This window comes from Spirosoma validum (assembly GCF_014699035.1).
Taxonomy (GTDB): domain Bacteria; phylum Bacteroidota; class Bacteroidia; order Cytophagales; family Spirosomataceae; genus Spirosoma; species Spirosoma validum.
On the sequence record NZ_JACXAA010000001.1, the window covers coordinates 1 to 57,671 of the forward strand.

Annotated in this window: 39 protein-coding genes (1 of these 39 running past the window's edge); 10 read left to right on the forward strand and 29 right to left on the reverse strand. The window is 50.3% G+C overall.

What is annotated here, in order from left to right; genetic code table 11:
• Window positions 1-67 precede the first annotated feature (67 nt).
• The 26 genes from IC230_RS00005 to IC230_RS00130 all read right to left on the reverse strand — a co-directional run bounded on the left by IC230_RS00005 (window position 68) and on the right by IC230_RS00130 (window position 41,476).
• Window positions 68-1,027 carry a D-2-hydroxyacid dehydrogenase gene (locus IC230_RS00005; RefSeq protein ID WP_191036909.1) on the reverse strand — a complete coding sequence of 320 codons (960 nt, stop codon included), beginning with the start codon at window positions 1,025-1,027 and terminating at the stop codon, window positions 68-70.
• Between the two features lie 51 nt (window positions 1,028-1,078).
• Window positions 1,079-1,702, reverse strand: coding sequence for a YhcH/YjgK/YiaL family protein (locus tag IC230_RS00010; RefSeq protein ID WP_191036910.1), 624 nt, complete (start codon window positions 1,700-1,702; stop codon window positions 1,079-1,081).
• Window positions 1,703-1,795: 93 nt separating this feature from the next.
• Window positions 1,796-2,995, reverse strand: coding sequence for a YncE family protein (locus IC230_RS00015; protein ID WP_191036911.1), 1,200 nt, complete (start codon window positions 2,993-2,995; stop codon window positions 1,796-1,798).
• 102 nt (window positions 2,996-3,097) lie between these two features.
• Window positions 3,098-4,543 carry a RagB/SusD family nutrient uptake outer membrane protein gene (locus tag IC230_RS00020; RefSeq protein ID WP_191036912.1) on the reverse strand — a complete coding sequence of 482 codons (1,446 nt, stop codon included), beginning with the start codon at window positions 4,541-4,543 and terminating at the stop codon, window positions 3,098-3,100.
• Window positions 4,544-4,557: 14 nt separating this feature from the next.
• Window positions 4,558-8,076, reverse strand: a complete 3,519-nt coding sequence (locus IC230_RS00025) for a SusC/RagA family TonB-linked outer membrane protein (RefSeq protein ID WP_191036913.1) — start codon at window positions 8,074-8,076, stop codon at window positions 4,558-4,560.
• A 17-nt stretch (window positions 8,077-8,093) separates the two neighbouring features.
• Window positions 8,094-9,104: a FecR family protein gene (locus tag IC230_RS00030; RefSeq protein ID WP_191036914.1), complete on the reverse strand. Its 1,011-nt coding sequence runs from the start codon at window positions 9,102-9,104 to the stop codon at window positions 8,094-8,096.
• A 69-nt stretch (window positions 9,105-9,173) separates the two neighbouring features.
• Complete coding sequence (locus IC230_RS00035; protein ID WP_191036915.1) at window positions 9,174-9,878, reverse strand: RNA polymerase sigma-70 factor; 705 nt, start codon at window positions 9,876-9,878, stop codon at window positions 9,174-9,176.
• Window positions 9,879-10,387: 509 nt separating this feature from the next.
• Window positions 10,388-11,017 carry a LutC/YkgG family protein gene (locus IC230_RS00040; protein WP_191036916.1) on the reverse strand — a complete coding sequence of 210 codons (630 nt, stop codon included), beginning with the start codon at window positions 11,015-11,017 and terminating at the stop codon, window positions 10,388-10,390.
• Window positions 11,018-11,026: 9 nt separating this feature from the next.
• A complete protein-coding gene (locus tag IC230_RS00045; RefSeq protein WP_191036917.1) occupies window positions 11,027-12,421 on the reverse strand; it encodes a lactate utilization protein B in 1,395 nt (464 codons plus the stop codon).
• A complete protein-coding gene (locus IC230_RS00050) occupies window positions 12,421-13,158 on the reverse strand; it encodes a (Fe-S)-binding protein (protein ID WP_191036918.1) in 738 nt (245 codons plus the stop codon). The genes IC230_RS00045 and IC230_RS00050 overlap by 1 nt, the downstream gene beginning before the upstream one ends.
• A 318-nt stretch (window positions 13,159-13,476) precedes the next feature.
• Entirely contained in the window at window positions 13,477-14,583 is a 1,107-nt protein-coding gene (locus IC230_RS00055; RefSeq protein WP_191036919.1) for a TolB-like translocation protein, read from the reverse strand.
• A gap of 57 nt (window positions 14,584-14,640) precedes the next feature.
• Entirely contained in the window at window positions 14,641-17,301 is a 2,661-nt protein-coding gene (locus IC230_RS00060; protein WP_223860133.1) for a hypothetical protein, read from the reverse strand.
• Between the two features lie 50 nt (window positions 17,302-17,351).
• Window positions 17,352-19,508 (reverse strand): beta-N-acetylhexosaminidase family protein, encoded by a 2,157-nt coding sequence (locus IC230_RS00065; protein WP_191036920.1) that lies wholly within the window; start codon window positions 19,506-19,508, stop codon window positions 17,352-17,354.
• A gap of 17 nt (window positions 19,509-19,525) precedes the next feature.
• Window positions 19,526-22,258, reverse strand: coding sequence for a hypothetical protein (locus IC230_RS00070; protein ID WP_191036921.1), 2,733 nt, complete (start codon window positions 22,256-22,258; stop codon window positions 19,526-19,528).
• Window positions 22,259-22,615: 357 nt separating this feature from the next.
• Entirely contained in the window at window positions 22,616-24,085 is a 1,470-nt protein-coding gene (locus IC230_RS00075) for a RagB/SusD family nutrient uptake outer membrane protein (RefSeq protein ID WP_191036922.1), read from the reverse strand.
• 34 nt (window positions 24,086-24,119) lie between these two features.
• A complete protein-coding gene (locus IC230_RS00080; protein ID WP_191036923.1) occupies window positions 24,120-27,599 on the reverse strand; it encodes a SusC/RagA family TonB-linked outer membrane protein in 3,480 nt (1,159 codons plus the stop codon).
• A 31-nt stretch (window positions 27,600-27,630) separates the two neighbouring features.
• Window positions 27,631-28,644, reverse strand: coding sequence for a FecR family protein (locus tag IC230_RS00085; RefSeq protein WP_191036924.1), 1,014 nt, complete (start codon window positions 28,642-28,644; stop codon window positions 27,631-27,633).
• 10 nt (window positions 28,645-28,654) lie between these two features.
• Window positions 28,655-29,323: an RNA polymerase sigma-70 factor gene (locus IC230_RS00090; protein WP_191036925.1), complete on the reverse strand. Its 669-nt coding sequence runs from the start codon at window positions 29,321-29,323 to the stop codon at window positions 28,655-28,657.
• A gap of 377 nt (window positions 29,324-29,700) precedes the next feature.
• Window positions 29,701-31,008, reverse strand: a complete 1,308-nt coding sequence (locus tag IC230_RS00095) for an MFS transporter (RefSeq protein WP_191036926.1) — start codon at window positions 31,006-31,008, stop codon at window positions 29,701-29,703.
• 114 nt (window positions 31,009-31,122) lie between these two features.
• Window positions 31,123-32,130: an AraD1 family protein gene (gene araD1 / locus IC230_RS00100; protein ID WP_191036927.1), complete on the reverse strand. Its 1,008-nt coding sequence runs from the start codon at window positions 32,128-32,130 to the stop codon at window positions 31,123-31,125.
• 35 nt (window positions 32,131-32,165) lie between these two features.
• Window positions 32,166-32,957, reverse strand: coding sequence for an SDR family NAD(P)-dependent oxidoreductase (locus tag IC230_RS00105; RefSeq protein WP_191036928.1), 792 nt, complete (start codon window positions 32,955-32,957; stop codon window positions 32,166-32,168).
• A gap of 20 nt (window positions 32,958-32,977) precedes the next feature.
• Complete coding sequence (locus IC230_RS00110; RefSeq protein WP_191036929.1) at window positions 32,978-34,147, reverse strand: enolase C-terminal domain-like protein; 1,170 nt, start codon at window positions 34,145-34,147, stop codon at window positions 32,978-32,980.
• A 14-nt stretch (window positions 34,148-34,161) separates the two neighbouring features.
• Window positions 34,162-34,722, reverse strand: coding sequence for a helix-turn-helix domain-containing protein (locus IC230_RS00115; RefSeq protein WP_191036930.1), 561 nt, complete (start codon window positions 34,720-34,722; stop codon window positions 34,162-34,164).
• Window positions 34,723-34,876: 154 nt separating this feature from the next.
• On the reverse strand, window positions 34,877-36,598 hold the full coding sequence (locus tag IC230_RS00120; protein WP_191036931.1) for a GH39 family glycosyl hydrolase: 1,722 nt from the start codon (window positions 36,596-36,598) through the stop codon (window positions 34,877-34,879).
• A 79-nt stretch (window positions 36,599-36,677) separates the two neighbouring features.
• The gene (locus IC230_RS00125) at window positions 36,678-38,228 is read right to left on the reverse strand and encodes a RagB/SusD family nutrient uptake outer membrane protein (protein ID WP_191036932.1); all 1,551 of its coding nucleotides are present in this window, start codon (window positions 38,226-38,228) and stop codon (window positions 36,678-36,680) included.
• A 20-nt stretch (window positions 38,229-38,248) separates the two neighbouring features.
• Window positions 38,249-41,476 (reverse strand): SusC/RagA family TonB-linked outer membrane protein, encoded by a 3,228-nt coding sequence (locus tag IC230_RS00130; RefSeq protein WP_191036933.1) that lies wholly within the window; start codon window positions 41,474-41,476, stop codon window positions 38,249-38,251.
• A gap of 487 nt (window positions 41,477-41,963) precedes the next feature.
• Between IC230_RS00130 and IC230_RS00135 the strand changes: the two genes are divergently transcribed.
• From IC230_RS00135 to IC230_RS00160, 6 genes are all read left to right on the forward strand, one after another.
• Window positions 41,964-43,547, forward strand: a complete 1,584-nt coding sequence (locus IC230_RS00135; protein WP_191036934.1) for a hybrid sensor histidine kinase/response regulator — start codon at window positions 41,964-41,966, stop codon at window positions 43,545-43,547.
• A gap of 24 nt (window positions 43,548-43,571) precedes the next feature.
• The gene (locus IC230_RS00140; protein WP_191036935.1) at window positions 43,572-47,174 is read left to right on the forward strand and encodes a response regulator; all 3,603 of its coding nucleotides are present in this window, start codon (window positions 43,572-43,574) and stop codon (window positions 47,172-47,174) included.
• A 51-nt stretch (window positions 47,175-47,225) separates the two neighbouring features.
• Window positions 47,226-47,591 (forward strand): response regulator, encoded by a 366-nt coding sequence (locus tag IC230_RS00145; RefSeq protein ID WP_191036936.1) that lies wholly within the window; start codon window positions 47,226-47,228, stop codon window positions 47,589-47,591.
• Window positions 47,592-47,598: 7 nt separating this feature from the next.
• Complete coding sequence (locus tag IC230_RS00150) at window positions 47,599-48,408, forward strand: CheR family methyltransferase (RefSeq protein WP_191036937.1); 810 nt, start codon at window positions 47,599-47,601, stop codon at window positions 48,406-48,408.
• Complete coding sequence (locus tag IC230_RS00155) at window positions 48,390-48,998, forward strand: chemotaxis protein CheB (RefSeq protein ID WP_191036938.1); 609 nt, start codon at window positions 48,390-48,392, stop codon at window positions 48,996-48,998. Before IC230_RS00150 ends, IC230_RS00155 begins: the two co-directional genes overlap by 19 nt.
• A gap of 79 nt (window positions 48,999-49,077) precedes the next feature.
• Complete coding sequence (locus IC230_RS00160) at window positions 49,078-49,509, forward strand: DUF1810 domain-containing protein (protein WP_191036939.1); 432 nt, start codon at window positions 49,078-49,080, stop codon at window positions 49,507-49,509.
• 70 nt (window positions 49,510-49,579) lie between these two features.
• Here IC230_RS00160 and IC230_RS00165 read toward each other — a convergent pair whose 3' ends face one another.
• The gene (locus IC230_RS00165; RefSeq protein WP_191036940.1) at window positions 49,580-51,262 is read right to left on the reverse strand and encodes a PLP-dependent transferase; all 1,683 of its coding nucleotides are present in this window, start codon (window positions 51,260-51,262) and stop codon (window positions 49,580-49,582) included.
• Window positions 51,263-51,731: 469 nt separating this feature from the next.
• On the opposite strand from IC230_RS00165, the gene IC230_RS00170 reads away from it, so the two are divergent.
• The 3 genes from IC230_RS00170 to IC230_RS00180 all read left to right on the forward strand — a co-directional run bounded on the left by IC230_RS00170 (window position 51,732) and on the right by IC230_RS00180 (window position 54,501).
• Window positions 51,732-52,199: a PPC domain-containing DNA-binding protein gene (locus IC230_RS00170; RefSeq protein WP_223860140.1), complete on the forward strand. Its 468-nt coding sequence runs from the start codon at window positions 51,732-51,734 to the stop codon at window positions 52,197-52,199.
• 643 nt (window positions 52,200-52,842) lie between these two features.
• Window positions 52,843-53,634, forward strand: a complete 792-nt coding sequence (locus tag IC230_RS00175) for an exosporium glycoprotein BclB-related protein (protein ID WP_191036942.1) — start codon at window positions 52,843-52,845, stop codon at window positions 53,632-53,634.
• 9 nt (window positions 53,635-53,643) lie between these two features.
• Window positions 53,644-54,501 (forward strand): hypothetical protein, encoded by an 858-nt coding sequence (locus tag IC230_RS00180; RefSeq protein ID WP_191036943.1) that lies wholly within the window; start codon window positions 53,644-53,646, stop codon window positions 54,499-54,501.
• A gap of 313 nt (window positions 54,502-54,814) precedes the next feature.
• On the opposite strand, the gene IC230_RS00185 is transcribed toward IC230_RS00180, so the two are convergent.
• Both IC230_RS00185 and IC230_RS00190 read right to left on the reverse strand, forming a co-directional pair.
• Window positions 54,815-55,183: a hypothetical protein gene (locus IC230_RS00185; RefSeq protein WP_191036944.1), complete on the reverse strand. Its 369-nt coding sequence runs from the start codon at window positions 55,181-55,183 to the stop codon at window positions 54,815-54,817.
• A 97-nt stretch (window positions 55,184-55,280) separates the two neighbouring features.
• Window positions 55,281-57,542 carry an FG-GAP-like repeat-containing protein gene (locus tag IC230_RS00190; RefSeq protein ID WP_191036945.1) on the reverse strand — a complete coding sequence of 754 codons (2,262 nt, stop codon included), beginning with the start codon at window positions 57,540-57,542 and terminating at the stop codon, window positions 55,281-55,283.
• 113 nt (window positions 57,543-57,655) lie between these two features.
• Here IC230_RS00190 and IC230_RS00195 point away from each other — a divergent pair, with 113 nt between their 5' ends.
• On the forward strand, window positions 57,656-57,671 hold the beginning of the coding sequence (locus IC230_RS00195; protein ID WP_191036946.1) for a UDP-N-acetylmuramoyl-tripeptide--D-alanyl-D-alanine ligase. Its footprint extends 1,340 nt past the window's final position; only the first 16 of its 1,356 coding nucleotides appear in the window; its start codon is at window positions 57,656-57,658; its stop codon lies off the right edge, out of view.

Here is a 57,671-nt window from a genome sequence, read left to right on the forward strand (position 1 = left end):
CGGCCCCTATGGGACATCACGCCCCCTCCGGCCCAAGCCCCACCGCGGCCCGGCCCGTGGTACCCATTCAGCCATTTAGTTCAACTGACGGCTCATTCTTCAAAAACTCCTCAATAGTTTGCCCCACTTTTTCCATCAGTAGCGTTCTGGCTTCGATACTGGCCCAGGTAACATGTGGAGTTAGGACCAGTCTTTCTTTATGCTGAACATGCAGCAGTGGATTCTCCGGGCTGATCGGTTCTTTGGTGAATACGTCGATTCCCGCTCCGGCCAGTAAGCCTTCATCCAGCGCCCTGGCTAAATCTGCCTCATTGACAATACCGCCCCGACCGACGTTGATCAAAATGGCCGACTTTTTCAGGCATGTCAGGCGGTCGTAGTTAAAGAAGTTGGCCGTGCTGTCGTTCAGCGGTGCGTGAATGGAAATCACATCACAGGTACGTAAGAACTCATCCAATTCCAGCCGCTGATACGGTTGCTGCGTGTTCTGGCCGGAGGTCGAATAATACACGACTTCACAGCCAAACGCTTCGGCAATTTTTGCCACCTGCCGGCCGATATTTCCCAGGCCGACAATCCCGAATCGTTTGCCAGTCAACTCCCAGAACCCCCTGCCGAAATGGGTAAAAATGTCCGTCTTTGAATAGCTTCCTCCCTTTACATACTGATCGAAATAGGGTATATCGACGAGCAATTGCAGTAGAATGGCAAAAGTCCCCTGGGCCACGCTCTGGGTTGAATAATCCATTGCGTTCTTTACCGGAATTCCGCGTTTTTCGGCGGCAACTTTGTCCACATTGTTGGTTCCGGTAGCGGCTATGCAAATCAGCTTCAGGTTAGGTGACTGCTCGATGATCGACTGATCCAGAACCACTTTGTTCGAGATAATTATGTCCGCATCTTTCGTCCGTTCCAGGGTTTGTTCGGGCGACGTCGTTTCGTAATACGTTACCTGACCATAGTTTTCTATCAGGTTTAGATTGGGTATATCACCAATGGTTTTCGTATCTAAAAACACTAATCGCATAGGGAGTGAGGATTTGCTGAACAAAGAAATATCGACCGGTTTGACTACCAGTTATGGAATTGTTCTGACTTTAACTACTACTTTTTTGACGCCGTCGTATCCGTCCACTTTATTACTGGGATTGTGCGCTTCCTTGGGCGTAACGATATAGAAAATCCCTGGCTCGGCTACGTAAAATTTACCTTCATCAGTCGTATAAAAACCGATGTCCTTATCGGCACTATATTCCTGGGCCACGTTCGATTTCACTTTCTCGACGGGAATAATGCCAATCTGCTCTTTTCCTTTCACGACGTAGTGAATGTCGCTGTAGTTGAGATGAGCCTCAAATTTTGACTTGGAGATTTCGCGCGGAGGGCCTTCGCTAATGGTAGCATAGACGTTTTCGTCGTCGATGGGGTATTTACCGGGCCGGAGCCGGGTAAAATCTGTGTTTTTCAGAAAGGCAAACGCTTTATCCCAGGCAGCTTTGTTGCCGTTATATTGCCGGGCAAACTCCTCCTTGTTAATAGGATTGGCTGGTTTGGCGGACAAGCCGTTGAGCCAATCCATTTTGCCGTACCATTGCTCCGCTTTTTTCTCAGTCCATCCTCCAGCAGACTGAGCACGTACCGTAAAACCACTCAGACAGGCAGCGCTCAGGAAGAGAACCGACAGTAGCTTAGCGTGTTGCATTGTTGTGCTATTTAGTATGAGGTGAGAAGAGCGTTTTTATCATGCCGACCGGTTTGCCAGTGCGGCATGACAAAAAAGAGCCTCTTTGCTTCGTTAATTCTTACTCACCTTTTTCACCTGTCCCAGGCCAAATTGATCGCCAGCGGCAACGGGTTTACCTCCGTTGAAATGGATTTCTACCATTTTCTCGCTTTGTACATCATTGTGATCCTGATCTTCCAGAGAAGCAACAATTTTTCGGGTTTTCACATCAATGACCTCACCGGTTGCTGGATACGCATATTTACCATCCAGGCTAAACGTGATCCAGCCGGGCATATCTTTTAGGGCTATGGTCGTTTTCTGTACGGGCGGCATCACCGTGTTGTCGAAAACATGCAGACGGAGATTATGCCCGTCGCACAACCAAAGCTCTTTTTCATCCGGTGTCAGGCCAATGCCGTGACTGGGACAACCATGACGTCTTACTTCACCCACATTCCAGCCTTCAACCACCACGCGGTGCAGAAATTTTCCGGTGACTAAATCCGCCACTTCAAACCCAAGCAGGCCGTTGACATTCACATACACAAGCGTCTGCGAACCATTAATTGTAAAAGGGCGAATCTCAGCACCAAAGGGACCTACCTGCCGACTAACGGTATGCGTTTTCGTATCCGCTACGTTCAGCATCGGTGATTTTAGCCCGGCCATGTACACCTCTTTGCCGTCGGGTCCGTAAATGGTGTTGTGTGACCCGGAGTTGGTAACGATCTTGGTAATTACATCCCCCGTTTTAGCGTCGACAACGTTCCAGTGTGCTTTTTCGAGCGAGGGTGCGTAAATGATCTTGCCATCGGGCGATATGGAAATTCGGTCGACACCGCCTTCGTATTCTTTTTCCCATAGCGTTTTTTCCGTGACCAGATCGATGCACTGAATGGCCTCCAGGGTGCTGATATAAATGCAGTTGGTAGCCAGGCTCACATCAACGCCCTTTACATTCGATGGTACGCCTTTTTTTGACGAACCTGTGGGGGATGGTATGTCTTTTTTTAACAGACCACCAGGGGTCTTAATGAATTTGACGAACTTGTGGTTATTGTCGATGTCGAAGACCTGAATTCCATGCCCACCATAGCCCAGATAGTTTCGGATACCGGGCGTCACTACGTATAACAAACGCTGCACTTTAGGCGCTGGCTTGGGTGCATTAACCACCAGTTTATCGCCCGATGATGCTATCCAGGCGGTTGCTGACATGAAGAATAAGCCGCCTAGAAGCAGCGCGAAAACGGTTTTCATTGTTTTCATAATTTCATTTTTAATAGAAAAGAGCCAGAATTTATTAGTACGTAGTGTTACCATAATGCAGCCGGACTGCTAAAGCGATTCTATCGAGCAATGATATTCAACTTACTGGTAGCCCGGGTTCTGCGGAAATATCGTCGGGTTATTCACTAGCTGAACCTGCGCCAGCGGCACCGGAAAGACGGTCATGTGTTGTTTCATACCGTATTTCTGCATGACCGTGTACGCCTGACCCGTCCGAACCAGATCGAACCAGCGGTGTCCTTCAAACGCCAGTTCCCGACGACGCTCCAGAACGATCTGATCACGTAGCGCGGTCTGGGTTATTCCCGTTGCCAGCGGATCGAGCCCGGCCCGGGTACGGACCTGATTCAGATAAGGCAAGGCCGTCGCGGTTTTACCGTTCTCGTTCAGCGCTTCGGCATACATCAACAAAACATCGGCGTAGCGAATGACTTTCCAGTTGGCCGGACTGTCGTTGGCGGTCGTGATTCTGGTAATGTATTTCCGGGTATAGGCCGACATGTTGTTGGAGGAAACCAACAGCGGAATAAACTTACCCGTCGCATCAGTGTAGCCTTTCGAAGCCGTCAGGTCTTTCCGTTTATCTTTAGCGTCAAACAGATCGAACAGCACCTGGTGGGGCGTATTCTGATCATCAACCGAACCGGCGATGCCGTAAAACGTAATCATTGAAGTGACTTTAGGCGTAAAGCGATTGGTGTAAATACTACCTTCGCCACCCAATCCCTGCTCATATTCAATATCGAAGATGTATTCGGCATGGTGCTCGTTTTTTGTATAATCCCACAGGTCAGTCCAGTTCGGGAGCAACGAATACCCCATGGTAGTCACTTCCTGTAGTTTCGGTTCGGCTTTCGCAAAATCCTTCCGAGTCAGATACACTTTCCCCAGCAAGGCCCGGGCAGCTCCTTTCGTGGCCCGACCCACCTCGGCACCGGCATAACTGGCAGGTAGTTTGGCTTCCGCATCGAGTAAGTCTTTGATGATAATCTCATCATAAATCTTATCCACTTTTTCGCGGGGCGTTTTATAGGACTCATCGATAGATAAAGATTTGGTCACCAGCGGTACGTCGCCAAAGATTCGGACCAGGTCAAAGTAGGCCAGCGCCCGCAGAAATTCAGCTTCACCAATGTGCCGGTTTTTGTTGGTAATAACGGCGGCATCGGCCGTAGCAATCCGCTCCAGCAACGTATTGGCCCGCGTGATGGCTTTGTAGTAATTCCGCCAGGTGTTAATCAGCAGGGCATCGTCGTTAGAAAGGGTAAAATTATCGACAGCGCCCGGCGTCCCTTTGACCAGCTCATCCCAGACATCATCTCCGCGTATATCGCCGAAGTAATACATGTTCGCGTACTGATCCTGATAGATGCCGTAAATGCCAACGACGGCATCCTGGTAATCTTTATCGGTCTTATACAGTACGTCGACCGTTACGGTATCGACGGGTAGAATTTCGATAAAAGTCTTCTGACAGGAGGTCATCAACAACGTGACCAGTGCAACAAGTGAAACGATCTTTTTCATTGGTATTGAATAGGTTAGAAGCCAATGTTGATACCAAACAGAATACTTTTCGCAGTGGGATAATCGTATCGCTCATTGCCCGGTGTTAGTGGACTGTCGCTTCGGCTAACGTCTGGATTAAAGCCGATGAACTTCGTGAACAGGAACGGGTTGTTGGCTGTCACCGATAGGCGTACCGAACTCAGTCGGGCTTTCCGGGCAATGTTTTCGGGAAGCGCATAACCAACGTTGATGTTGTTGATCCGTAGATAAGAGCCGTCGTCCAGCCAGCGTTGACTATAGAGTCCTCTGAAGTTACCCGTCGGTACGTCGTTGGGCCGCACAGAATACCCATTACCCGGATCGGCCTCCGATTTCCAGTAGTCATTCATAAAGGCATATTGTCGGAAGCGAGCGCGATTGTTCGCCATTTGATCCCTTGATAAAGCCAGTACGTCGTTTCCCTGTACCCCCTGCAGACTGATGCTCAGACTAAGGTTTTTGTACGAAAAACTGTTGGTCATTCCATAATAGAAATCAGGGTAAGGGGAACCCATAATGGTCCGGTCAAGGCTGTTGATAACCCCATCTGGAGTGCCGTTAGGGCCGCTGACATCCACGAATCGAACGTCACCTACGCGGGAGGCATCCCGCCCGCCCGGATTCCAGAGCGGCCCTTTGTCCAGTTCGGCTTTGGTCTTGAAAATACCATCAGCGAGCCAGCCATAGAACATACCGATGGGCTGTCCAATCTGGGTAATGTTACCGCCTGAAATAATAGGATCGCCCGACGACCCTAAGCGAACGACCTCATTTTTATAAGCCGAGAAATTGAGCGCGGTCTGCCATTTAAAAGCACCCTGCGTGTTTACGGTATTGAGGGTTAGTTCCCAGCCCGTATTTTTTACTTCACCGATGTTCTGCAAGGCCGTGTTGAATCCGGTAATATCCGGGATGTTTACGTTCAGCAGCAGATCCGTATTTTTCGACAGGAAGTGATCCAGCGTCAGCGCCAGTCGATTGTTGAGAAAACTCACGTCAAGACCCACGTTGACCTGTTGCTGAGTCTCCCAGGTCAGATTTGGGTTGGACAACCGTCCGGGCGAAAAGCCACCCACTCCTGTTCCGCCAAGTACGTATTTTTCGTAGTTGATGGTAGCCAGGTGGTCGTAGTTTCCGATGTTGTTATTGCCGGTTTTTCCATAGCTGGTGCGCAGTTTCAGTTCGCTCACAAACCGGAAATCTTTCATGAAATTCTCATCAGAAACCCGCCAGGCCAGCGCGAAGGACGGGAAAAGACCGTATTTGTTCTGCGCCCCGAAACGGGAGGAACCATCGGTCCGCATCGACGCCGTTACGTAGTATTTGCTGTTGTAGTTGTAGTTGATACGTCCCAGATACGACAGCAGCGACCACTCCGCTACGTTGGAAGAGCCCCCCGTCAGAATTCCGCTCACGGCGCTTAAGGTCGGCACGAGGTTATTGGGATAGCGGTTGCTGGTCAGCGTGTTGGATTCAAACGTTTCCCGCTGCGTCGTGTAGCCCAACAAGCCGGTGAAGTTATGTTTCCCGAAGCTTTTGGTATAGTTCACCGTCGTTTCCGTGATCCAGTTCAACCGTTGCGACGCATTGTCGGTGCCCGACGCCAGCTCATTCAGAAAAGCCGCCATCTGGGGTTTGAAGTAGCTGCCTTTGATGCTCATCAGGTTAATGCCCAGCATGACGTTGACCTTCAGATTATCCAGGATAGCATATTCAAGGAACGTGTTCCCCAGAAAACCAACGCTTTTCTGTCTGGCTTTAATTTCGTTGGCCAGGGCCAGTGGATTTTTGCTGGTCACAACGGCATCCAGCCCATTGCCGAACGGGTAATAACTGCCGTCGGGATTGTATAATGATTGATAAGGCGGAATGACCAGCGCATTATACAGCGGGTTGTTGGTAATGTCGGAAAACGTGGCTATGTCTTCGGCCCCTGCTCCACCTACATTGAGTTTGTCTGTGTAAGACGGATTCAGATTCACTTTTAACGAGAGTTTCGGCGACAGTTTCGCGTCGAGATTGGCCCGGACCGAATACCGTTTGAAGTTGGTATTCAGTATGATCCCGTCCTGATTGAAGAACTCGCCACCGATGGCGTAGCGCATGTTTTCGCTGCCACCCGACGCCGTCAGCTGATACTGTTGCTGGGAGGCCGTACGCAAAATGGCATCCAGGGGGTCTTCGTTGGTGGTGAGTTTACCCGACAGTACGTCCAGAATGGTTTGCGGAACGGGTGCCTTCCATTTAAGCGGGTCGCCGGAGACGTCGTTGCCTTCATCCAGGTTCCGGTTACGCACGCCATCGTAATAATGCTGCGCTTCTTCCAGCCCCGTTTGTAGCACCGGACGTTTAGCTATTTTCTGAAAACCAAACTGATAGCTGAGATTGATGGCAGCCTTGCCCAGTTTGCCTCGTTTGGTATTGATGATCACGACGCCATTAGCGCCCCGCGATCCGTAAATCGCAGTAGCCGAAGCATCTTTCAGTACGTCGATCGTTTCGACGTCGTTCGGATTCAGGTTTTGAATACTGGAGATCGGAAAGCCATCTACGACGTACAGCGGTCCGGCCCCCGCCGAAATACTACCAATCCCCCGGATTCGGATCTGCGGAGCGGCACCCGGCTCGCCCGAAACGGGTTTGACCTGCACCCCCGCCACTTTCCCGATCAGGGCCTGATCAATTCGCGGAGCAGCCATCTCCTGAATGGATTTACTGCCCACCGAAGCCACAGAACCCGTCAGGTCTTTCTTTTGAATGGCGCCGTATCCAATCACGACAACCTCATTCAGCGTTTTGTCGTCAGCCGTCAACGTAACGTTCAGACTGGTGCGATTGCCCACGACAATTTCCTGCGAAGTATAGCCAACAAAGCTAAAAATCAACGTAGCAGCCGCGTTTGGAACATCCAGTTTGTATCGGCCGTCAGCATCGGTGGTCGTTCCTTTCTGGGTCCCTTTCAGCAAAATGCTAACGCCTGGCAGGCCCTCTCCTTTTTCGTCCGATACGGTCCCCTGAACCAAAACATCAACAACCTGTACTCTGGCGGCTGATAACTCCGCCAAAGCAGGCGTTACCGTCTGTTGCCTTTGCGGTTCAGGTTCTGATTGCTCAGCAACGATCGACGCGCCAACAGGAAATCGGGCCGTGTTTGGTTCCTCTTTCCCGGCTGAGCTTTTACCGATTACAACGTAGCTACCGTTCTTTACTTTTTTATAGCGTAACCCCAGCGGTTTAAGAATTGAACTCAGGTTCTCTTCGAGTCTGGCTTTCAGGTCAACGGCGTCGGCAGCTACTACTAACCCCTCTACGTTACGGTCGAAGAATAAAATGTCTGTATCATAATGATCCTGCAATTTTCTCAGCACATCCGTTAAGTGATTCGTTGTGGTTTTAGCGTACACTTCTCGCGGCTGAATCTGCTGGGCTCTGGCCAGTATCTGGGAAAAGCCAGGGTGTACTCCTCCCAGCCCTACTCCGATAAGAAGTAGAATACGTACTGATTTTTCCATATAGTATAAGGGTTTAGTTAATGCTGCTGGGTTATAATCAGGCTACTACCCTGCCGTTGGTACGTTAGATCGGAGGCACTCGTCAATGTTTCAATCAATTCTTCCGCACTATTGGCCGTAAAGGCACCCGAAACAGTCCACTGCATCAAGTCTTTATCCGGGAATTGAAGTTGCAGGCCGTAATTTTCCAGGAAAAGAGTGCTGAGTTCAGCTAGTGTCGTCTGCTCAAAAACAAATCGATGCTCTTTCCAGGATACAAAATCCCGCGAGTTAGCGACCTGCTTTACGCTGGCATGCCCGGCCGGGTCGAACGTGACCAAATGACCAGGCTTCATGGTCAGCTGTTTAGCCGTTTCACCTTCCTGATACCGCAGCTGCACTTTCCCTTTGTTAAGAACCACTTTCTGTCCGTGCTCGCGGGTGTTGACCATAAACTCAGTACCCAGCACGACTACCTCGAATTTTTTATTGGTCTGAACAATGAAGTTCTGATGACTGGGCGTGTGCTTGATCGAGAAGTCAGCTTCACCCGCCAGTATGACTTCGCGGGTATTCTGACCGAAACCAAAGCGCGGTACCTGTAATGTTGAGTTGGCATTTAGCGTAACCCGACTTCCGTCTGAAAGCGTAAGCGTACTAGTTTCTCCGAATGGCGTCTGGTAAGTTTTATAGAGGATACTGTCTTTAAAGTGAAGCCCGCTGAATAGAATGACCAGGCTGATCGTGGCCGCAATAAACCACCGAATCCAGGGCAAGGAAAGCAATGAACGAACTTCTGCTTCAGTACCCGGAACGGTATTAGCTGTTCGCACGGGCTGGTGAATCATCCGTTGTTGATGCTTTTTTAGGGCTTCATTGACATCGGGGGTAAATTGACTATTCTGGTTTTCCCACGCAGCCAGGCATTCGAAAAACAACTCCCGATTCTGTTCGTCTTTTGCCCACTCATCAATTTGCTGTTTTTGCAGGGCAGTCGCCTGTCCGGCAAAGTAATTGAAAAGTGATTCTTTCGATATGCGTGGTTTCATGGGTGAGATCGTTAATAACCATACGACGATTTTGCGCCTGTAAAACACCTAGTCAATGCCAAAATAAGTTTAGCTCCAAAGTGCAGCAAATAAGCAAATCAAAAACTGCCATTTGTTTTTTAGGGCATTTCGGATCTGATGAATGGCCTGATACAGATGAGACTCGACCGTACGCAGGGATAGATTTAACTCATCGGCGATCTCCTGATATTTTTTGCCTTCAAAGCGATGCATGACGTAAATCTGTCGTCGTTTCAGTGGCATTGCGTTAATGGCATCCTCTACGTCGTGATAAAGCTCTTCGTATTGCGTAATTGAATCCGGGCTTTGTGTACTGTGAGCCGGAACAAACTCGGCATGGTCCAGCGATGTGCTCTGCCGCATCTCAGCCCGAATGTAATCGAATGCCCGGTTGCGAACCGCCGTAAACAGATAAGCCCGATACGAAGACGTTATCGTCTGAAACCGAAGCTCACTGTGAAATTCATAGAAAATATCCGACACAATATCTTCCGCAACGGCTTTTGAGGAAACGTACCGTACGGCGTGGCTGCATAACAGGGTATAGTACTGCCGAAACAGCAGGCTAATTCCTGCATCCACATCCTGCTCGAAGGTTTTTCGTATAAACAGCTCGGTATCCAGTTGGGGTCTTTCCACGGGATTCTTGGTCGTGTCTTCTTCCCGCCAAAAGGCTGGATTTGTCCTGTTTGGAGAGACGTTGAGCGGCTGGATGTGTCCCATTTCGGTTAGTAAAGGCAGAAGTTGATTCATTGTTGGGTTCGCTACGTGGTATTGGCCCGGACGACTAAATCATGACTTAGCTGAGTAAGGTGCTGTTTAAGGAGAGACGATTTCGTGTACCAAAAACACTTAGTCTATTTTTAATTATTTTTTTGAAAAATTGAATTTTAATACGTCAGGATGGCAATGTACCGGACCAAATGCGCCAGACACTTTGTAGAGCATCAAAGTATTCTGGCACTACGGATGAAGATCAGCTAAAGGGTAAAACCTTTAGTAACGGGGTTGTGGTAGAAAGGCAAAGACTAACGTATCCAGAAAAATTTAAGCTGAGCTACGTTTTTATAAACGATTATACTCGCGTGGTGTCAGGTTCTTAACCTGACGCTGGGAGGTTTTGAGAAACCTCGGTTGAAGATGCTGACGAGGTTTTGAGAAACCTCCCAGCGTCGGTTAAAAGTAACCGACGTCACATCAGCTGCCCCCGGCAGGATCGCATAGAGCAGTAAATTGATTAGACTAAATGTGATTTTGCCTGACTATTCACCAGGATAGGATGTAGTCGAACTGGCTTCCGACTCCAGAATGAATACCGTCATAGAAATTGGGCCGTGGGCACCCAGTACCAGGGCTTGCTCAATGTCGGCCGTTTTAGAAGGGCCACCAATAAAAGCGCCAAAACCGTAGTCCCCTACCCCGATTTTCTCGTACGCTTCGTGCAGGGTCGGAACGATACGTTCGGCCGGGACAACTACGGCCAGATGCTGACAGATGTAAGGAATGATCCGTTGGCCCATCCGTTGTTCCGTCAGCCAGACCGCGCCGTTTTCGGCAACGGCCAGTTCAGCTTCCAGCACGGCCAGTTCGATATCCTCGAACGAATGGGGCATTACCTCCGCCGAGTACAGTTCAATCCGATCGCTGACGTCACGCAGTTCCGGCAACGTAGTGATGATCCGTCGAGTACAATCAAACGTTTCCTGAATCAGTCCTTCCACTTCAGCCAGACTTTTCACGACAAAAACGCTCCCACCGATGGTGGTAAACACATCGCTATACGTTGAAATAAGGTCCTGGTCAGTGCCTTTAAATGAATCGATATTGGGTAAGGGACTGGCTGGTGGCTGGTTCGCTAATACAGCGGCCAATATGCGCTCTTTGGTATTCATTTTGTTAGTCTATTCCTGTTTTTCATCCTCTTTCGGACCATTTTTAGCGTACCATTCGCCGAACGATTCCTTCGGACCGCCGGGCATTTCCCGTTGTTTGTACCACAGGTTGAACTTGTTGTTCACGGCAAACGGAATGTTGTTCAATACCCACCGACCGGCTCTCCCGATACGTGCGTACGAAGCAGGCGACGACAATGTCCAGGCCATGGCTTTGATACCCAGCACTTTGGTGTTAGCGGCATATCCTTCCTGAACAATCACCTGACGCCATTGATACAGTTGCTCATGGATGTTGATTTTCACCGGACAGACATTGGAGCAGGAACCGCATAGCGTTGAGGCAAAGGGTAAATCCGCGTGCTTCCGCATGTCCAGATTCGGAGCCAGAATCGCACCGATGGGTCCTGAAATCGTATTATGGTAACTCAAACCACCACTTTTTCGGTAAACCGGACAGGTATTCATACACGCTCCACAGCGAATGCATTTGAGCGAACTCCGAAAATCAGGTCGTCCCAACTGGCGACTTCGGCCAAAATCGACCAGTACCAGGTGCATTTCCTGGCCTTTGCGCGGTTTTTTAAAATGGCTGGAATAGATCGTAATCGGCTGTCCGGTAGCGCTGCGTGCCAGTAGTCGTAAGAAAACACCCAGATGCTTTTTCTTTGGAATGATCTTTTCAATCCCCATCGACGAAATCTGCACCTCGGATAAGTGGGCACCCATATCGGCGTTTCCCTCGTTGGTACAGACGACATACTCGCCCGTTTCGGCAACGGCAAAGTTGACGCCTGTCAGAGCCGCCCGTCGCGTTACGAACACATTGCGCAGGTGTCGGCGGGCAAACCGGGTTAACGTAGTTGGGTCCGATACGCCTTTTTCGGTGCCTAAGTGTTCATGAAAAATATCGCCGATTTCCTCTTTCCGTTTGTGAATACAGGGTAATACAATGTGGCTGGGTGGTTCATTATCCAGTTGCTGAATGTATTCGCCCAGATCGGAATTGATCACGTCGACGCCCCGTTCAATGAGGTATTCGTTCAAATGACACTCTTCCGTCAGCATGGATTTGCTCTTCACCAACTGATTAAGGCCCTTCTCCTTCAGAATAGAATAAACGATGGCGTTGTGTTCCTGAGCATCGGCGGCCCAATGCACGGTTATTCCGTTCTTCGTAGCATTGGCTTCAAACTCCAGTAAATAATCGTGCAGGTTCGATAGTACGTTGTTTTTAATCTGCGAGGCCGCTTCACGTAGCGCTTCCCATTCAGGTATGTTTTTGGCGGCCATGTCGCGCTTCTGACGAATCCACCACAGAGCGCCGTCGTGCCAGTTGACCCGCTCTTCGTCTCTAATAAACTCCTCCGCTAAGGCGGAATGATCTTTGATCGTCTTTTCCATCAGTGGGTTGAGTTTAAGATTTGAGCGATGTGCAGCGCTTTAATACCCGTTTTGTTCCGTTGTAAAATGCCTTCCAGGTGCATCAGGCAGGACAGATCGACCGAAGTAATGTACTCGGCTCCGTTTCGTTGGTGATCCAGCACCCGGTCTTTACCCATTTTAACCGATACAGCCTCTTCAGCGATACAGAACGTTCCTCCAAAACCGCAGCAATCGTCCGGTCGATCCAGCGAAACCAGTTCCAGTCCGTCCACCATGTTTAACAAACGGACGGGTTTGGAGAAAGGCGGGGCATTAAGTTCGCTCATCTGGGCCAGATGAAGCCCCCGCAAGCCGTGGCAGCTCTGGTGAATGCCTACTTTGTGCGGAAACCGGGCTTTCAAATCCTCGACATTCAGCACATCGGTTAGAAACTCAACCAGTTCATAGGTTTTCGATCGGATACTCTCAGCCTGCGCTGGGTCATCGGCGGAATGCAGATGCTCCTTAACGTGGAGTACGCAACTGGCTGAAGGCGCCACAATGTAATCGAAGCGGGCAAAGTTTGTCACGAACAGATCGTTACATTCTTTCGTCAGATGCTCGAATCCGGAATTGGCCATGGGTTGCCCGCAACAGGTCTGTTTAGGCGGGTACGCCACATCGACGTCCAGTTTTTGTAGCAACTGCAACGTAGCGATGGCAGCCTGCGGATAAAACTGGTTGACGTAACAGGGTATGAAAAGTCCGACGGTCATGGGTTTGGTATAGGATCAGCGTTACTCGACTACATTCCTAAAGCACTAAAAAATATTGATTTACTAATACTCGATTGACTTAATGGTTTGAGAAAAAGGTACCACGGGTTTTAACCCGTTTTTTGAGTCAATTCCTGAACGGGTTAAAACCCGTGGTACCGGCAATAAGAATTAGATTGGAGCAGTAGTGAATTCAATTACAGTCCATTACTCTAAAGCGAATCATCAATCGAATTACTCTACCGAACGATCACCCATATACGTAAAAGATTGCTTTTTCCCTGTTTGCCGTTCAGTAAAGCATTTAGTCGTTACGTATCAAAACTTGTACAGCAACAATCCATAGCCCACGCCAGCTGGATCGGCGGTATTTGCCAGTTGGAATGCCATGTATTTCCCATCACCCGATACGACCGGATTAGACGCTTTGCCGCCCTCATAATCGTTGAAGTTGGTTAGCCGAACAAAGTCTTTCCCAGTGCCATCGAGTTTCAGTTTCCAGATATCGATGTTCGCCGGACCACGCTTACCACCCAGCCAGTCACACTGACGGTCGGCTTCGACCAGAGCGTATTTGCCATCCGGAAAAATCCCCTCGCATTCGTTGTAGGTATTCGGTTTTTGGGAATGGTTAACCACTTCGTTCGTTTTCAGATCGAGGGTCATGGTTGACGCATTCAGGCCGGTTTGTTTCCCAGCTTCGTCCCGAACCGGCTCATACCGAACAAAGGTCATTTTTGAATCATTATCGAAAAAATCCTGGGCTTCAAACGGATAACCCGTTCCTTCGTAGACGGTCTTTTTATTAACGAGTTTGGGCGCACCGCCTGACAGATCAACTTCGCAAACGACTAGTCGGGACGCTTTCTCGGCCAGTTCCGGCGCCTGATCGTGTACCTGCGAATAAGCAATTTTCATACTCTTCTTCGAAATGGCCATGCCTTCGCTCATGTGAACACCAAGTTTAATCGGTTTAGAACCCGGCACTTTGCTCAAATACCAAAGCTCATTATCCCTCGACCGACTGATACGGATATCCTCAAATTTTTCGGGACCAATCAAAATATAATCGCCGTTGGAAAGGTGCATGACCCGCAGAAAAACCGCAGCCGGTACGTTGCAGGTCAGGCATTTCACCTGGCGGGTGGCCAGATCAAGTACCATCGCATCCCCGAAACTTTTGGTCATAAACGCAATCCGCTTGTTATCCGGCGAAAAATCAGCGCGTTCGCCGAAACCGGTTAGTACGTCGATGTTTTTGGGTAAGTGATCAAGTGGACTGCCTGCTTTCCGTTTTTTCAGGGGATCATCGGCAGACAACTGGCGGAGGTACTTCCGCGCGACAACGCTTTCAGCCGGGAAAGGAATCCGCACGGATGATGCGACGAAGAAGGAAGCGATGAAGAGAGTGGATACTACGTTCATGTCAATAAGGGTTTAGTTTTATCAATTCTGCCAGAGCCATACATAACCGATCCTGACTCAACGAATAAGTTTTACAATGCGATAAGGTGTTTCCTGAGCCAGGTCCGGGTAAATCCGTCCGACGCCGTTATTATCCATGACTTCGATGAAGTACATCAAATCCCATTTCGGATTAATCTGGTCGCCGGGCACCACGGCTCGATACGTATCTTTTTCGTCGGGTGACTGTTGCATAAACATCGTTTGATAAGGAAGCTCCTGGTTGACGTTTCGATAGCGCAGCCTCGCCCACTTCATACCAGCCGGAGCGCTTACATTCACCTGAACAACAATGGGTTTACCTACTGGCGAACTGATAATGGGTTGGTGAGAAATCCGAAACGGATCGGGCGTAACGGCATCGGTCAGTGGTTTATACGGAAGGACCACCGAAGATACGGCCGCCGTGGACACGGATGGTTTAGCCGTACTGGCTTCCGCCCGGACGGCGGTTCGTTTTTGTTCCAGATTCGCTAGTCCTTTTTCCAGTGCAGTCAGTTCGTCTTTCCAATGGCCACAGAGGTCAAATACGCAGACACCCATCGCCAGATTATCCGTATACACATCGCCCGCAGCCGCTACCAGTTGCTGCCAGGCCTGAATGGCTTCCCGTTCTTTGGCCAAGGCTTCATCCAGAGCTGCTACGTTCTGGGTTCGGTCATAGATGCGGTAATTGACGGCCGCCAGAATACGCTTTGCGTGATACAGCGCCAGATTCGACAGGATTTTCAAATCGGTCAGCGTGGAGACAAACTCTTTACTCCGGTTGCTACCGGCTGCTGTTTCGGCCTGAGCGATCAGTTGGTTCAGACTTTCGGACGTTTGCCGGAACCAGTGGCTATTGGCCGACGGCAACATCCTGGCCGTTTCGCCCCCTTCGGTACGTAGTTTGGCTTCTTCATCGAAACTGGCGAACTGCGCCATGTCGCTCAGTTCAGCTTTGGCAAACGTCGGCAAATCGCCTAACCGTTGCTTCTCCGCCCAGCCTCGTGTGGTAGGAAAGCTGGTATACGGGTAGCTGGACGTAATGATCCGGGGCAAAACCCAACTGGCCTGATGGAGCGCTTTTTCAAGGAGCGGACCCGCCTTTTCGCCAAAGCGACGGTTAAATTCAGCCTGCCAGACCACCGGATCAGTTGAGGGATTATAGCCGATCCGTCCGAACGTCTGGAAGAAATGCCAGTACCGTTCAAATTCATAATCGTAGTATCGGTAGGCTGGATTCAACAAATCAAACGGTTTGGTCTCGTGCGGCTGCGCTTCCATTTTGGTCGCCAGCGGTTCGTTGATCTCAAAACCATCGCCATCATACAGATGCGTGCTTTCAGCAAACCGACGGGCGTAATCCGGATTTCCCCACAGCAGAATACGGGTGGTGCCTCCGCTCCAGAGCTGCCAGTTCATCCGGTATTTTTGCGGGTACTGCAGCAAATGAGCGTAGCTGTGGCGAATCGGGCTTTTATCGGGATTTACTTGCGTCGGGTGGTACGGCATGCCCATCTGTTCCATCCAGTATTTGGTATTGATCCGAAAATTGACGCCCACAGTCAGCGCACTCTGAATCACCGACTCGGGTAACTCTTTCGCCCGCAGGTCCAGTTGCAGATTGGGTGCCGTGGTTTTCATCATCCGGAAAACATCCGTCCAGAAACTCTCCTGTTCGCCTTCTTTCAGACCCGATTCGTTGTGCATCCGAAACTGAATGGCATCCAGGTTCGGCACCTGTTTAACAAATTTCGCCAGTGCCGTTTTCGTGTAGGCGGTCAGGTTGTCGGCATTCAATCCCCATACCAAACCGGGCACGGGTTTATCCGGCGCGTCCTTCGTTCCGGGAATACCCCCGCCCTGGACACCACCCCGGTAAATGTGGTCCCAGATACCGACGGTAAACTCAATACCCCGGTCGTGCGCCATCTGGATCAGACGATTGAAAGACGACAGGTTGCGTTGCTGCTGCTGGGGCGTAATGCCGACCATTTTCACATCCGGGTAGCCTTCTACGTCGAAGAAATACGGATAACAGGGTGCCAGAAATCCACCATTTTCATAGCCGAAAATGACCACCAGCTTGTTATACCGGTTCCGGGCCAACTGATCGAGGTAACGAGTCCAGTGTTTTTCGTCGTATAGCCGACTTTCCCAGTACGCCCGGTTCATGGTGTAAATGGAAATAGCCCGGTTGCTAACGGCAGGTTTCTCCGTAATTTCTTTCACCTCACGCAAAGGTGCTTTGGTATCTTTACTCCAGCTAATGCGGTCAGCTACGTCCAGCAGGGCGTACATCAATCCCCGGTCGTCCGAGCCACTAACTACCCAGACCGGTTTTTTCGCTGAACTAGTCTTCCAGATTGTCAGGGCCTCGGCGTCTTTCGGTATCGGATGATTTCCCGTTTTCAGTAACGTAGCGGCCGCGCCTGCGCCTGTTGTCAGACCCATTACCAGAACCGCTTTCCCCCGTGCCTGACCGACCGTCGTTACGTTCTCAAACGAAACCTGCTTTGCCCGTAAGGCGTCTGTCAACTTTGTTAATCCATGGGCAACAGCAGCACCCGGCGTTTGATCCGTTACAAGCGAGAGTTCCGGCGCGTCGATGGCCGCATAGCCACTAAGCTGATAAATGAGCAAACCGGTCAGAAGCGAGAGAAATGACCAGTTTGGCAGGCAACGTATCGTCTTCATACAGGCAAATAGTTAATGGGTTGTCAGAAGCTCGTGGGTACGCTTGTTACTTATTTCGCCGGGAGAACCGTCGCGTTCCTCGCGATGTCGACATCCCTGGCAACGTCCGGTCTGAGTGTCTCCCAATGAAACCGCCGAACGGTATCGGTCACCACGCGTTTTCCATCTTTCGGGTACGAGTAAGCCGCCAAGGGCATATCAGTATACAGCGGACGCGTAATGCTAACCACTACATCCCAGTAATTCAGGGCGCTTTCCAGGTAGCGTACAGCCGCCTTTTTATGCACTTCACCACCTTTTCGTCGATACGTTTCCAGGGATACGGCTCCTCTCAGTTTCTGAGCAAAATACAGACCTAGGTTGGCCCACACTTTTATATCAGCCACTTCATGCTGCCGCGACGTATTCGAGGTTACGTTGATCGTTTTCACCCGACTGAGCGCTTTTTGGCAATCCTGTTCGAGCAAACTGGCCAGCCTAAGTGGCGTAATCTTATCCCGACCGAAAGCCGATTCAACGGCCCCTTTTTGAACGTAATCCGTAACGGAGACATACGTAGTGTCCATGGTCGGCTGACTGATCTGGCGATCAATGGAAATGTACTCCATGACCCGGTTATTCATGGACATGAACCCCTCGCTGTAGAGCGTAAAATCCCAGGTAAAATTGAAGAAGGAAGCCAACCGGATCGGCGTCATACCGACCAGTGCCGAGGCCTCCAGCAGCGGTTCGGCCGTTTTGCCGTACCGTCTGACAAACTCATTTTTGAACACCGCGTCAGGCGTTGACGAGTCGTAGAGTAACCGGCCCCACAGCGCATAGAACAGCCACTGACGCTGGAAAGCATACTGCCAGTCGACCGATAAACCGGGTTTGGTAAAGTAATCCTTCGCCGGGATGTAGCCTTCCGAACCGACAAAATAACCACCGACGTACGGATGGGTATTCTGGCGTATGTGCTGACGAACAAAATCAGGAACGCCCCAGCGCAGGCAGAAAAAGTCTTCGTTACGGGCCATCCAGGCAATCCGGTACTTTTGGGGCTGGGGTTTAAAGTACGTATCGCTGATCTTCCCGCCATGTACCTTGATCAACTTAGGCGACGAAAACGCATGCGACCAGTTGAATTTGATTTCTGCCCAGATCGGTCCATCCAGAAAGTCGAGTTCTTCCATGGCGTTGCGAGTCAACTGTTCCGTGTCGACACTGGTTGACCCGCCCGTCCGCGTATTGGCTTCGAGCGGTACCCGGTGGATAAGCTTTGTCTTGCGTTTCGCCTGCCGAATGCCTTCCAGAAACGTTTCACCGAACCAGTCCTGACGTTGCTGGGGTGTCATGCCGCCCATAGCCTCGCCGTGCGTAAAGCCCAGTCCTGTCAGATCCGGGTATTCGTCCAGCACCTGCGTTACGCACTCACGGGTATAGCGTTTGATGATCGACGACGTATCGGCCGCCCCGAAATGAATCCGCTGTGTTGGGTCTTCGACGCCCACGTGATGCGCTTTGGCAAATTCGGGACTGACGAAGATGTTCCAGTTGACCAGGTACGTATCGATGCCCCGCTCCTTCGCCATCCGAAAAAGTCCCCGGTATAACGTCTGCCAGTCGGCCAACTCCTGATCAGTGAACGGACAGGCTTCGGGAAAACTTTTCGGCCGAATCATGTACGGAAACGGGTGAAGATTCCAGAGCGTCAACGCGTTGAATCGGTTCTGGGCCATCATGTCCAGGAAAGATTCCCAGAAGCGTAGGTCCCGGCAGGTTTCCCGATGCAGTTCCATCGCGTACCCTTCCCGATAGGCGTCCCAGGGCAGATTGAACTTGATGGCGCGGAACGGTAGCTTCGCCTGTTCATGACGGGCTTTAATCGTTTTCAGAGGTACCCCGTTCTGTATGTCTTCGCTGACGGAAAGACAACCGTAGAGAAGCCCCCGTTCGTCGCTGCCGTTAATCGTTAATTTCCCGTTGGCTGGAACAATAGAAAAGGCTTCCAAACCGGGTTCGCTGGGGTTCACGGCAAGCTGTATGGTATAGTCGGCCTGACCTTCTTTCAGAACGTAGCGTTTTGCAAGCAATGCTTTTTCAAGTCGATGCGCAGCATAGACCGTCTGGGGTTTTGTTTGATCATACAGCAGCTTTACCGTCTGCGAAAAGCCGAAGGAAACAAAGCCAATAAAATGAACAGCAAAAACAAGTACGTTTCTCATCCGTCGTTACGTTTGGTTCAGGCTTGCCGGATCAGGAAATACGGCTGGTTCGTACGTTCAGCATTGAAACCCGGATAAAGCGAGGCCACGTCCGGGCTTTCTATTACCTCAAAATAATACTGCAGTGGGTACGGTGAGTTGGTATAAGCCGCCGGAATCGTGGCCCGATGCTGCGCACGTTCGGCCTGCATGTCGATCATCTCATAACGTTCGGCCTGATCAACGTGGCGATAATACAGCCGGACGGATTGGGGGGCTTTCTCAAACGATACGTCAATGACAACCGGTTGGCCCGCCCGGAAAGGCGATGGCTGGGTATGACGGCCAGCAACCATCCGGCGCTGGGGTCGTCCCATCGCCTGTTGAATCGCCTGCTGTACACGCCCACCACCCGACTCGTCACCCGGTTTAGCCTGCTCCAGTTTTTTCGCCATCGCGGCAATATCCTCATCCATTGCGGGCAGTCGGTCGAGCCAGTGACCACGCAGGAACGTTCGTTCGCCAACGGTAATGTCGGGTTTATACACGTCTTTCGCCCGGTTGGCCAAATCGGCCCAGAACGTACGGGCGGTGCGGTAGGCTTTGAGCGACTGTTCCAGCGCCGTTCGATCGCCGGTTTGTTCGAAGATGGCGTAGAGCACGCTCGCCCGAAATTTGCTGGCGAAGAATCGTCCCAAACCAATTTGCATAGCTACGTCGACGACCATTCGCCGGAATTCCGGTGTTTTTTTATTGGTTGCGCTCGCTTCGGCCAGCCTCAGTTGTTTGTCGGCTTCGGCAGCGTAATCCTCCAGCCACTGCGCCGTTTCGATGGGTGTATATTTGCCGCTACGTTCCCCTTTAAGCATTTCTTTCACGCAGTCGTTGATGGATAAAAACAACTGCGGATCGAGCGGGCTGACGTTGCCGAACACTTTAGGCGAGGGCGTATCGTACAGATGACTGATGTTGCCGTTGATGGTTGGATCGACAATAGGCTGATTGGTGTACAGTTCGGGCCAGTACGTGTTGTTGCCCGCCGACGTAGCGTGTGCCGTCATGACGATGGGCAAAATCCGGGTGGCATTGGCCAGCGCCTGTTCAACGGCTCCGCCCCCCGCGCCAAACTGACTTTTCAGATAACGATTCCAGGTCGCCGGTTCCGCGTTCGGATTGTAAAGCAGCCTACCGAACAGCCGTAGTGTATACTGATATTTTTCCCAGTCCCAGCGCGGGGCTAACGTAGCGTCGGCGTAGGCACAACGTCCTCCAGCAATTCCCGTCCCACGGCGTCCTTTAAACGAAAGCGGTTCCATCAGTTCGGCACCCGCACTGCCACTAAAACTGAACGCCCGGGCGTGCGCGGCCTGGGTAACCGGATCACCCCAGAGCAGCAGCCGTTGCGTACCGGGCCAGATCCGGTGCAGGACTCGATACGGACGATTTTCTTTCAGCAGATCACCATACCCATACCGCATAAAGCTCCGCGATCCTTCACTCAAGTTCATCAGGGTCGATGTCTTTTTCTTCGGATCAGGAACTTCCAGGGCGCGAATATCAGTCTGGTGATAGGGCATTCCGAGGTGTTCAGCCCAGTACTTGGGCGAAATCACAATGGGTAACCCCGTGTTCACAGCCGAGTCGATCATGGTCTGGTCCATACCCTTCGAATGCATGTCGATTTCGACTTTCCGACCACACGTAGCCACCCCCTCAAACACGGTTTGCCAGAATTTATAACTGCCTTCATTCACGCCACTTTCGCCATGAACCCGAAACGTTACGCCACTGATAGCCGGACAGGCTTGTAGCAGCGTCCGTACCGCGTCGCGGCAGTAGGGACCGTGGTTTTCGGGGGTGAGTCCGGTAATGGTGTAGTTGGGATTCGGACTGTCGAGCCATTGATAACCGTGCATCCACAAGCCCAGTTGAAACTGCATACCCCGCGCCACGGTCTGCTCGCTGATGAATTTCAGCATCGCCAAGTTATTGTCTCGTTCGGCATCCGAGAGTTCCGGCACCCGAACGTTGTAGCCGGGAACCGCTAGCAGAAACGGATAGGAAAACAGGAAATACGCATCCGTTACGTTCCGCAGAAAATCGTAGCCAATCCCCAGACTCAGGTTAAAGCGATTGAAGCGCTGCGTCGCCAGCATGGTCAGGTATTCGGGCCACATCGCGCGGTCGTTGAACCAGCCTTTATCCTCTACATCACTGACAAAAAGCCGGGTCAGGCTACGGATGGCGTTGGCAGGCTGCTCAACGAGAGGTTTCTGAATTGTGAAGGCAGCGACTGGCTGAACCTCGTACTGAACTCGATCAACCAGTTCAAGCACAGCATACATCAGGCCACGTTCATCCTGACCGCAGGCCAGCAACACAGGTTTCCCCGCTGACTGACCCATGACCAAACCCAGCGCTTCGGGAACAGAAGGCACAGCGACGCCACCCGCCTTCAGCAACGGCTGAGCCAGTGACGAGCTGGAACCAGCCAGCATGATGCACAGATTACCCGTCGTTGCCTGGGTTAACTTCGTGCATCGCTGGACAGCGATACGTCGGTTGGTTAACGTCTTCGCCAGTTCGGCAGCCGCCCATTGCATCGGAGCCGCGTTCGCAATCGAATCAGCCGGATCGACAACAAGGGAAATTCCCTGCGCCTGGAACGTTTCAAGCCCGTCAAATCCAGCGCCTAACGTAGTCAGACCCGCCATTTTCAAAAAAATCCGACGACTAACCTGGGGAATATTCTGACTGATTTCCTGTTGCATATTACGAACTATTAAATACGAATTGACTACTTTATCAAACCCTGACAAATCAAATTCTACTGAATATTCTTTAGCGCAAATTTCCTTTACAGCAGGCTGTTAACACCAGATTTTTTACCCCTAAATCCCCCAAAGAGCAGGGCTGTTAAGTTCTGATTGTCAACCTGAAAGGGTGTAATCTTTGTAGAAAAAGTAACCACCAATCGAGCTAGAACCCCGGAGGGGTGACATCATTTCACCCCTCCGGGGTTCTGGGGATAGTCTATGGGGCTTTTTTTCTATAAACATGCTACCCCTCCGGGGTTAAAAATTGGCACTCAACAGCCTATTTTCGGGAGATTTATAAATTTTTCCGCATTACTCGTACCCCGGATTTTGCGCAAAAACCGCAGGATTACGGATGATTTCCAGTTCTGTCAGCGGAATAGGGAAGACCGTCATGTAAGGTTTCATACCGAACGGAGCCATAACCGTTAACGCGCGACCCGTTCTTACCAGATCGAACCAGCGATGGCCTTCCAGATACAGTTCTAATCGTCGCTCCAGATAAACTTTTTCACGGAAATCGTCTTTGGTCAAGCCTGCGTAAGCTGCTACACCCGCCCGTTGACGGACCATATTCAGATACGTGAGTGCTTCGGTGGTTTTACCGTTTTCGTTCATCGCTTCGGCCAGCATCAGCAATACGTCGGCGTAACGAATCACTTTCCAGTTGGCCGGGCTGTCGTTGTTGGCTTTCAGGGGAGCCATGTATTTTTTCGAGAAGGACGTAACGCCCGTGGTCGACAGGGCTACAAATTTGCCATCGGCCCCGATGACGCCCGTCGCAACGCTGACGTCTTTCCGCAAATCTTTCGGATCGAACGCGGCAAACATCGCAGCTGTCGGGTTACCCCCACTAGCGGCCGTAGCGCCGGGCAGGATGCCATAAATCCGGGACAACTCATTCACCAGCGCGCTCCCACCCGACTGGAATTCCAGCGTAAACGTATTGGTGAACGTGCTTCCGATGCCTAAACCACCGGCCAGGTACTCAATGTCAAAAATGTACTCGCTATGGTGTTCGTCTTTGGTATAATCCCACAAGTCGTTGTAGTTCTTCAGCAGCACGTACCCAAGCGTCGTTACGTCCTTTAATTTCTCCTCGGCCTTCACAAAATCTTTCCGGGTCAGGTACACTTTTCCCAACAGGGCTTTGGCGGCTCCGCGCGTGGCCCGACCAACGTCCGCACCCGTATATTTTACGGGCAATTTAGCTTCGGCATCGAGCAGGTCTTTGATAATAAGCTCGTCGTAAATTTTGTCCACTTTCTCCCGACCCGTCTGGTAAGCCTGTTCCGTCGTGATGGGCGTAGTGACCATGGGTACATCCCCAAAAATTCGCACCAGGTTGAAGTACGCCAGCGCCCGCAGGAATTTCGTTTCGCCAATGTGACGGTCCTTGTTGGTGACCACAGCAGGATTTGCATCGGCGATTTTGGCTAAGATGGCATTCGCGTTCGTGATCGCACTGTAATACCCCCGCCAGCTTGTCAGCAGAATATTATCGTTGTAATCCGTGAGAAAATTGTCGACCCGAATCGATTCCAATCCGTTGGCCAGATCGTGCTTCGTGTCATCGCCCCGCAGGTCGCCAAACTGCCAGAAATTCTGGTAAGGTATTCGAAAACCACTGTACACACCAACGACAGCGTCCTGAAAATCTTTATCCGTTTTATAGAGAACATCGACACTGACCGTAGACACCGGAGTTAGCTCAATAAATTCTTTACGACAGGAGGTCGTAAGGAGAAAGGCAAGTACGAATACGAACGATGTATATTTCATAATTCCTGTCTGGTTTTGTTCAGAAGAAAAGTCGTTAGAAACCAAGGGTTACGCCGAGAATCAGGCTTTTCGGTAGTGGGTAGTCGTTCATGTCCATCCCCGGTGTGAGCGGGTTATCGCCGTTGCTGACATCCGGATTGAAGCCCATGTTCTTGGTAAAAATGAATGGGTTATTGGCGTTCAGGTAAATGCGAAGCGAACTGAGTCCTACGCGCTGAGCGAAATTGTCAGGCACTGCATAATTAAGCGAGATGTTGTTGATCCGCAGATACGTACCGGTGTCGAGCCAACGCTGGCTGTACTCTCCACGAACGTTCCCGGTTGGGGCGTCGTTGGGTCGTGGCGTGTTGCCATCGCCCGGTTCCTGCTCCGATTTCCAGTAGTTGTTCTGCGATGCGGCATTCCGAAAACGGGACCGCGTAGCGTACGTCGATCGTCGGGCGATGCTAAGGAGCTGGTTACCGTATACGCCCTGAAGGCTGACGCTCAAACTCAGATTTTTGTACGAAAGCCGGTTCGTCATGCCGTAGTAAAAATCCGGATAAGGCGATCCCATAATCGCTTTGTCGAAACTGTTGATCACGCCATCGGGCTTGCCGTTCGCCCCGCTGACATCGACAAACCGCAGATCGCCGGGCCGGGAGCGGGAAGCCGTTCCGGGACTAAAGGCGGGTCCTCTGTCTACCTCGGCCTGATTCATAAACACTCCATCCGTCAGCCAGCCGTAGAACATACCGATCGGCTGACCAATCTGGGTAATGTTGCCGCCATTGATAATCGGGTCACCGCTGGGGCCTAGCCTAACAACTCTGTTTTTGAAGGTCGAAATATTGAAATCGGTAGTCCATTTAAGCTGGCCTGTCGTATTCACTGTACTGGCCGAAAATTCCCAGCCTGTATTCCGGACCTCACCAATGTTTTTCAGCGCCGTGCTAAATCCCGTGATACCAGGCGTATTGACGTTCAACAGCAGATTGGTATTTCGGGAGATGAAATAATCGATGTTCAACCGCAGCCGGTTGTTGAAAAAAGCGGCATCGATCCCTGCATTCAGTTGTTCCTGCGTTTCCCACGTCAACAGCGGATTGGGCAGTCGACCCTGCACAAAACCGCCAGCGGGTGTTTCGCCCAATGGGTATTTCTGGTAGTTAATTGTGGCGAACTGCTCGAAATTGCCGATGTTGTTATTGCCGGTTTTCCCGTAGCTGGTGCGCAGTTTCAATTCACTGATCGACCGAATATTGCGCAGAAAATTTTCGTCCGAAAGGCGCCAGGCTAAAGCCGCCGACGGGAACACGCCATATTTGTTTTCCGACCCGAACCGTGACGAGCCATCCGTCCGAATCGACGCCGTTACGTAGTATTTACTGTTGTAGTTGTAATTGACCCGCGCCAGATACGAAATCAACGACCATTGGTATTGATCGGACGTACCATTGGTGATGATACCGCTCACGGCGCTCAAGGTCGGCACCAGGTTATTGGGATATTTGTTGCTCGTCAGGGAGTTGGATTCGCCCGTTTCCTGCTGGGCCGTAAAACCCGCTAATCCGGTCAGGTTATGGTTACCAAAGCTTTTGTTGTAATTCAGCGTGTACTCGGTCAGCCAGTTGTATGTTGCCGCTACGTTGTCGGTACCGGAAGCGGGTTCGTTAAAAAAAGCGGGCAGTTGTGGCACAAACCGCGACCCTTTGCTGCTGAACAACGTAGCGCCCAATAGTACATTGAACCGTAGTTCATCCAGAATTTTATAGTCAACGCTGACATTACCCAATACGCCAATCCGTCGCTGCCGGTCTTTTACTTCCCTAGCCAGGGCAGCCGGGTTATTGAAGTTTCCGACGGCATCGAGTCCATTATACCAGAAATAGTCACCTTTGTCGTCGTAAAGCGGATAAAATGGATTCACCGACGTAGCGGCTCCCATAACGCTAAAGTCACCCGCGCCGACGGTTACACCACTGGAATTGACGTTGCCTTTATCGATAAAGGACGGATTGAAATTGAGTTTCAGGGCTAACCGGTTAGACAGTTTCGCATCAAGGTTAAGCCGTAACGAATACCGCTTGAAATTGCTGTTGATGATCAGCCCGTCCTGATTGAAATACTCGCCACTCACGGCATATTTTACGTTCTCACTGCCGCCGGTCGCCGAAAGCTGGTACTGTTGCTGGGGCGCAACGCGCAGCACTTCGTCCAGTGGCTCTACGTCGGTGTTATTCCGACCTTCCAGCACGTCCAGGATCAGTTGCGGCACTTTAAAATTCCAGGTATTACCGGCACCTGTTACCGGGAAGCCCGCATCGATATTCCGGTTTTTCACTCCGTCGTAAAAGTACTGCGCCTGTTCCCGGGCGCTCATAAATTCGGGTACTTTCGAGACTTTCTGTAAGCCGTAATACGCATCGAACGTAATGCTGGCCTTTCCGGTACGGCCGCGTTTGGTATTGATAATGATAACCCCGTTCGACCCGCGTGACCCGTAAATGGCCGTGGCCGACGCATCTTTCAGAATATCCAGGCTTTCGATGTCGTTTGGGTTCAGCGTCTCGATTGTCTGCGTTGGAAAACCGTCCACGACGTAGAGCGGACCCGCCCCGGCCGAAATACTGCCAATGCCCCGGATTCGGATCTGCGGAGGAGCGCCCGGCTCACCACTGACCGGCTTCACCTGAACCCCGGCCACTTTTCCCAGCAGCGCCTGATCGATGCGCGTTACCGACATCTCTTTGATTTCTTTGCTGTCGATCGTTCCCACGGCCCCCGTCAGGTCTTTCCGTTTCTGGGTTCCGTACCCAACCACGACGACTTCCTCTAGGGCTTTCGTATCGGCTTTAAGCGTTACGTCCACCGCTGTCATGTTTCCGATGGCGACTTCCTGCGCCAGATAACCTACGAACGAAAAAATCAGAACGGCATCGTTATCCGGCACATTGAGCGAGTATTTCCCATCCTTATCCGACGTAGTACCCCGTTGTCTCCCTTTAATGACGATGCTGACGCCCGGCAGCCCTTCGCCTTTTTCATCCGTTGTTCGACCTGTAATGAGCCGATCCGCTTTCGCTACGTCAACATCCGCCTGTTTATCCATTTCGATGGTCAGGGGTGCATTCAATTCCTTACTGAGATCAGTCGTTGCGGACGAACGCTGCCGGAGATCAGCTACCGCTATGGGTAAGGCCCGACGTACTACGTATCCTCCGGTCAGCAACTTTTTATACCGGAATCCATTGGGAATGAGTAGCTGACGGAGATTTTTCTCCAGAGAAACCGTGCGATCAAGCAGACTGGTAGCCACGGTGACCTGTAGCATGCTTTCTTCCTCAAAAAGAATATCGACCCGATACAGTCGTTGCAGTTCCAGCAGCGCATCCTGCAACCGCATCGTTTGACTGGGTTGCGCGTAATAAACAACGGGCATTTTTGCATGCGTCGTAGCCAGTAATTGAGCCGGAGCTGTCGTAAACGAGAATAAAAAGACCCCCCAGCAGCTGGACAGTAGCCACTTTTTCATAGCGAAAAGTTTAATGGTTTAGAAGGTTTAGTTATTGGATTGGGCCTGACTTGGGTACGCTCAATTGGATTGTCTTTCCGTCACGAATCACATCTATATCGAATAGCTCGACCAGCGCCTGTACCAACTCATCCGCGTTATGGGCGTGAAAAGTACCCGTTACCTTCCGGCGGGCCAAAGCCGAATCGAGCTGAACCGTCAGGCCAAAATTGTCGGCCAGCAGGTTAGCGATTTCGGGCATCGGCGTTCGCTGAAAATTGTATTCGTAATTTTTCCAGGTCGTTGCGGGCTGTTGCCTGGTGTCGACACGACCTCGTTTGGCTTGTCCACCCGCCGACAGATTCACCCAGTCGCCAGGCCGCATCGTCAGGGTGCTGATCTGATCGGGAGCGGGGTACCGTAGCTGAACTTTCCCCCGATTCAACTCAACGCGCGTATTGTTCCGACGGGTATTGACGACAAATTCCGTTCCCAGCACAACCACTTCCACGTCATTCGTCGTGTGTACCCGGAAATGATCGTGAGTGGGTGTATGAACGACCGCAAATTCAGCTTCGCCTTTTAAAAATACTTCCCGTGATGGCGATAGCGTACCAAACGAAAAACGGGACAACCGTAACTCCGAATTCGCATTTAACGTAACACAACTCCCATCAGGCAACACTACCGACCGAACCTCGCCATAATCCGTAGCAATGGTGCGCATGGCCCAGTAGTTTCGGGTCATATAGGCTACTGTAAGGACCAGCGCCGTTACCGAAGCCGCCATGAAGAAGGATTGTATTCGCCACTGTTTCCAGACCGGCATTCGTGGTGTGGCAGCCGCCTGAGACGTACCGGCTGTTTGCTGCTGAAATTTCAGATACGCTACGTCCGGGTCAGAAATAATCTGTGGATTTTGCTGCTCCCATTCCTGTAACCAGCCGTAATACAATTGCTGATTATCAGCCTCCTGTAACCACTCACGTAGCAGCTCTATCTGTAAAGGAGTCGTGCGACCTTCGAAATGGGCGAACAGAAGCGCTTTGTTGATTGCCGTTTTCATGCCGTAAAAATTAGCTTCCGATAACGCCGAATAAAGTCAGTAGCAGAAGGTATAACTCCTGTCGAAGTAGGTGCCGAAGACTCGATAAAGCCCGGGTGATGTGGCTTTCCACCGTTTTGTGATTGATCTGCAACTCCTGAGCAATTTCTGCGTGAGAAAGCCCTTCAAAACGACTCATAATAAAGACGCGCTGTGCCTGAGAGGGCAGCGTACGGATCGTTTCATTGATGCGCCGGAGCAGTTCATCCAGTTGCAGAATGTGGTCGGGCTGCTGCACGCTATCCGGCTCGTATTCGTCGGAAACCAGGTCCAGCGAGGCCGATCGATTCAGTTCAAACTTTAAGTAGTTGTAAGCCCGGTTGCGTACAGCCCGGAACAGATAGGCCCGAAATGAGGTGGTAATGGTCTGATACGTTTTGTTATTCCAGAACACCAGAAAGACTTCACCCACAATATCTTCGGTAACCTGACGCGAATACACAAACCGAATGACGGTGCTGCATAAATCCCGATAGTACGCCCGGAACAATAGCTCACAACCCCGGCTCGGATCGGTTATAAACGCTTGCCGGATGAAATACTCAGCATCCGGTTCTTCAGCGGGATGATCTACGGAATGGCCCATATCCATGGGTTTCACAAAAATTTCTGGATGTTTCCTGAAGGCGCCCGTCTGCATTGGTTACAGTCATTAGGGTTTGTGTCTTATAGACAAAATACCCTCACTTACCCCCGAGTCAAATAGAAAAATTTTCAGAAATTTTTTAATCCCGCAAAGATTTTAGTTCAGATTGGGCTAAGCGTCCCTAGTGAATTCTACTCACGATGTATAGCGTGCTTAACTCCTTATTCCCTACTGAAGTGAATTGATTTCTGTCTTTCCGACCGTCGGAAGAAGTCTCAACTTGACAATCAGTCAAGCTTGAGATTTCTTCCGACGGTCGGAAAGACAAAAACGGAACTTCCTTATACTAGAATGTTTACGGCCAGACGTGCCTTATAGAAAATAGTCGATATAACGCTTTTACGTAGTTATACGGATAGTACGGAAGCTAACTAAGACTGTAAAACCGGAGCGGCATCGGCTTCGACGTATTGGTGGAGTTCCTTGTTTTTTACCAGGGGTCCCATGAAGAGCAGCATGATCAATAAACCAATCAGCGCCATGGCACCGAACCCAATAAACAACATATCATAAGCGGCCGCATACCCTAACGTACTGGAATACGTCTTCAGCACGACGCCCGACAGCGACTGGAACAGCGCACCGCCTAACCCCGTACCGACACAGGCCAATCCCCATACCGATGCAGCCGCACTTTTGGGCACTACGTCGGCGGGGAATGCTAGTGAATTGGCCGTATAGGCTGTATAGCCAAACCCAGCCATTCCGAAAACCAGCAGGGCTGATAAGGGGGTCGTGATAACGAGAGGCCCCAGCAACAGAGATACACCCATAATTGCACCGGCCAGGCTAACGGCAATTTTCCGGGCTTTAGGGATCGGCACCCCCCGTTTGATGATAAACTGTGTGAAATAGCCACCCACCAGATTACCTACGTCAGCAATAATAAAGGGAATAGTCGCGTACCAGCCAATCTGTTTTAGATCCCAGTGATGCACGTCCACCAGGTACCGACCAATCCAGAACGTAACGAAATACCAGATAGGGTCCATGAAGGTTTTGGACAGGGTGAACATGATCACGAACCGGGTTTTGAGCAGTTTCAGTGGTGGAATGATCCGGGCTTTGGTTTCGCCTTCTGATTGTTTGGGGGTGTAATAGGTGAACCAGAAAATAGCCAGCCATAAGTAGCCGAAAACAGCGAGAATGATGAAAGTCGCCTGCCAGCCGTACGCAACGCCGAGATAAGCAACCATTGGCGGAACGATGACTGCACCGAGTGCCGAACCGCTGTTAAAAATACCAGATGCCGTAGAACGTTCCTGTGGAGGAAACCACTCGCTGGTAAGTTTAATGGCGGCAGGCCAGTTTCCGGCTTCACCAATTCCGAGCAAAAACCGGCAGACTCCGAATTGCAGGGGTGTTTTGGCGAAGGCATGAACCAGGCCGGCCGTTGTCCAGAACGCCATACACAACGCATACCCTACGCGTGTTCCAAGTTTGTCGATCACAAATCCGGAGAACGCATTAGACAGCATGTAGGCCACAAAAAAAGCAGTGCCGATATAGCCAAACGCATCATCGGGAATCAGTTTCCGCAGATCACCATCAGCACTTAAATAGTTGAACGATAGCCGGTGGACGTAGTTCAGCACAGTGGCCAAAAACGCCAGGCTTACCATCAACCAGCGTATTTTCAGGGGCTTATCGGCGTTCAATACTCCAATCTGATTTTCCATGAAGGTAAGGAAGGAAAATAGAACGCTGATTTTTATGATTATTAAGATTTAACGTACTGATTTATAAAATCTTAATCTATTATAACCATCATAAAACTCAGCGTTCTTTTATGATCATAAAGCCTGCACAGTTAGTAACTGCTCAGCATCTTTAGAGAGTTTTATTGGATTTTGCAGGGCTCGACCCAGGCCATCCCACTGAACACGCATCAGATCGCCATCCTGCAACTGTATCTGCTGACCGAAGCTGAAGGCATCGGCCCCAAAAAAGTGGACATGTGCCTGAAAGGGTAATCGATGAGCTTCGTATTTAAAATGGTGGTATTCCAGGTTTTTCAGACTGTGCGCCATATTTTTCTCCCCCGTTCGGATGGGCGACGACCATACAGACGCAGCACCACGCGCTACGCTCACCGTACCCGTCCACTCGCTGAAATCATCGGTAATGACCAGTTCAGGTCCAATGGCGCATTGCCGCAATTTGGAAGGCGCGAGGTAGAGGTAGTTCTTTTTCTCCATGACATGATCCGAGAACTCATTCCCCGTACAAAAACCGATTCGCCAGGGCGTTCCAGTCTCATCCACTACGTAGGCACCGGCTACTTCGGGCTCTTCTCCCCCATCGTTTGCGTATTCAGGTACGTCCAGCGGCTGTCCGTGTGCTCGCAGAATCGCGCCATTTCCTTTGTAAAACCACTCGGGCTGAACGCCGATAGTACCCGCTACCGGCGATCCTCCTTCGACACCCCACTGATACATCTGCATGCTGTCGGTTGGCTTTTCAACCGTCGACTGGTGCATCATCTGCCGGTTCAAGGCGCTATTTTTGTGGGTCAGTCCCGTTCCCGACACCATACAGCCGAAGGGTCCTCCGGGGTGATCAAAAGCGGGAAGTAGTTGCCAGGGACTTTGGCCGTCGTACACCGACTGATACTCAATCGTCTCCTCCGACAAACAACTCTGAATGAGATCAGTAAGTGGCTGTTTTAACTGAATTGCTTCGATTGCAAGCGCGTATATCGACGTAGTGTTTTGCAAAAATCGCAACAACGGTTCCTGCACCAGTGCAACCCGCCGTTGCTGAGAAGCATCCGACAGTTGCACTAATCGTGTCGTTTCCATGAAGTTAGGTAGGGTTTAGGGATACTAAATTCCAGCTATTGAGTTACCCAACCGCCGTCAACCGAGAAGCAGGAGCCTGTTACGTAGCTAGACGCGCGACTGGCCAGATAGAGCGCAATGCCGCTAATCTCGTGCAGTTCGCCCCAGCGACCCATCGGAATTTTGGCGATAAACGCCTGGTATTTCTCGGGGTCATTGAGCAACGGCAGGTTCAGGTCCGTTGCGAAAGGACCAGGCAGGATCGCATTGACCGTAATGCCTTCTTTAGCCACTTCCATGGCCAGCGAACGGGTCAGTTGCAGAATCGCGCCTTTGCTGGTGGCGTAGGGCGTGCGGTCAGGAATGGCCGTCAACGCCAGCATCGAGCCAATGTTAATGATCCGACCGTAACCGTGCTGCTTCATCACCGGAATCACTTCGCGGCAGGCCAGCCACGTGCCCGTTACGTTGACCTGCTGCACTTTCGTAAAGTCATCAAGGGATAGATCTTCAATGGCTCCCCGAATGTTGATACCAGCGGAGTTGATCAGAATATCCACTTTCCCGAACTGATCAACGGTTTGTCTTACAGCCGATTTGACGCTTTTTTCCGCCGTTACGTCGCAAATGGTGCTGATACAATCAACGCCATAAGCCGATTTGATCGCTTCTTCAGATTGCTGGTTGGTCGCTTCATCGCGGGCCGCAATTACAATATTGGCTCCTGCTTCCGCCAATCCCTGGGCCATGGCCAAACCAAGCCCACGGTTCCCACCTATCACCAGCGCCGTTTGGCCGTGCAACTTGAACAGGTCTAAAATGCTACGTTCCACCGAAATTTGTTCCATAATACGTTCAGTCAGGTTATTTATTCGATGATGGTAAAGTGTTCGAGTCCTTCAGTTTTCAGCGTCAGACCCATGCCCGGTTTGGTATCGTCGAGCTGGAGTTTTCCGTTTTCGGCAATGGCTTCGCCGTCGAAAATGTACCAGAACATTTCGTTGCCGACTTCAATTTCGGTCTGAGGAAAATACTCGGCCATCGGGCAGGCAAACGAACTCATCACGACGTGCAAATTGTGCATCTGTCCGCCGTGCGGAATCACTTCGACGCCATGCGTCAGGGCCATGTTGCAGATTTTCTGCGCTTCAGTAAAGCCGCCAACCCGGTTGGTATCGAACTGAAAAATGTCGAGAGCGCCCGTCTGCAACAGATCGTGAAAACCATAACGGGTATATTCGTGCTCCCCTCCCGATAGCGGAATGTCGGTGTACTGTTTGAGCTTGGCGAAATTGTGAATCTCGTCGGGCAGCAGCAGTTCCTCCGCCCAGCGCAGATTGTACGGTTCCAGCAATTTCAGCAACTGTTTGGCGTAAGAAAAATTGAAACCCATGTAGGCTTCCAGCATGATATTCACATCGTCGCCAACCGTTTCGCGCACGACCCGGACCATTTCGGCATTCTTCTTCATCCCCGTCAATCCTTCCGTCAGCGGATAGCCGCAACGTAGCTTCATCCCCGTAAACCCTTCGGCTTTGTAATGAGCTGCTTCGGACTGTAAACTATCCAGATCGCGGGTATACAACCGGCTGTAATACGTCTCGATGTGCGGCCGGGTACGTCCACCCAATAACATAAATACGGGTTGGTTGAACGCCAATCCTTTAATGTCCCACAAAGCAATGTCCAGCGCACTGATGGCTGCAATGACCGCTCCTTTTCGACCGTAGGCAACCGTCGAGCGGTACATTTTTTCGAACAGGTATTCCGTATTCAGCGGATTTTCGCCAATCAGAAGCGACGCCAGTTTGGTATCGATTATTTTCTTGGTTACGTCGGGCGCCAGGCCCGCATTACCAATGCCGATATGGCCCTCGTCCGTTTCTATTTCGACGACCAGCCAGCTGAAAAACCGAAAAGCGGCCTGAGAATCGTTTTGAAAATGGAGCGGGCTAAGGGGCGTTGCGAAGATGGTATCGCTGGTTTTTACCGGCCCCTGCCATTGGTAAAGTTTGGTCCTGACGGCACGAATTTTCATGGTATTAATTAGCGTTAAACGAAAATGTCTAAGTAAGCCACCTCGTCGGAAGTGGGTAGAATCCCGTGCTTCAGCGAGGAGTTAAAATAAAGGCTGTCACCTTCTTTGAGTTGATATTCGACCTCGCCAACCTGCATTTTCATCTGTCCCCGAATGACGTAGATAAATTCTTCGCCCTCGTGGGATAGCTCATGCGGTTTGACTTCGCCTTTTTTGCCCACGAACAGAAACGGCTGCATTTTCTTCTCATGGTATTCCGATGCATACGGGTAAATCGAATACCCTTTATCCGTCTGCGTTAAACTGTCTTCGGCTTTCTGGCGGGACGTAACAATGGCGTTCAGCCAGCCATCATGTTCAAGCAAATTGGAAATCGTGGTACCCAGCGTGTTGGCGATTTTGACCAAAGCCGCGACCGACGGTACGGTCTTGTTGTTCTCAATTTTTGAGATCATGCTTTTAGACAATTCGCTGGCATCCGCGATTTCCTGAAGGGTCCGATTCTGATTGATCCGCAGGATTTTAATCCGATCACCCAGATTTAAATTGGTGCCGTTATTCTCGATTGAAATCATCTTTCTTTGTTTACTGGTGTTCAATATTGTTGAACGAAAGTAGATAAATTTCAAGAGACACGTTTTAAGAAAGCCGGTTAAACTTCAGTGGTACCATGGGTTTTAACCCGTTTTTTAAGTCACGTCCTAAACGGGTTAAAACCCGTGGTACCTGTTAATCCCAGCTTAATTTGAGCAGCGATACGCCTTGCCGGGGTAGCGTAAAGTTCAGAATAGCCTCGCCCTTCGTTACCTGAACCCGTTCCGGAGCCGAGAGCTGCTGCAACTGACCCGCTTTTTCGAGCTGAGCGATCTGTTCGGCAGTCGGTGTTTTGGGCGATCCCATTTTCTTCCAGGCTTCATAGGAATTACTGAACTTCTGATCAATCCGGTAATGGTGCAACGTAACGGTTTTGTTCGGCAATCCATTCAGCCGAAGCGAAACGGGCGCATCCGGGCTTGGTACGTTGTCATCGTGGTAATTCCAGACCATCACCGCTGCGGACTTGGCATCTTTCGAGGCCAGCGCATTAACATCAGCCTCTGCCCGCACACTCTCATCCCGTAACCGGGCGTAATCGTAAGCCAACCCGTTTTTAACCTCGACCCGATTGGTAGGCATCATACCAAACATGCGAAATACGTTCAGCACCGGTTTGTCGACGCCGTTGGTTGCCAGATCCCGAAATCCCCGAAACCAGGGTTGATTCTCGAATTCAAACGCCCACGTAACGGCCCCCGCCAGGTTCACCCCACGCGACTGCGCCAGGTCGTATTTCCGGGCAAACGAAGCCGCCGTGTAACTGGAATACATGGTACCATTCCGGTAGGCATTTTGCGGATTGAAGTCCTCCGAACAAGCGGCACAGCCCTCTGGGTCCGACTCACCAATGATAATCGGCAGGTGTTTCAGGCTGGGGTACGAGGCAACAATTTCAAACCCTTTGTCGATATCGCGCAACTGCTTTCCTACGTTCATCTGGACGTGACCATCCACTACTTTAGGCGCACCTTTGGCGTGAAACGTAATGAAATCAATCGGAGTCCCCGTTTTCCCCGTGACATAATTCTTCCCGTTCACAACGTGCTCCATAAACGCTTTGAAAAATTTCTGCGATTTTTCGCTGCCGGGACCCGTTACTTCGGGTCCTCCGATACGAGCCGTCGGTAACGCCCGTTTGACGGCATCGGCTGTATAGTCGTATAGTTTGATATATTCTTCGGTTGTGCCTTTCCAGTACGGGATGTCAGGTTCGTTCCAAAGCTCCCAATACCAGCTTTCCACTTCTTTCTGACCGTATTTCTGAACCGAGTGTTTGACCCATTGATGAACCAGTTCGGCCCACTTGGTATAATCTTTCGGGGGATAAGCCCAACCGGTAAAAATATCATAACCCTTCTGACTAGGGTCCCACTTATGCTTATACGGCTGCGGGTTGGTTGACATGGCTTCCGGCATGAATCCAATCTGAGCAATGGGCTTCATGCCCCGCTCGATGAACGTATCGAAAATTTTATCGACAATGGTCCAGTTGTAGATCGGTTTTCCGTTGGCATCTTCGGTGTAGGCATTGGTGGAACCCCATTTGAGAGCGGCTTCTCCGTCGCCCGTTACCAGCAGACTGTGCACCCGAACGTAAACGGGAACCTTGCTCAGTTTAGAGATTTCGGTCAGTAGTTTCTTCCCATCTTTCATGTAGGTGTAGTTCGGCTCATCGTAGCCAAACCAGGCCCAGATCGGCTTTAAGGGACCTTTATCTTTGGTTAAGTCAACCTGAATGGCAACAGGTTTTTCTTCGCTAACCTGTGCCAGACTGTAGGTAGCGGGCAGGAAGCTAAGCGCACCAGCCCCCAGTGTCGCTAATGTTCGCCACAAATTCGGCTTACGTTGATTCATGGAATAAAAAGGATAAGAAATGATTGAATACGTTAGTCAACAGGAATGATCAGGCCGTTCTCATAAGACACGACAACCCTTAATTATACCCGGGATTTTGTTTAAGCGCCGTGTTGCGACTCAACTGAAGGGCTGGAATCGGGAACAGTACGTGCTTATCGGCAGCCGCCGTAATGCCCAGTTGTTTCGCGTTCGTAATCAGGCGATCGTGCCGGAGTAAATCCCAGCGGTAATGCCCCTCGCCCACAAATTCACGGGCACGTTCGGTCAGCAGGGCATCGCGGAACTGGGCCTGATTCAATCCAGCAAGATCGGGATAAAGACTGGCTGGCTGTACATTGGCCGTTCCTACCGCCCGGGCGCGTTGCCGCACTTTGTTGATGGCTGCGAAGGCGTCAGCCGTGGGGCTGCCGGCCTCGTTGATCGCTTCAGCGTACGTAAGCAATACGTCGGCATAGCGAATCAGCGGGTAATCAACACCTTCCCGAAGAATGCCCGTCGAGAAATCGACCCGATTGAATTTGGTTAGGAACGGCGCATACATCTTCACCGTATCACGCACTAATTCCTTGATGCCATTTTTGTAATAGTACGGCATCTTATCCCGCACCGACCACCATTTTCGATACGTATCGGGGGTACTGGCGAAGAACTCCTTGCGTACCTGAAAAATGACCAGATCTTTCAACAAATGAAACTGAACGCTGGTGCCGTTCGCCAGAGACATGGCCGGAGGTCCGAACAGGTAAATCATCCGGGTTTGATACAGCTGCGACGTACTGTTGGCGTTGCCGCCGTGCTGAATGGCAAAAATCATTTCTTTGCCGTTTCGATAATCGGGGTTCACGATGTTTTCGTAATCCGGCAGCAGATCGAACACTTTTGAATCGATCACTTTCTTTGCTTCGGTGGCTGCTTTCTGCCATTGGCGCTGTTGCAGATAGACCTTCGCTAACAGAGACGTAGCACCTAATGACGTGGCTTTCCCGGCGGTGTGATCGCTTTCGCTATACGGACTCAGTTCACTGGCGGCAGTTTCCAGATCTTTGACAATGAAGGCGTAGACTTCCTCAGCGGTATTACGTGGTTTACTGACTTCGCTCAGATCGGTAGTGCCCTGGGTTTGCAAGGGAACGCCCCCGAATATACGTACCAGATTGAAGTAAAACAGCGCCCGTAAAAACCGGGCTTCGCCGTCCAGCTTTGTCTTGTTTGGAATGGACGACACGGCCAGTTTATCGATCAGTACGTTCGCCCGGTTAATGGCGGCATAAAAATAATCCCAGGCGGTTGACAGTTCGAGCGCGTCGGATGTCCAGGAGAACGTATTGAAATCGTTGGTAACGCCCGACCGGTCGCCGGAGCCGTTGGCCGAACCGCCCCCAATCAGCGTCCCTGCCGTTACGTCGCCCAGGGTTACCCATTGGCCATCGCGATACGTATCGTCCCAAAGTCGCCCATACACACCGTTCAGGGCTAGCTGGGCCTGATCGCTGGTTTTATAGAAGGCATCAACAGCAACCTGGCTGTACACTTTTTCGTCTAATATGTCCTGACAGCCTGTACTGGCGGTTAGCAGCAGCGCCACACAGACGGATGCGATTTTATTGAGTTTCGGTAAGGTAATCATGGAAAAGGTCGGTTTAGGAATTAAAAACCTAGTTTGAGATCAAGGCGGAACGTACGAGCCGATGGATACCCGTACCGGTCCATCCCTTTGGTCGTATTGCTCGAACCGTACGAATTCAGTTCAGGATCGTAGCCCGTGTACTTGGTCAGCACCGCCAGGTTATCGACGCCAATGCCAATCCGGGCGTTTTTGATGAACTTGGTGAACTGCGGGATTCTGTAGGTGAGTGCGATGGTTTGAACCCGCAGGAACGACCCATCTTCTACCATGATCGAGCTGACACGCTGTGGATTTGAGGCTCCGGCACCCGGATAAATTCCGTTCGGATTCGTGGGCGACCAGCGATCCAGGCGCATGGCCGAAACACCCAACCCATCCAATAACCACTGTTGTTTGGCCAGATTGAGTACCGAGTTTCCGTATTCGCCGTACAGGAAAATATGCAGGCTGAACGGTCCATACGTAACATCATTGGTCAGTCCGAAATTGAATTTCGGGTTTGGATTCCCCAGAAACACGTCATCGCTTTCCGTGTTATACGTACCGTCGCCGTTCACGTCTTTGTAGCGAATGTCGCCGGGTTTGGCCGCTGGCATGGTTCCGACCTGTTTGATTTCTTCCTGCGACTTCCAGATACCCTCATAAATCGAACCATAGAATTCGCCCACCGAATGGCCTGGCTCCAGACGGGCCGTGTTCTTATCATGGGGCGTTACGTTCCCACCGCCAACCCAGCCGGTGTATTGATACGGTGCGCCACCGAGCGACAGAATCTCGTTGTGGTTAGAGGCAATATTGAAATTGGTCGTCCAGCCGAGCTTACCGGCCAGGTTCGTGCTGTTGATACCGATTTCAATCCCCTGGTTGAGCATAGATCCCGTGTTTTTCAGTACGCTGCTGAAACCCGTCTGAGAAGAGATCGGGACATCGAGCAGCAAATCGGTGGTTTTCTTGTAGTAGGCATCGACCGAAACGCTGAGCCGGTTTTTGAGTATCGCGAAATCAATACCCAGGTTATACTCCTGCGTTTTTTCCCAGCTCAGATCCGGATTGGGAATGTTATTCGGATAGGCAATGGGCACCTTTGAGCCGTTAAAGATGTACGAGCTACGGGTACCAAAGGCCGTTCCGAGCAGTGACAGTGACCTATATACGCCGATGGATTCGTTACCGGTTCGGCCAAAACTGGTCCGTAGTTTTAACTGATCGAAAAAGCCCAGATTGCGGATAAACGGTTCATCGCCCAATTGCCAGGCAAACGCCACCGACGGAAAAATACCGTATTTGTTGTTAACCCCGAATTTGGAATCGCCGTCAGCGCGGATGGAAGCCGTTAACAAATACTTATCGTTGAACGTGTAATTGACCCGACCCAGATACGAGATCAGCGTCCACTCATTCTGATTGCTACCCGGTGTTTGCGGACTGCTGCCTAAGCCCAGGTTATAGTACTGAAATATATCGCTGGGGAAACCAAACGAAGACGCATCCATCGTTTCGTTTTTCTCCCGCTGATACGTAAACCCACCCAATACTTTCAGCTTGTGTAGACTATTGATCGTTTTCGTATAGGTTAGCGTATTGGAGTTGCTGACGTTCAGGTTTCGAATCGAAATCTGACGGGCTTTTCCGCTGGCACCCGCGGCTGCTTCGGAGCCAATGGGGTAGTATTCGTGATAGCGCCAGTCGCGTATATCGGCCCCGATCCGAATGTCTAAGTCCAGCCCATCCATGATGTTGTAATTCGCGTAAGCCGTCCCAATGAGACGTAACGTATTACTTAACTGCTTGTACTGCTCCGTCATAGTGAGCGGGTTTTCCAGGCCACTGCCCAACGGGAAGTTGCGTAAGTTGTTCGGCACTCCAAGACTGTCACGGGCTGGAATCGTCGGCGGAGCCTGATAAATGGCGTTGATGACGTTCGAAATACCTTCGTAGCCCTTCGTATCGGTTGGAACGGTGTACTGGTCCGTTACGCTGAAGAGCAGACTTTCGCCAACGCGAAGTCGTTTGCTGATATCGGCATCGAGGTTAATGGTCGTGCCGTAGCGCTTGAAACTGGAGCCCGGCAAAATACCCTCCTGGTTGGTATAATTGCCCCCAATCAAGTACCGAAGATTCTGTCCACCACCCGAAAACGCCAGTTTATACGCCTGCCGGGGAGCATTCTGAAACACTTCATTCTGCCAGTTGGTCCCCTGCCCGAAAGCCGCTACCTGCGCATCCGTATAGGTAGGTGGCCGACTGAGCAACGTAGCGCGTTCGTTGGCCTGCTGCGCCCACTGCTGTGCGCTCAGGAACGGAAGTTTACGACGAGCCTGCTGCACGCCCATTGATACGTCGAAATCGACATTATGCTGATTGGCCTTGCCGCGCTTGGTGCTGATCAGCACAACGCCGTTGGCCGCTCGTGATCCGTAAATGGCTGTTGCCGAGGCATCTTTAAGAACCTGAACCGACTCAATATCTGACGGATCAATCGAATTTAGCGGGTTAGGTGCTCCACCGAACGAACCGGCATCCGTACTCGCGCTTGTTTGCGCCCCACTGCTGATCGGCATGCCATCGATCACATAAAGCGGAGAACCACCTGCCGACAGCGACGCCGTTCCCCGAACCTGTACCGCAATCCCACCGCCGGGTGCGTGGGAGTTCGTATGCACCTGAACGCCAGCGATTTTTCCCTGTAAGGCTTTATCGGGCGTGTTGATCGTTGAGGTTTCAATATCCTTTGCTGATATGGAGCCAACCGCCCCCGTCAAATCTTTCTTTTGCTGCGTACCATACCCAACCACAACGACTTCCTTCAGCTGTTCAGCGTTGGGCAGCAACTTCACGTCAACGACCGTTTTGTTGCCTACGGCTACTTCGTGAGCGATGTAGCCCATGAACGAGAAAACAAGCGCAACCGCTCCATCTTTTACCGGTAGCTCATACGTACCATCAGCCCGACTGGCCGTTCCTGTTGTGGTGCCTTTTACGACGATACTGACGCCAGGCATGGGCTGGTCATTTTCGTCTGTCACTCGGCCGGTAACGGTTTTTTCAATCTGATTCGATACGTTGCCAGTCGTTCGTTCTGACCGCTGACCCACCATCGCGGTCTGCTTGCTCGTTGCCGATCTAGTCCATTTAACCGGGACGGCTGCGTAGGTTCCCCCGGCGCCTAGAAACAGGAACGCCACGGACTGAAGAGCACATAGGAATCTTGCAAAATCCCTGTGCGGATTTCGGACAGCTTTAATCATGGTATGCTAGGTTTTGGGATTTAGGGTTTAGGTATTTAGTGAATACCTATAGATTTCAAGTTAAGGATAACAAAGTTTCTATTTATTCAACAATGTTGAATGCAAAGGTATAAGCCGATTTTAAGAAGTCAAGTATTTTTGAATATTTTTATTAATAATTATACTTTAGAAGGTATACAGCTTGTCTATCCCCATCGTTAATAGCTTTTTTCTATCTGTTCATCCGTTTACGCTGGCTGCATACGATCTAAACGTTCGTCCGTTTGAGTGAGGTCAATTGACTGGTTTTGACATAACTACCAGTAGTATACATGATAATATGGTAGACTTCAGGATCGTCTACTTGGAAGCACATGTCTTCCTCCTTTATCTTCACACCCAGATTCAGACGATTATACCTGTCCTATAGTTTTTTTGATAAATCTGCCTGACGGGCTAAGATTCGTTCACATCTTCCTCTTACTTGACGTTAAACAAACAGCCGTACATGATTCTTCTTGTTGATGACAGGCCGGAAAATATTCTTCCTTTAAAAAAGATTCTTGAACTGCATCGTTTTGTGGTCGATACGGCCGAATCCGGTGAAGCGGCTCTTCGTAAAGTCCTCAATTCGGCTTATTCTGTCATTATTCTGGACGTACAAATGCCGGACATGGACGGCTTTGAAGTGGCCAATGCCATTGCCGGTTTCAGTAAAGCCCGCGATACGTCGATTATCTTCCTGTCGGCGGTGAATACCGAAAAAAAATTCGTTACAAAAGGCTATACCAGTGGCGGAGTCGACTACCTGACCAAACCCGTCGACCCTGACATTCTGGTGTTGAAAGTTAAAACGCTTCATCGACTTTATGAGCAACAGCAGGAACTCCGGGCCACACAACATTCACTACGTCAGGAAGTCGAGATTCGTAAACAAGCACAGGATGCGCTGGCCAGCCAGGTTGAGCAACTGCAGACTTTGTTAGCTACGCTGCCTCAGATAGCGTTTACCACGACGCCCTCCGGTCAGCTTGAATACGTCAATGAACACTGGTATCACTATGCCACTACGTCTACTTCGTTTCCGGAGACTCACCCAACGGACACCCTCTACGAAGCGTGGAAGCAAGCCCTGTCAACCAATACAGAATTCACCGGTGAGGCACGTTTAAAAGAGTTGGCGACGGGCGAGTACCGTTACCATCTGCTACGTATTCTACCCCTTCGACAGCAGGATGTGGTAACTCGCTGGATTGGTACGTTCACCGACATTCATTCTCAAAAACAAGCTACAGAAGTGCTGGAGCAACAAGTTGAACAAAGGACCCGTGAACTCCTGCTGAAAAATGAAGAACTAGAGCGGACTAATCACGAATTGCAGCAATTTGCCTGGGTGGTTTCGCACGATTTGAAAGAGCCACTGCGAAAAATTCAGCTGCTTAACGATACCGTTAAGGAAAAATACCTCAACGACAACCCGGAAGCTATATCTTACCTGGATCGATCCATTCGGTCGTCGGCGCGGATGTCGGCGCTGATCAAAGACCTGCTGACGTATTCACAACTGTCAGTGCCCGAACCGTTTGAAGCTACAGATCTAAATGCCCTGCTGAAAGGTCTGTTGCTTGACTATGACGAATCTTTACTCCAGAAAGGGGCCGTTGTGCAGATCGGCGATCTACCCATCATTGATGCCATTGCCACCCGCATCCGTCAGGTATTCCAGAATTTACTTAGCAATGCGCTCAAGTTTGCCCGGGAGAACGTACCGCCCATTATCAGCATAGAAGCCGAACGTATTGACACAAAGGCGATTGATGCACATCCGTCACCTAACGGCACGTTCTGTCGAATCGTCGTGCAGGACAATGGCATCGGGTTTGACGAAAAATTCCTGGACCGTATTTTCGTTATTTTTCAACGCCTGCACAACCGTTCCAGCTACGAGGGAACCGGTATTGGTCTGGCGATTGCTAAAAAGAATATTGATAAACACTATGGATTGATTTCGGCCCAGAGCCGCCCCGGTAAAGGCGCCCGCTTTATTCTTGTTCTGCCGATCAAACAAGTCGATCCACTTTCCGCTATTTAACGAACGATTTTTACGCCGTTACACATGCCCCATACGTATACGTCGAATTCGGTTATCCGACAACTGCAACTGGTCTTTACGCTCTCAACCCTTCTCCTGCTGATCAGCCTGGCGGCTTCGTTTTATAGTATTCAGAAGCTGATTCAGAATTCGCAACTGGTCAACCACACCAATCAGGTATTGATTGAAGCAGAGAACATTATTTCTTCCATGAAAGATGCGGAAACAGGGCAGCGCGGCTACCTCGTTACGCTTGATCCACTTTTTTTACAACCCTACAACGGGAGTCGCGAAAAAATAGAGGCCAGTTATGATCACCTTGAGGAACTGATAACCGATAATCCAGCTCAGGAAAAGAAGCTTTCGCGGGCGAAAACATTGTACGAAGCTAAGTTCACGCAGATGCAGCGCGTGATCAATCTGGTTAGAAGTAATCGCACGTTTGTCCGCGATACGATTGAGCGGCACCGGGAAATGGTACGTGGCAAACAGATCATGGACGAACTTCGGGTGGTCATCAACAACCTGAAAACGGAAGAATCCACCCTATTACAGAATCGAATCCAACAGCAGCAGATTTACATTACGGCCACTCCTTTTTTACTGGTGGTTGCCGCGATTATTTCCATGCTGATCACGGGCTTTACCTACCTGCGGATTAAAAAAGATCTGGACGATCGGTTAACCCGGCAAAAAGAGGCTGAGGAAAAATACATTGAAACTGCCCGGCGGATTGCCGTCATGGAAGACATCACGCAGGAAATCGCCGACGGTGACTATTCGATACGTAGTGCCGATACGCAGGACGATGAACTGGGCCGCATTTCAAAGGCGCTCAATCAGATGGTGGCCTCGCTGGAGCAAACGTTCTCTGATCTACAAACCAGAAATTGGTTGCAAACCGGTGCGGTTACGATTGCCGACGCGATGCGGGGGGAACGGGATATAAAGCAACTGGCCAACCGGATGATCGATACGGTTGCGGAATACGTAACGGCGCCGTTGGGAACGTCTTATCTACTTGAACAGGAAATAGGTTACAAACTATCGGGCAGTTATGCAGCCCAGCAACCTCCTGTGGTTGTCCGGCCGGGCGAGGGTTTGATCGGACAGGCCATTGACCAAAAGAAAACCATTGTTGTTCACGATTTACCACCCAACTACAGTCGAATTACGTCATCACTGGGAGACGCGCAGCCCACGTCGTTGCTGATCGCGCCCCTGGTTTACCGGGATACCTGCCTGGGGGCCATTGAATTAGGCTTTCTGCGTAAACCCGATCCGCTGACTATCGACTTCGTAAATCAAAACCTGGAGACCATGGCAATGGCGATCAACTCCGTCATGGATTATGGTAAACTGCAAAACTTCCTGGAAGAAACGCAGGCACAGTCGGAAGAATTACAGGCGCAGCACAACGAACTGGAAAACCTGAACGCTGAACTGGAGATGCAGGCTCAGAAACTTCAGGCATCGGAAGAAGAGCTACGTGTGCAGCAGGAAGAATTGCAACAGACCAACGCCGAACTCGAAGAACGGGGCTTGTTGCTAGAAGAACGGAACGGTGAAATTCAGAAGAAAGCCGATGAACTGGAGCTGGCCACCCGGTATAAATCGGAGTTTCTGGCCAACATGTCGCACGAACTCCGGACCCCACTCAACTCGATTCTTTTGTTGAGCCGCCTGCTGGCCGAAAATTCAGACAGTAACCTCACCGGCGACCAGGTCGATTACGCTAAAGTGATTCAATCGTCGGGGAATGGGTTGCTAGGATTGATTGACGAAATCCTCGATCTGTCCAGGATTGAAGCGGGGCAAATGACTTTAGAGTATCAGGCTGTAGCCCTCTCCAATGTGACCGATGAGCTACAGGCTCTGTTCAGTCTGCTGGCGGCCGATAAAGGGCTAAAGTTTGCCATTACCGTTGAGCCGGAAGTGCCCTCTCTGCTTGAAACTGACCAGATGCGGCTCGGGCAAATTCTTAAAAATCTGCTCTCGAATGCGCTCAAGTTCACCGCCAGGGGAAGCGTCACGCTGACGATCAAAAAGCACGCAAATCGAGCGAATACCCTTTGCTTTATCGTGCAGGATACCGGAATTGGGATTCCGACCGAAAAACAGCCGCTCATCTTCGAAGCGTTTCAGCAGGCAGATGGCTCTACCAAACGCAAATATGGCGGTACCGGTTTAGGGCTGTCCATCAGCCGCGAACTGGCGAAATTACTCGGTGGTGAGATAACGCTACGTAGTGAAGTTGATCAGGGCAGCGAATTTACGCTGCTTCTCCCGATGACGGCTGTTCATCAGCCGCTTTTACCAGAACCCAAACCCAGCCTGCCCGTAGTAGCGCAGGCAGTGGTCCCTAAACCTGATGTAGCCAATAAATACATCAGCACCGTCATTCCGGAAGCGATTCCCGACGACCGTAACGATATTACAGAGCGGGATAAGACCATTCTGATTGTGGAAGATGATCCGGGCTTCGCGAAATCGCTGCTGGAGTATGCCCGTAAAAAAGGCTACAAGGGCATTGTGGCCGTCCGGGGTGACGAAGGTCTGCAACTGGCTGCTGCGTTTAAACCGCTCGGTATTCTGCTGGACATTCAATTGCCCGTTATGAGCGGCTGGGAGGTCATGGATGCGCTGAAAGCCAATCCACAAACCCGCCCGATTCCAGTACACATCATGTCGTCGCATAAGCTCAAAAACGAGAGTCTGTTGAAAGGCGCCATTGATTTTGTGGATAAACCGATGGCATTTGAGCAAATGCAGGAGGTATTCAAAAAGATTGAGTACGTACTGAACCGCGATCCGAAGAAAGTGCTCATCATTGAAGACAATCCCAAACATGCCCGGGCGCTGGCTTACTTCCTGGAAACGTTCAACATTACGTCGGAGCTGAGAAGCAATGTTACTGAAGGAATTGACGCCCTGAAACGGGAGGAAATAGACTGTGTCATCCTCGACATGGGTATACCCGATAACAAAGCGTACGAAACCCTCGAAGAAGCGAAGAAAAACCCAGGTCTGGAGAATCTCCCGATCATCATTTTCACCGGCAAAAGCCTGTCGATGTCGGAGGAGTTGAAAATCAAACAGTACGCCGACTCGATCATTGTAAAAACCGCTCACTCCTACCAGCGGATGCTGGATGAGGTGTCGCTCTTTCTGCATCTGGTCGAAGAAAACAAACAGGCCGATAGCAAGACTGGTGGATCGAAAGCAATACGCGGTTTAAGCCAGGTCCTAAATGGAAAAACCGTGCTGGTAGCCGACGATGACGTACGGAACATTTTCTCCCTGTCGAAATCGCTGGAGCAATATAATATGAGCGTAATTGCAGCACTGGATGGGAAAGAAGCCCTGCAAAAACTCCAGGAAAATCCGGGCGTGGATATCGTTCTGCTGGACATGATGATGCCCCAGATGGACGGTTACGAAACGGCCCGCAAAATTCGGGAACACTACCAGTGGCGTAATCTGCCCGTTATTGCGGTGACGGCCAAAGCCATGACCGGCGATCGCGAAAAATGCATCCAGGCGGGGGCGTCTGATTACATTACCAAACCCGTTGACATTGACCAGCTGGTATCGCTGCTACGGGTTTGGCTATACGATCAACCCTAGTGTACAGTGGCCTTGCTGTCATTCAATCCATAACCTATTTACCTCAACAAAATGCAGAAAAAACGAGTTTTGATTGTCGACGACGACGCCCGAAACATTTTTGCCCTGACCGCTACGTTACGGGCCAGATCGTTCGAGTGTATAGCCTGCTCAAACGCTCAGGAAGCGCTGGATCTGTTGAAAACGGACTCCGTGATTGATGCTGTGCTACTCGACATGATGATGCCGGACATGGACGGTTACGAAGCCCTTCCGCAGATGAAGGGCTTAGCGAACCGACGTAATACGCCCATTTTTGCCGTTACAGCGCAGGCTATGGTTGGTGATCGCGAAAAATGCCTGCAGGCTGGCGCGACAGACTATGTCGCCAAACCCATCGACGTCGATCGTCTACTTCATTTATTGTCGCGCATTTAAGGTTGTTATGATTGAGGAGCAAGAAGTTGACCTGCTGCTAACGGATATACTGGATATTTATGGGTATGATTTTACGCACTATACCCGAGCATCGCTGAAAAGACGGATTAACCGACTCTGGACACTAGACAAGTTTCCGAGTTTTGCCGAACTACGTTACCGGGTTCGTACGGATGCGGATTACCTGAAACGGTTTATAGAAGAACTCACCGTGAACGTAACGGAGATGTTTCGTGACCCGTTATTTTACAAAACACTCCGAACCCAGGTGCTTCCCTCGCTCATGGCGAAACCCTTTATTCGTATCTGGCACGCGGGCTGTTCAACCGGCGAAGAGGTATTTTCGATGGCCATCATCCTGAAAGAAGCCAATCTGCTGACGAAATCGTTGCTGTATGCAACCGACCTTAATTCGGAAGTACTGGAAACGGCCCGTAAAGGCATTTTTTCACTGGCTCCAATGAAGCAGTATTCCGAGAATTACATCCTTTCAGGCGGAACTCAGGACTTTTCGGGCTATTACACGGCTCACTATGGCCGCGTTAAATTCAGCGAAGAATTTGTTCAGAAAATGGTTTTTTCAACCCACAACTTAGTGTCGGATCGATCGTTCAACGAGTTCGATCTGATTCTTTGCCGCAACGTACTGATCTATTTTGACAAAGCGCTTCAGGAGCGCGTGCTGACCTTGTTCGACGAAAGTCTGGGACCGCTCAGCTATCTGGCCCTGGGCGCGAAAGAGACGCTTAAGTTTTCAACGATCCAATCCCGTTACAGAAAGATAGAGAACGAGAAGCTATGGCAGAAACTGAAATAAAGCCGACGCCTGAACGTAGCGACTGTAAGGTGGTTTTGATTGGTGGTTCTACCGGTAGCATTGAAGTACTGCTTGACCTGTTACCGACCTTAAGAGCCCCGTTATCCTTCGCCATCATTATTGTTCTACACCGTAAAAACACCGCCGATTCTACCCTGGCCGATCTACTCTCGCACAAAACGAGCCTGCCACTCAAGGAAGTCGACGATAAAGATAGCATCACAGCAGGCAGTATTTATCTGGCCCCCGCTGACTATCATTTACTGATTGAGCAGAATGCTACGTTCTCGCTCGATGACTCGGAGAAAGTTAATCACAGTCGACCCTCCATCGACGTAACGTTCGAGTCCGCTGCGGAGATATACGGGCCTTCTCTGGTTGGTGTTCTGTTATCGGGTGCTAACGCCGATGGAAAGGATGGACTGATCGCGATTAAAAAAGCAGGCGGTCTTGCCGTTGTTCAACAGCCCGAAACAGCTCAGGCGGCTTTCATGCCGCAGCAGGCTATTTTAAACGCTCCAATTGATTATGTTGTTACCATACCAGAATTGATTCGGTTCGTCAACCAGTTGAACAGCTTTAATGATTGATAAGGGCGAAGAAGCAGGGATTGACTTAGCTTATTACGTACTTCTATTTCAAACGAAATCAACCCTAACGTAAGATGATATGGAATCAGCGCACAATCTAAACAGGTTTTTGGACGCACAGGAGCGCGATTATCCCAGGGCGCTGGCTGAAATTAAGAATGGCCGGAAGCAGAGCCATTGGATGTGGTACATTTTTCCGCAGATTTCGGGACTGGGTTTTAGCGAAACGGCAAAGTTTTACTCGATCAGAAACCCTGAGGAAGCCAGTGCTTACCTGGAACATCCTGTTCTGGGCCGCAGGTTGATTGAAATAACCAACGCTATACTGCACATTGACGGGAAAACAGCCAATCAGATTCTGGGCAGCCCGGATGATCTGAAACTACGATCGAGTATGACCTTATTCAGCTTGTTAGCGAACACCGACCCTGTTTTTCAGGCTGTTCTGGATAAGTTTTTTAATGGAGTGCCGGACCAGCGAACGGTCGATATTGCAACTACATCACACTGAATGAGCCTGACGCAAGCCATAAATCAGTTTGTCAGGCCCATTCAGTGCAGCACGTATTTATGCCCGTTAATTAGGTCGAAAAAGGTCGGCCGGATGGTATGTTGATCCGTTGTCGATTTGATGGATAGGTCAATCGTTTTGCGGTGAATTTCGCATTGACGTACTCAACCATATCAATTTCTCCAGTGATCGTATCGCCCGCCAGTTTCCCATAAAACGTCATCACTACGTTATCACCCGGAACGCTGTAGCGGCTTTGGAAGCGAACATCGTCGCCTTCAATCGTTCCGATTAGCTCACGGGTTGCAAATTCGCCTTTGTGTGTACCGATCAGGTAGTTCGTATCCTGTTTTTCGAGGATGAACGTATGCTGGCTTTTGCTGGTGTAAAACTCAATGCTAACGTCCCACCGACCGCTAAGATCAGCTGCAGGCGCTTTCATTTCCGCCACCGCGGCCGGAGCACTCCGTTTTCGGGTGAGGATCTCGTGTACCCGTTTGGCTACAATGACCTCATTCCCCGCGCCCATCATGTAGGCGGCAATCGTTATCGATGTGGTCGGCTTGCTGGACGTAGCGGCAGTTGCTCCTCTACGCGACCCCACTCCCACGGCAACCCTGGGTTTAGTCGTTGATAGCTCGTTCGCTACTTCCTGCCCCGTGATGTTCAGTTTCGTTGGGTCCCAGGCAACGGTGAGCATGGGTGTTGCGTTGTCGAGCGCACCCGGCTCGGGCTTGTGCAGGTCAAGTTGCACACTCTCAATCCCGGACACTTTTTTCGAGATTGTCTCCAGCCAGGAAACCCAGGTTTTCATTTCGGCCTCGTGATCGCGCACGGCCCAGGCTTCAACGGCCGCCAGCATCCCGATCTGCTCTTCTCGCCCGATTTTGTTATTGCGGCAAGGCCCATGATGCGGTGCACTGGCCTGCCAGGCCGACATCAATATATCTTTATTACCCAGCAACAAACCCGCCGACTGAGGCCCACGAATAACTTTCCCGCCACTATACGCTACCACCGATGCGCCTGCCTGTAGATGAATGTTCGGAATCGTCAGTCGCTCAGCGGCTGCGTCAACTAAAAGGGGGACATTCTTGGGTTTCGCCAGTTTCGCTACGTTCTGAACCGACCAGGGTTCCCGGCCCGGCATCATGTAGATCATGGCTGTGCGCGGATTGATTGCCTTGTCAAGTTCGTCGAGCGTTTCGACCGTAATGATCTTTACGCCACAATTCCGGATGGCATGATCGTAGACATTGCGCGAAGAGCGGGGAATAATAACTTCTGTTTTTTCAAATCCGTCAAGATTAGGGATACGAATCAATTTCTCCGGATTGCCACCCGCCAGAATTCCCGCTGTCACCTCGTTCATACCAGCCGCGCAACCCGACGAAACCATCCCCCATTCTGCTCCAGTGATTTCAGCCAGTCGTTTACCAATGCCAAAGGCCAGTTCATCAATCTGTACGTTATATCGACTGGCGTACTCCATCGCTTCTTTCACTTCGGGCAACTCCATCGAAGCGCCAATGATGGTGAACGTACCGCGGCAATTGATGATGGGCTCTACCCCGATCGACTGATAGATCTCCGGACCGGCTTTCAGCGGTCCCATAGCGGGCGCTACGTTCGCTGCGGCCTTTTTGAACCAGGATGACGTATGGTCAGCTTCGGCCAGTGCCTCTGTGCTGCTCACCAGGCTTCCAGCTAGCGGAAGAAGGGTTAATTCCTTGAGAATTTCTCTCCGTTTCATGCGTTGTTATGAATTGTGTTTGGGCTATTTCGATTACCGTCTTACGAGATTTGTTCTAAAAATTCTGGGGAATAGCGTAAAGCAAAGGTGAATAATCCTTAAAGGGCTAACCTTTTTACAAGTTACTTCCTAAAATTCATTTATTCTACCACACCTGAATCGGTGCCAGGCGAAGTTCCGTCAAATTACAGATCGCTTCGGATCTTCTTTGGTTAAACTTCTTTCCATCTGGTGTCGCTGATAGCGTCGTAACGAAGCGTTTTCATGATACGTACTGGTCTGTTTTGCCGTGTCGAAGCGTCGATCATGGTTGTACTTTATTGGGCCGGTTTGTTCATGATCAAGGCCAATGCTTCGACTTTACAATCATTTTCCAGCCAATTGAGCTAGATTATAGTTTTAGAAAAAAGCCCGGATACGTATGTCAAGCCAATCCATATACCTCCTCATTTTTCTCACTGGTTTACTCATGAATACATCCGCACTCGCTCAGTCGACAGATGACAAGCAACCGAAGCGATACGTTAAAGTGCCTGCTGGCTATCTTATGGTGCTGCGGCAGGGCGATAGCATTTTAGGCAAACTGGAAGAGTTTGCCCGGCAGGAAAACGTCCCATCAGCTAACTTTACAGGTATGGGTTTCGTCAATATTAAATTCGGCTTTTTCGACTTCTCGACAAAAAAATATAATCCCAAAGAATTCAGTAACGTCGAACTAGCCAGTATGCACGGAACGATCGCCTGGCAAAAAGGCAACGTATCGATCCATGCGCACGGGGTGGTTGGCGACAAAACATTTAAAGCTTACGCAGGTCATATTCTGTCGGCAACAGTTAGCACAGGTTCAGTAGAACTAATGATTACCATCCACGATCAGAAATTAGAACGCGAACAGGATGAGAAGTTGGGCGCCAATGTGCTTAGTTTAGACAAGTAAGGTTATCGTAAGGCGGCTGCTACGTAGTAGACTCCCAGTACGGACGGTCTCATTAAGGAGTTAGTGGAGCTACTATGTCGGAACCTGGTTACGCGTACGATTGATCAGGCAAAATCCGTTCTTCACGTAAGCAAACTCATCTAAGGTTCTGGCTGGCACTACCAACGAGTTGTGTTATGGATCGGGTTGGGTCGTTCGTTTAAAAGGAAATAATCGAGCAGTGTCCCGCTCCTGCTTCTATTTTTAGTCATCAGTGCATCCCACAATTAGTATAGTTCAAAGATCAACCAGGCGACTGCGCAACTATTGGCCTGGAAAGCGATGGCGCTCGTAAACATCTATCTTATCTAAGGTATACAGCCAAAGTTGCACCAACCCTCAACCTCCTTAAAACCTTTTGGTTACTAGTTGCCGAATATGGCCGATTTGGTTGAACACCTAGCTCAATCAGTAGATTATCTCGCCCTTATCTTACGACTCCATATATACGAATTATCTATTTTTATAAAAATCGTTATACATAGTAGCCATATCTGTAAATTTGTTGTTTATATAAAACAAAAACTCTTGAATTATTATCTAATATAAAAGAATCAATCGCCATCTGAACAATGATCTCTCTCTTGCTTAAGCTACTCCTGTTATGATAAAGAACTTTTCTACTGGCCTCCTTCTTTTGTTACTGCTAGTATCCAGAACTAGTATAGCACAGTTGGGTATTGGTACGACAACTCCCGATCCGAGTGCGCAATTAGAAATCAGATCGACTTCTAAAGGTCTTCTCATTCCCAGGGTGGCCAGTACAGCTAATGTACCCTCGCCCGCCGAAGGCTTGCTTGTTTATCAGACCAACGCGCCCGTAGGATTTTATGTCTACAGAGGAGGAAGCTGGGTGCGGCTGCTCACGACGGCTGATGGCTCGTCTTCCACGCCAGGAGCTATAATTCCTTATGCTTCCGGGATGCCGGTCACGATGCGAAATGGCCAGCTCAGAGAGGTTGGCTTGATTGGTTTTGGCAATTCTACGTCATCTGCCTATATTATCAATGGAGCTATCGACCTTTCTGGTGGAGGTGGGTCGTTGCTTAATTTTGCTTTCCCTGCTCCCCGTTCCGGTACTATCACGTCCATTTCCGGCTATTTCAGTAATATAGCTGCGTTTACTCTCTCTGACCCCGTTACGATCACAGCGCAATTATATCAGGCAACGGGCACTAGTAATTCATTCACCCCAATCTCAGGCGCAACGGTCTCATTAAGCCCCACCTTGACGGGTAATGTACCGATCAATGCCACCAGCAGCGGGCTTGCTTCCGGTTTAGCCGTGCCCGTAACAGCTGGAACACGTCTGCTAATGGTATTCTATTTATCAGTTCCGAACGCTAATAACATCACCGTGTCCGGCTACGTCAGTGGCGGTGTATCCATTAATTGACATTAGCTTATGAAGTACTATCTGACCACTCTCGCGCTCCTGATAACCCTTCAGGTTTCGGCGCAATTATCCGTTGGTAGTGACGGCATAACTATTCTACCGGGAACGACTCTGGCCGTTGATGGGCTTACACTCACTCCATCGACTAGCCTAACCTTTGCAAATAACAGCATTCAGAGGACCAGCACCCCCATTGCTGGAGACCCTAGTATTAATCGGCTGTATCAGTTCGGGACACCCATACTTTTTTCAGGAACAGTCGGCATTAATTACCTTCCCTCAGAACTCAACGGCTTTTTCGAATCAACGCTACAGTTGGCCTACGCACCTGCGGCAAATACAGCTCTTACAGTTACAACCAGCAGCACAGTCAACACAACGACTGACTACGTATCAAACTCACTGACTAACCAAACCCTGTTTGTTGTAACGGCAAAAGCTCTATCTGATCTTACCCCCCTGCTCTACGCCCGGCCTACTACCGTCAGCAATGCGAGCGATGTAACGCTGGTTGTGGATGTGGTTGAACTTAATGCGGTAGCTTCCAGCGGTACGTTCACGGTTAGAGTCACCAAAGATGCCAAAGTGTTTCTGAATTTTCCAGCCAACGCTACTCAGGTAGGGAATCGATCCGTACAGAACAGCGCCTGGACGTTTAGTACAACCAATCCTAATTATTACATATTGACCACGACTCAGAGCGTTCCGGCTGGTGACAGACTTTCGTTCGGTCTAACAGGTACCTTAAGTCCAGGTGCAACGGCTGGCGTGGTATCCGTCAGTTCGATAATCCTACCTACAACCACAACCGAAGCTAAACTGACCAACAACAGCGACTCTGATAAAATTGAATATTTCCAACAATAAGCGTCTACGGTTAGAAAGCAGGCTGTTTCGAGGATCATCGTAGCGCTCCTTAACGCTACGTGCAAATGACTGTATTCGGCCGGGTCCTGGCTCAACTTATCCATCAAACAAGACCGGTACCAGAAGGAACACATTTATTCCTTCTGGTACCGGTTTCAGTATCGTTTCTTACGCTAGTACTGCTCCAATTTAATTCTTATTATCGGTACCACGGGTTTTAACCCGTTTTTTGAGACAATACCTGAACGGGTTAAAACCCGTGGTACCTTTTTCTCAAATTGGTCAAGTACTAGGTATTTGTAGTCAGAAACCCTTAATAGCGTTCATTACCTTCGTCTTCTTCCTCAGCTAGCTCAATAATTTGCTCGTCGATCTCGTCGTCCGACATATCCTCCTCATTATTTAACTCATCGGTGAATTCGTCGAACTCGGCATCATTTGAGATTTCGTCGGTAGCATGACGAGCGGTTGCCGTGTCAGTGTATAGTAACGTATCAGACGCTTCTTCATTACCCGGATTCATGATATCAGGGTCATTGTTAACGCCCAGACCCGCATACACGACGGCATCTTCTTCATTGTCATTTAAGGGCATGTTGGTATGCTGGGGCGACATCCCTTCCAGTGGGCCACCCGAGTTCTGGTCAACACGCTGTTGATCGGGATTATTCGTATTTTCCATAGTGGTTTAGTGGCTGGCGGTAAGCGACTGACTAGATTGATTTTTGTCTAAACACCAGTTATAGTCTCTAACCATCCATGATCAAAAGAGTTTGCGGCTATTTCCAAACGACTATTTTCTGAACCCGAACCGGATGATTATCAGCCGAAAGCCGGGCCAGATACATACCGCTAGCTGCGCTCTTTAAATCGATGACCGTTTCAATATTGGCGCGAACGGACTGCCCAGCCAATACAACCTGTCCTGACAGCGACACTACGTCTACCGAAGCATCGTAAGGAGACCGGACTGTCAGATAACGATCTGTTGGGTTCGGAAATACCCAGGGGCTAATTGGCTCTTCGGGCAAGCCCGTAACTATCTTCTGTGATGTATTTTTCAGATACCGTAACCCACCCGACATCGAACCCAGGACTAAATCAGGTAATTGATCCCCATCGAGGTCAGCCGTGGTAGCAATCAAGCCTGCGCCGGGTAAACCTATCGACGGTAAAGAATCCAGCAGCGTAAGTGTCTTGTTTAGCGGGTCAGGAAATTCATATACCCGGACCGAACCATTGTCGGCGGCCAGGACTAGTTCGTTTTTCTGATCGCCGTTCAGATCCGCCACTACAATCGAACGCGCTTTGGCATAGACGTAATCATCACTGGTAAACCCGCCAAAGGTTTGATTCTGCAATTGAAATACCGGACTGAGTGCCGTTCCGGCGTTCCGGTAATAGAGAATTGTCCCATAATTATACCGGCCAATCAGCAAGTCGGGTTTACCATCCCGGTCAATGTCGGTCACGGTCAGCAAATCACCGGCACCCATTAAATCAGGTTTTGGCCAGAGAATGGCTTTGGCCAGATCAAATTGTGGGGCTACCCCTTTAGCAGCCGTATTGATGAATGCACGAATTTCAACGGCGCTGGCATTAATACCCGTTACAATGAGATCCATACTGCCATTACCGTCGACATCGACAAACGACGGCACTACGTTGGTTAGCTTCATTGCCTGGCCTATACCAAGATAATCCGTCGTGACCAGGCTAAAGGATGGTGCCTGCGTAGTGCCTTTGTTCTCAAAATGCCATACGCCGGCCCGGTAAGCGGTTCCCGAGCCAACGCCCCCATAGCCAACCAGCAGGTCCATATCACCATCGCCATCGAGATCGGCGAGTGCTGGTGCCGCCCGCTCGCCCAGATCAAGCATGTCGTTTTGCAGAAAATCTTTCTGAACCAGTTGAAAATCGGGCTTTTGATTCGTTCCTACGTTTTTATAAAACCAGCCCGATGCCCGAAAATCGAACAGCTGATTTTCATTCATACTTACGTTTGGCGACGCCAGCAGGTCTTTCTGTCCATCGCCATCTACATCTTCGACAAACGTAGCCGGAAAAGCCGGGAACAGGATCGGGTTACGAGCCGGAAACAAACTATCATAACTCGTAAAATTTGCCTTTTCGTTGTTCGGGCCGGCGTTATGCAAACGAGCTACGTTTTCGCAGCTCACAAAACCGAATAACAGATCTTTCAGCCCATCGCCGTCGGTATCGACCACCGTCAACGTATTGCCGGTATGCATGGGTCTTGCCCCACTTAAATCGGCCCGGCCTGGATTGGCCCGGCCTGGATCGGCCCCAATCCGCCCCGAACCCGTCTCGCATTGAATCCCAAACTGGAAATCATTACAGTACTCTTTTTGAAAGTGTCCCCAACAAAAATTCTGATAGCGTTTGTAGTCCAGTCCTTTTTTACCGGTACGCTCAACGCTCATATTTTGCTGATAGGCAATTAGATTACCCGTCCCATCGAAGCAAATAATGTCGACATCGCCATCGTCGTCATAATCGATAATAGCCGGCATATCAATGCTACTGATGTAAAGCTGGATTCGCCCACTAAATCCTTCTGTCATCAGCGGATTGGCAACCGATTTAAAGGCCAACTGTCCATTCTGCGATTCGTTGTGAAAAACCAGTACGTTCCCTGAGCCAACCGTGTAAATATCCTTTTGTCCATCCCCATCGTAATCGACCAGCAATACCCAGCTGCTCATGACCGGAAAAGCCGTTTCATATTCGGGTGCATGTTTCCAGGAAATCCCCGTCCCCGCAGGATTGTCGATCGCAACGAACGTACTGACTTTATTAGTTGACCGATCGAACACCATGAGGTCATCGCGCGTATCACCGTTTAGCCGGATCGTGGAGTATTGCGTTGTGTTTAGACCACCCGCCCAGGGGTTTAACAGCGTCCGTCCATTTACACTAACCGGTGGACTTTGGTCGTACCGAAATCCGATTTTTCCGTTAGACTGCGCATAGTTGAACAGTGGAATGAACAGTAAACAAAGCGTAAACAGCTTTTTCATCTAATTTTGGGGATTACTCGAACGCAAACGACACAACAAGCCGCGCAAGGAGTAGTTTTCTTCGCACATGATTTGTGCTCGCTACGTTTAGAAAACGATCAAACTGGTTGAATATGCTGATTACCACCG

Coding starts and splice junctions, on each gene's coding strand:
- IC230_RS00085 (WP_191036924.1), bottom strand. CDS start 28,644: ATGAAAACGGCAATCAACAAAGCGCTTCTGTTCGCCCATTTCGAAGGT.
- IC230_RS00050 (WP_191036918.1), bottom strand. CDS start 13,158: ATGACCGTCGGACTTTTCATACCCTGTTACGTCAACCAGTTTTATCCG.
- IC230_RS00025 (WP_191036913.1), bottom strand. CDS start 8,076: ATGGAAAAATCAGTACGTATTCTACTTCTTATCGGAGTAGGGCTGGGA.
- IC230_RS00030 (WP_191036914.1), bottom strand. CDS start 9,104: ATGAAACCACGCATATCGAAAGAATCACTTTTCAATTACTTTGCCGGA.
- IC230_RS00185 (WP_191036944.1), bottom strand. CDS start 55,183: ATGGAAAATACGAATAATCCCGATCAACAGCGTGTTGACCAGAACTCG.
- IC230_RS00055 (WP_191036919.1), bottom strand. CDS start 14,583: ATGAACGTAGTATCCACTCTCTTCATCGCTTCCTTCTTCGTCGCATCA.
- IC230_RS00115 (WP_191036930.1), bottom strand. CDS start 34,722: ATGATTTCAATCGAGAATAACGGCACCAATTTAAATCTGGGTGATCGG.
- IC230_RS00095 (WP_191036926.1), bottom strand. CDS start 31,008: ATGGAAAATCAGATTGGAGTATTGAACGCCGATAAGCCCCTGAAAATA.
- IC230_RS00020 (WP_191036912.1), bottom strand. CDS start 4,543: ATGAAAAAGATCGTTTCACTTGTTGCACTGGTCACGTTGTTGATGACC.
- IC230_RS00190 (WP_191036945.1), bottom strand. CDS start 57,542: ATGAAAAAGCTGTTTACGCTTTGTTTACTGTTCATTCCACTGTTCAAC.
- IC230_RS00035 (WP_191036915.1), bottom strand. CDS start 9,878: ATGAATCAACTTCTGCCTTTACTAACCGAAATGGGACACATCCAGCCG.
- IC230_RS00150 (WP_191036937.1), top strand. CDS start 47,599: ATGATTGAGGAGCAAGAAGTTGACCTGCTGCTAACGGATATACTGGAT.
- IC230_RS00075 (WP_191036922.1), bottom strand. CDS start 24,085: ATGAAATATACATCGTTCGTATTCGTACTTGCCTTTCTCCTTACGACC.
- IC230_RS00090 (WP_191036925.1), bottom strand. CDS start 29,323: ATGCAGACGGGCGCCTTCAGGAAACATCCAGAAATTTTTGTGAAACCC.
- IC230_RS00165 (WP_191036940.1), bottom strand. CDS start 51,262: ATGAAACGGAGAGAAATTCTCAAGGAATTAACCCTTCTTCCGCTAGCT.
- araD1 (WP_191036927.1), bottom strand. CDS start 32,130: ATGGAAACGACACGATTAGTGCAACTGTCGGATGCTTCTCAGCAACGG.
- IC230_RS00130 (WP_191036933.1), bottom strand. CDS start 41,476: ATGATTAAAGCTGTCCGAAATCCGCACAGGGATTTTGCAAGATTCCTA.
- IC230_RS00080 (WP_191036923.1), bottom strand. CDS start 27,599: ATGAAAAAGTGGCTACTGTCCAGCTGCTGGGGGGTCTTTTTATTCTCG.
- IC230_RS00045 (WP_191036917.1), bottom strand. CDS start 12,421: ATGGAAAAGACGATCAAAGATCATTCCGCCTTAGCGGAGGAGTTTATT.
- IC230_RS00180 (WP_191036943.1), top strand. CDS start 53,644: ATGAAGTACTATCTGACCACTCTCGCGCTCCTGATAACCCTTCAGGTT.
- IC230_RS00120 (WP_191036931.1), bottom strand. CDS start 36,598: ATGAATCAACGTAAGCCGAATTTGTGGCGAACATTAGCGACACTGGGG.
- IC230_RS00140 (WP_191036935.1), top strand. CDS start 43,572: ATGCCCCATACGTATACGTCGAATTCGGTTATCCGACAACTGCAACTG.
- IC230_RS00175 (WP_191036942.1), top strand. CDS start 52,843: ATGATAAAGAACTTTTCTACTGGCCTCCTTCTTTTGTTACTGCTAGTA.
- IC230_RS00110 (WP_191036929.1), bottom strand. CDS start 34,147: ATGAAAATTCGTGCCGTCAGGACCAAACTTTACCAATGGCAGGGGCCG.
- IC230_RS00145 (WP_191036936.1), top strand. CDS start 47,226: ATGCAGAAAAAACGAGTTTTGATTGTCGACGACGACGCCCGAAACATT.
- IC230_RS00015 (WP_191036911.1), bottom strand. CDS start 2,995: ATGAAAACAATGAAAACCGTTTTCGCGCTGCTTCTAGGCGGCTTATTC.
- IC230_RS00005 (WP_191036909.1), bottom strand. CDS start 1,027: ATGCGATTAGTGTTTTTAGATACGAAAACCATTGGTGATATACCCAAT.
- IC230_RS00065 (WP_191036920.1), bottom strand. CDS start 19,508: ATGAGAAACGTACTTGTTTTTGCTGTTCATTTTATTGGCTTTGTTTCC.
- IC230_RS00060 (WP_223860133.1), bottom strand. CDS start 17,301: ATGAAGACGATACGTTGCCTGCCAAACTGGTCATTTCTCTCGCTTCTG.
- IC230_RS00135 (WP_191036934.1), top strand. CDS start 41,964: ATGATTCTTCTTGTTGATGACAGGCCGGAAAATATTCTTCCTTTAAAA.
- IC230_RS00010 (WP_191036910.1), bottom strand. CDS start 1,702: ATGCAACACGCTAAGCTACTGTCGGTTCTCTTCCTGAGCGCTGCCTGT.
- IC230_RS00155 (WP_191036938.1), top strand. CDS start 48,390: ATGGCAGAAACTGAAATAAAGCCGACGCCTGAACGTAGCGACTGTAAG.
- IC230_RS00040 (WP_191036916.1), bottom strand. CDS start 11,017: ATGAATACCAAAGAGCGCATATTGGCCGCTGTATTAGCGAACCAGCCA.
- IC230_RS00070 (WP_191036921.1), bottom strand. CDS start 22,258: ATGCAACAGGAAATCAGTCAGAATATTCCCCAGGTTAGTCGTCGGATT.
- IC230_RS00105 (WP_191036928.1), bottom strand. CDS start 32,957: ATGGAACAAATTTCGGTGGAACGTAGCATTTTAGACCTGTTCAAGTTG.
- IC230_RS00170 (WP_223860140.1), top strand. CDS start 51,732: ATGAATACATCCGCACTCGCTCAGTCGACAGATGACAAGCAACCGAAG.
- IC230_RS00160 (WP_191036939.1), top strand. CDS start 49,078: ATGGAATCAGCGCACAATCTAAACAGGTTTTTGGACGCACAGGAGCGC.
- IC230_RS00125 (WP_191036932.1), bottom strand. CDS start 38,228: ATGATTACCTTACCGAAACTCAATAAAATCGCATCCGTCTGTGTGGCG.